At 41.0% G+C, this 56,012-nt stretch carries 47 protein-coding genes, 4 pseudogenes and 1 riboswitch; of the genes and pseudogenes, 15 read left to right on the top strand and 36 right to left on the bottom strand.

All coding sequences use genetic code 11. The annotated features are described in order from the left end of the window. Positions 1-507 precede the first annotated feature (507 nt). The 4 genes and pseudogenes from V7K36_RS32535 to V7K36_RS32520 form a co-directional block, all read right to left on the bottom strand. Positions 508-1,275, bottom strand: coding sequence for a circadian clock KaiB family protein (locus V7K36_RS32535; RefSeq protein WP_335122023.1), 768 nt, complete (start codon positions 1,273-1,275; stop codon positions 508-510). A 169-nt stretch (positions 1,276-1,444) separates the two neighbouring features. Next, the gene (locus tag V7K36_RS32530) at positions 1,445-1,597 is read right to left on the bottom strand and encodes a hypothetical protein (protein ID WP_335122021.1); all 153 of its coding nucleotides are present in this window, start codon (positions 1,595-1,597) and stop codon (positions 1,445-1,447) included. Between the two features lie 290 nt (positions 1,598-1,887). After that, complete coding sequence (gene pyrR, locus V7K36_RS32525) at positions 1,888-2,424, bottom strand: bifunctional pyr operon transcriptional regulator/uracil phosphoribosyltransferase PyrR (RefSeq protein WP_334826148.1); 537 nt, start codon at positions 2,422-2,424, stop codon at positions 1,888-1,890. Between the two features lie 368 nt (positions 2,425-2,792). Continuing rightward, positions 2,793-2,942, bottom strand: a pseudogene (locus V7K36_RS32520) (IS4 family transposase); the annotation flags it as partial. 647 nt (positions 2,943-3,589) lie between these two features. Between V7K36_RS32520 and V7K36_RS32515 the strand changes: the two are divergent. Further along, positions 3,590-4,612 carry a serine hydrolase gene (locus V7K36_RS32515; protein WP_335122019.1) on the top strand — a complete coding sequence of 341 codons (1,023 nt, stop codon included), beginning with the start codon at positions 3,590-3,592 and terminating at the stop codon, positions 4,610-4,612. 172 nt (positions 4,613-4,784) lie between these two features. On the opposite strand, the pseudogene V7K36_RS32510 reads toward V7K36_RS32515, so the two are convergent. The 5 genes and pseudogenes from V7K36_RS32510 to V7K36_RS32490 form a co-directional block, all read right to left on the bottom strand. Beyond that, positions 4,785-5,622 (bottom strand): annotated as a pseudogene (locus tag V7K36_RS32510) (energy-coupling factor ABC transporter ATP-binding protein). Beyond that, a complete protein-coding gene (gene cbiQ, locus V7K36_RS32505) occupies positions 5,597-6,409 on the bottom strand; it encodes a cobalt ECF transporter T component CbiQ (RefSeq protein ID WP_335122017.1) in 813 nt (270 codons plus the stop codon). Before cbiQ ends, V7K36_RS32510 begins: the two are co-directional and overlap by 26 nt. After that, positions 6,406-6,707: pseudogene (locus tag V7K36_RS32500) on the bottom strand (energy-coupling factor ABC transporter substrate-binding protein). The gene cbiQ and the pseudogene V7K36_RS32500 overlap by 4 nt, the downstream one beginning before the upstream one ends. Further along, a complete protein-coding gene (locus V7K36_RS32495) occupies positions 6,694-7,470 on the bottom strand; it encodes an energy-coupling factor ABC transporter permease (protein ID WP_335122015.1) in 777 nt (258 codons plus the stop codon). The pseudogene V7K36_RS32500 and the gene V7K36_RS32495 overlap by 14 nt, the downstream one beginning before the upstream one ends. A 26-nt stretch (positions 7,471-7,496) precedes the next feature. Then, a riboswitch (cobalamin riboswitch) is annotated at positions 7,497-7,636 on the bottom strand. 71 nt (positions 7,637-7,707) lie between these two features. After that, positions 7,708-9,303 carry a S8 family serine peptidase gene (locus V7K36_RS32490; protein ID WP_335122013.1) on the bottom strand — a complete coding sequence of 532 codons (1,596 nt, stop codon included), beginning with the start codon at positions 9,301-9,303 and terminating at the stop codon, positions 7,708-7,710. A 279-nt stretch (positions 9,304-9,582) separates the two neighbouring features. Here V7K36_RS32490 and rpe point away from each other — a divergent pair, with 279 nt between their 5' ends. After that, complete coding sequence (gene rpe / locus V7K36_RS32485) at positions 9,583-10,290, top strand: ribulose-phosphate 3-epimerase (RefSeq protein WP_334831741.1); 708 nt, start codon at positions 9,583-9,585, stop codon at positions 10,288-10,290. 265 nt (positions 10,291-10,555) lie between these two features. On the opposite strand, the gene V7K36_RS32480 is transcribed toward rpe, so the two are convergent. The 4 genes from V7K36_RS32480 to V7K36_RS32465 all read right to left on the bottom strand — a co-directional run bounded on the left by V7K36_RS32480 (position 10,556) and on the right by V7K36_RS32465 (position 15,414). Next, on the bottom strand, positions 10,556-10,741 hold the full coding sequence (locus V7K36_RS32480) for a hypothetical protein (protein WP_334831743.1): 186 nt from the start codon (positions 10,739-10,741) through the stop codon (positions 10,556-10,558). A gap of 328 nt (positions 10,742-11,069) precedes the next feature. Beyond that, entirely contained in the window at positions 11,070-11,540 is a 471-nt protein-coding gene (locus tag V7K36_RS32475) for a HetP family heterocyst commitment protein (protein WP_335122025.1), read from the bottom strand. Between the two features lie 1,145 nt (positions 11,541-12,685). After that, on the bottom strand, positions 12,686-12,868 hold the full coding sequence (locus V7K36_RS32470; RefSeq protein WP_335122011.1) for a hypothetical protein: 183 nt from the start codon (positions 12,866-12,868) through the stop codon (positions 12,686-12,688). 137 nt (positions 12,869-13,005) lie between these two features. Further along, on the bottom strand, positions 13,006-15,414 hold the full coding sequence (locus V7K36_RS32465; RefSeq protein WP_335122009.1) for a GH116 family glycosyl hydrolase: 2,409 nt from the start codon (positions 15,412-15,414) through the stop codon (positions 13,006-13,008). 321 nt (positions 15,415-15,735) lie between these two features. On the opposite strand from V7K36_RS32465, the gene V7K36_RS32460 reads away from it, so the two are divergent. Beyond that, on the top strand, positions 15,736-16,794 hold the full coding sequence (locus V7K36_RS32460; RefSeq protein WP_335122007.1) for a glycosyltransferase family 4 protein: 1,059 nt from the start codon (positions 15,736-15,738) through the stop codon (positions 16,792-16,794). A gap of 54 nt (positions 16,795-16,848) precedes the next feature. On the opposite strand, the gene V7K36_RS32455 is transcribed toward V7K36_RS32460, so the two are convergent. From V7K36_RS32455 to V7K36_RS32430, 6 genes are all read right to left on the bottom strand, one after another. Next, positions 16,849-17,508: a hypothetical protein gene (locus V7K36_RS32455; RefSeq protein WP_335122005.1), complete on the bottom strand. Its 660-nt coding sequence runs from the start codon at positions 17,506-17,508 to the stop codon at positions 16,849-16,851. 788 nt (positions 17,509-18,296) lie between these two features. After that, positions 18,297-18,824, bottom strand: a complete 528-nt coding sequence (locus V7K36_RS32450) for a hypothetical protein (protein ID WP_335122003.1) — start codon at positions 18,822-18,824, stop codon at positions 18,297-18,299. Positions 18,825-19,015: 191 nt separating this feature from the next. Next, complete coding sequence (locus tag V7K36_RS32445; RefSeq protein WP_335122001.1) at positions 19,016-19,153, bottom strand: hypothetical protein; 138 nt, start codon at positions 19,151-19,153, stop codon at positions 19,016-19,018. Positions 19,154-19,283: 130 nt separating this feature from the next. Beyond that, on the bottom strand, positions 19,284-19,814 hold the full coding sequence (locus V7K36_RS32440) for a hypothetical protein (RefSeq protein WP_335121999.1): 531 nt from the start codon (positions 19,812-19,814) through the stop codon (positions 19,284-19,286). 419 nt (positions 19,815-20,233) lie between these two features. Further along, positions 20,234-23,482: an efflux RND transporter permease subunit gene (locus V7K36_RS32435; protein ID WP_335121997.1), complete on the bottom strand. Its 3,249-nt coding sequence runs from the start codon at positions 23,480-23,482 to the stop codon at positions 20,234-20,236. A 74-nt stretch (positions 23,483-23,556) separates the two neighbouring features. Continuing rightward, positions 23,557-25,065, bottom strand: coding sequence for an efflux RND transporter periplasmic adaptor subunit (locus V7K36_RS32430; RefSeq protein WP_335121996.1), 1,509 nt, complete (start codon positions 25,063-25,065; stop codon positions 23,557-23,559). Between the two features lie 526 nt (positions 25,066-25,591). On the opposite strand from V7K36_RS32430, the gene V7K36_RS32425 reads away from it, so the two are divergent. Further along, positions 25,592-26,134: a phycobiliprotein lyase gene (locus V7K36_RS32425; RefSeq protein WP_335121994.1), complete on the top strand. Its 543-nt coding sequence runs from the start codon at positions 25,592-25,594 to the stop codon at positions 26,132-26,134. A gap of 264 nt (positions 26,135-26,398) precedes the next feature. Further along, positions 26,399-26,716 carry an RNA recognition motif domain-containing protein gene (locus tag V7K36_RS32420; protein WP_334759823.1) on the top strand — a complete coding sequence of 106 codons (318 nt, stop codon included), beginning with the start codon at positions 26,399-26,401 and terminating at the stop codon, positions 26,714-26,716. Between the two features lie 371 nt (positions 26,717-27,087). On the opposite strand, the pseudogene V7K36_RS32415 reads toward V7K36_RS32420, so the two are convergent. Beyond that, positions 27,088-27,291, bottom strand: a pseudogene (locus V7K36_RS32415) (RNA-guided endonuclease TnpB family protein); the annotation flags it as partial. A gap of 653 nt (positions 27,292-27,944) precedes the next feature. On the opposite strand from V7K36_RS32415, the gene V7K36_RS32410 reads away from it, so the two are divergent. Then, the gene (locus V7K36_RS32410; RefSeq protein WP_335121992.1) at positions 27,945-30,365 is read left to right on the top strand and encodes a sucrose synthase; all 2,421 of its coding nucleotides are present in this window, start codon (positions 27,945-27,947) and stop codon (positions 30,363-30,365) included. A gap of 53 nt (positions 30,366-30,418) precedes the next feature. Here the strand turns inward: V7K36_RS32410 and V7K36_RS32405 are convergent, their stop codons facing one another. Beyond that, positions 30,419-30,973, bottom strand: coding sequence for a peptidoglycan-binding domain-containing protein (locus tag V7K36_RS32405; protein WP_335121990.1), 555 nt, complete (start codon positions 30,971-30,973; stop codon positions 30,419-30,421). Between the two features lie 82 nt (positions 30,974-31,055). Next, positions 31,056-31,772 (bottom strand): ROK family protein, encoded by a 717-nt coding sequence (locus V7K36_RS32400; RefSeq protein ID WP_335121988.1) that lies wholly within the window; start codon positions 31,770-31,772, stop codon positions 31,056-31,058. A gap of 319 nt (positions 31,773-32,091) precedes the next feature. Between V7K36_RS32400 and V7K36_RS32395 the strand changes: the two genes are divergently transcribed. Beyond that, positions 32,092-32,595: a 2TM domain-containing protein gene (locus V7K36_RS32395; RefSeq protein ID WP_335121986.1), complete on the top strand. Its 504-nt coding sequence runs from the start codon at positions 32,092-32,094 to the stop codon at positions 32,593-32,595. 156 nt (positions 32,596-32,751) lie between these two features. Here the strand turns inward: V7K36_RS32395 and V7K36_RS32390 are convergent, their stop codons facing one another. The 4 genes from V7K36_RS32390 to V7K36_RS32375 all read right to left on the bottom strand — a co-directional run bounded on the left by V7K36_RS32390 (position 32,752) and on the right by V7K36_RS32375 (position 37,174). Continuing rightward, a complete protein-coding gene (locus V7K36_RS32390; RefSeq protein ID WP_335121984.1) occupies positions 32,752-33,222 on the bottom strand; it encodes a cupin domain-containing protein in 471 nt (156 codons plus the stop codon). Between the two features lie 167 nt (positions 33,223-33,389). After that, on the bottom strand, positions 33,390-34,448 hold the full coding sequence (locus V7K36_RS32385; protein ID WP_335121982.1) for a 3-deoxy-7-phosphoheptulonate synthase: 1,059 nt from the start codon (positions 34,446-34,448) through the stop codon (positions 33,390-33,392). Positions 34,449-34,645: 197 nt separating this feature from the next. Then, positions 34,646-36,304: an alpha-amylase family glycosyl hydrolase gene (locus tag V7K36_RS32380; RefSeq protein ID WP_335121981.1), complete on the bottom strand. Its 1,659-nt coding sequence runs from the start codon at positions 36,302-36,304 to the stop codon at positions 34,646-34,648. Between the two features lie 492 nt (positions 36,305-36,796). After that, the gene (locus V7K36_RS32375; RefSeq protein ID WP_335121979.1) at positions 36,797-37,174 is read right to left on the bottom strand and encodes a DUF1823 family protein; all 378 of its coding nucleotides are present in this window, start codon (positions 37,172-37,174) and stop codon (positions 36,797-36,799) included. A 248-nt stretch (positions 37,175-37,422) separates the two neighbouring features. Between V7K36_RS32375 and V7K36_RS32370 the strand changes: the two genes are divergently transcribed. Continuing rightward, complete coding sequence (locus V7K36_RS32370) at positions 37,423-37,734, top strand: acylphosphatase (protein ID WP_334826039.1); 312 nt, start codon at positions 37,423-37,425, stop codon at positions 37,732-37,734. 446 nt (positions 37,735-38,180) lie between these two features. Here V7K36_RS32370 and V7K36_RS32365 read toward each other — a convergent pair whose 3' ends face one another. From V7K36_RS32365 to uvrB, 6 genes are all read right to left on the bottom strand, one after another. Beyond that, positions 38,181-38,402, bottom strand: coding sequence for a type II toxin-antitoxin system HicA family toxin (locus tag V7K36_RS32365; RefSeq protein ID WP_335121977.1), 222 nt, complete (start codon positions 38,400-38,402; stop codon positions 38,181-38,183). Then, positions 38,399-38,605, bottom strand: a complete 207-nt coding sequence (locus V7K36_RS32360; protein WP_335093901.1) for a type II toxin-antitoxin system HicB family antitoxin — start codon at positions 38,603-38,605, stop codon at positions 38,399-38,401. The genes V7K36_RS32365 and V7K36_RS32360 overlap by 4 nt, the downstream gene beginning before the upstream one ends. Positions 38,606-38,939: 334 nt before the next feature. Then, a complete protein-coding gene (locus V7K36_RS32355) occupies positions 38,940-39,542 on the bottom strand; it encodes a Uma2 family endonuclease (protein WP_335121975.1) in 603 nt (200 codons plus the stop codon). 316 nt (positions 39,543-39,858) lie between these two features. Then, a complete protein-coding gene (locus V7K36_RS32350; RefSeq protein WP_335121973.1) occupies positions 39,859-41,205 on the bottom strand; it encodes a hypothetical protein in 1,347 nt (448 codons plus the stop codon). A gap of 144 nt (positions 41,206-41,349) precedes the next feature. Continuing rightward, positions 41,350-41,910, bottom strand: coding sequence for a Uma2 family endonuclease (locus tag V7K36_RS32345; RefSeq protein WP_335121971.1), 561 nt, complete (start codon positions 41,908-41,910; stop codon positions 41,350-41,352). 286 nt (positions 41,911-42,196) lie between these two features. Next, entirely contained in the window at positions 42,197-44,194 is a 1,998-nt protein-coding gene (gene uvrB / locus V7K36_RS32340) for an excinuclease ABC subunit UvrB (RefSeq protein WP_335121969.1), read from the bottom strand. A 253-nt stretch (positions 44,195-44,447) separates the two neighbouring features. Between uvrB and V7K36_RS32335 the strand changes: the two genes are divergently transcribed. The 3 genes from V7K36_RS32335 to V7K36_RS32325 all read left to right on the top strand — a co-directional run bounded on the left by V7K36_RS32335 (position 44,448) and on the right by V7K36_RS32325 (position 46,606). Then, entirely contained in the window at positions 44,448-44,912 is a 465-nt protein-coding gene (locus V7K36_RS32335) for a hypothetical protein (RefSeq protein ID WP_335121967.1), read from the top strand. Positions 44,913-45,260: 348 nt separating this feature from the next. Then, positions 45,261-45,443 (top strand): CsbD family protein, encoded by a 183-nt coding sequence (locus V7K36_RS32330; protein ID WP_335121965.1) that lies wholly within the window; start codon positions 45,261-45,263, stop codon positions 45,441-45,443. A 524-nt stretch (positions 45,444-45,967) separates the two neighbouring features. Beyond that, the gene (locus V7K36_RS32325; protein WP_334826027.1) at positions 45,968-46,606 is read left to right on the top strand and encodes a histidine phosphatase family protein; all 639 of its coding nucleotides are present in this window, start codon (positions 45,968-45,970) and stop codon (positions 46,604-46,606) included. A gap of 84 nt (positions 46,607-46,690) precedes the next feature. Here the strand turns inward: V7K36_RS32325 and trxA are convergent, their stop codons facing one another. Then, a complete protein-coding gene (gene trxA, locus V7K36_RS32320; protein WP_335121963.1) occupies positions 46,691-47,029 on the bottom strand; it encodes a thioredoxin in 339 nt (112 codons plus the stop codon). Positions 47,030-47,508: 479 nt separating this feature from the next. Between trxA and V7K36_RS32315 the strand changes: the two genes are divergently transcribed. Continuing rightward, positions 47,509-48,639 (top strand): hypothetical protein, encoded by a 1,131-nt coding sequence (locus V7K36_RS32315; RefSeq protein ID WP_335121961.1) that lies wholly within the window; start codon positions 47,509-47,511, stop codon positions 48,637-48,639. Positions 48,640-48,717: 78 nt separating this feature from the next. On the opposite strand, the gene V7K36_RS32310 is transcribed toward V7K36_RS32315, so the two are convergent. After that, on the bottom strand, positions 48,718-49,029 hold the full coding sequence (locus V7K36_RS32310; RefSeq protein ID WP_335121960.1) for a hypothetical protein: 312 nt from the start codon (positions 49,027-49,029) through the stop codon (positions 48,718-48,720). A 678-nt stretch (positions 49,030-49,707) separates the two neighbouring features. Here V7K36_RS32310 and V7K36_RS32305 point away from each other — a divergent pair. Beyond that, complete coding sequence (locus V7K36_RS32305; protein WP_335121958.1) at positions 49,708-49,917, top strand: hypothetical protein; 210 nt, start codon at positions 49,708-49,710, stop codon at positions 49,915-49,917. A 184-nt stretch (positions 49,918-50,101) separates the two neighbouring features. Here the strand turns inward: V7K36_RS32305 and V7K36_RS32300 are convergent, their stop codons facing one another. Continuing rightward, positions 50,102-50,410 (bottom strand): hypothetical protein, encoded by a 309-nt coding sequence (locus tag V7K36_RS32300; RefSeq protein WP_335121956.1) that lies wholly within the window; start codon positions 50,408-50,410, stop codon positions 50,102-50,104. A gap of 349 nt (positions 50,411-50,759) precedes the next feature. Then, positions 50,760-52,979, bottom strand: a complete 2,220-nt coding sequence (locus V7K36_RS32295) for a recombinase family protein (protein WP_335121955.1) — start codon at positions 52,977-52,979, stop codon at positions 50,760-50,762. 78 nt (positions 52,980-53,057) lie between these two features. On the opposite strand from V7K36_RS32295, the gene V7K36_RS32290 reads away from it, so the two are divergent. Beyond that, positions 53,058-54,413: a proton extrusion protein PcxA gene (locus V7K36_RS32290; RefSeq protein ID WP_335121953.1), complete on the top strand. Its 1,356-nt coding sequence runs from the start codon at positions 53,058-53,060 to the stop codon at positions 54,411-54,413. Positions 54,414-54,509: 96 nt separating this feature from the next. Continuing rightward, positions 54,510-55,880 carry a murein transglycosylase A gene (mltA, locus tag V7K36_RS32285; RefSeq protein WP_335121951.1) on the top strand — a complete coding sequence of 457 codons (1,371 nt, stop codon included), beginning with the start codon at positions 54,510-54,512 and terminating at the stop codon, positions 55,878-55,880. The last annotated feature ends 132 nt before the right edge of the window (positions 55,881-56,012 follow it).

Below are 56,012 nucleotides of genomic sequence, written 5' to 3'. Positions count from 1 at the left end.
CTGAAGCATTTATTTATGTTGCCATGATTCGATTAATGCTCAAGCAACTTGCGTGATGAAAATCACATATCTAAAACTTCTCAGACATCCTCTAATAACTTCCGATAATAGCGACACAATTAGAGAACTATTATATCTCTGACGGGGCGACAAAATAAGCTAAAAAGCTTACGAGATAAAGAATGCAGCAATTTATGGTAGAAAAAGATCGGTATGTCAAGATTTAGTCACGGATTTAATAAAATTAAGTCGCAATAAGCGCAAGTATTATCAACGGGGTCTTAGGGCTATGGAGCTTATTTTATCTGTATCCTAGCTTTTTTTGTCGCCCCGTCAGTTGTGCAAGCTGTAAATAGCTGAAAGTCAGTCTACATAATGTGCGCGGATGGTTTAAAGATGCTAAAGCCCTCAAGTCCTTGTATATACTGCAATTTAGCCATTTTTGTAGTCACCCCTTCACCAACACCTACCCATTCGCGCACTTGGCAAAAAAACTAGTCTGATTACTTAAAATTTTTCCTTAGCAGCTAACATCTGTAAAATCTTTTCTACATGATCCAACTCTCCAACGATTCGCCGAATTGGGTGCGGCCAAACCTTGACAAGGGTAGGAGTTGCAGAAACCTGATTGAGTTCTGCTTGTTCTGGATGAGTTAAAACATCAATCACTTTCAGAGTATAAGGATGTCCGAGCGATCGCTCTAATAATTCGTGTAAATTTTGCAGAATGCGTTCAGTAGTACTGCTATGTCCGGCTACAAATAAGCGGAGAACATAGCCTTGTGTGATGACTTCCTTTTTTTGTACTATTACTGGTTGGTGGTATTTTGGCACAGGTTCAGAAAGGTCTAGACGGACAATTAAATCGTGATCTTCCCAAAGCTGCGGGAATGACGAACGATAAGTTGTTAACACCATGCGATCGCACAATCCCTCCTGCCAGGGAGCTGCTTGCCATACTAACTCCCCTGTGCCAAAAATGGTATTAAGCAAAGTTTGATGTCTAATTACAGCCGAATAAGCTTCAGCAAAAGTTCGCACTTGTTGAGTGCGCGGATCTAACCAGTGGTCAATAGTCGCAGTATAACAAGGCACTAAAAAGTGCGGCGGCTCTGGTAAATCTAGGATTTCTTGCAAAGCCGAGCATAAATGCAAGTGCCATCGACCTTGCTTGCTAGGGTCGATGCAATAAATTACATCTCCTCCAGGTGTAAATAGCGCAATGCCTTTAAACAACTGGGGTGTAGATAGTTTGTTTGTCGTCAAGTTATTCACAGAGGCTAGGAAGCTAAAAGTAAAAAATTCTCTCTTTTACCTTTTACCTTAGCTATAACCGCAACCAGGATCAGCTAGAAAATTCGGAACCCATTAAAAATCCCATAAATCTCGTTATCAAAACTGGAAGAAAATGCTCTTGATTGCCAAGAGGAACTCTAACCCGCTCCTACGTCGCTAACGCTTCTCTACCAGACGCGCAAGGGACGCTATCGAGTGTCGGTACGAGCGCCACCCCTGGTGATGCGGCTACTGTGTACACACAAGTTGAAAAATCCTCTAGCCACATTTTTGTCAGAGTGAAACTGTCACGCTGACCCACATCCCGCCTCCCGCCCTGAACTGAGGTTCAGGGCTGATAGCTTGCATTCCACTAAGCGTAGACTGAATTGATCATTTAGTTTACGCTTAGTGGACTTCAGCTATGAGACTCGGAATTCATTCCGAGGCGGGATAGAAACGCAGTGCGAGATTTATTAATAAAGATATGGCTGCGGACTTCTGTGTACACCGTAGCCTGCTGCGAGGAAGCAAGCAAGAGCGTCTCTGATAGGAGAAGGGATTGAAGGAAAATCTAAAATCTAAAATCTAAAATCTAAAATTGAATAACTCCTAATCTCCAATCAACTCCACTGCATCTCGTCCATCGCAATTTTGTAAGTAAACTTTGACAATTTCTTCTTTAGCAGTAGGTAACTGCTTGCCAATAAAATCTGGGTGAATTGGTAATTCTCGATGGCCTCTGTCTACCAATACAGCTAAACGAACCACTTCTGGTCTACCGTACTCGTTTACGGCATTCAAAGCAGCGCGAATAGTCCGTCCTTTGAAAATTACATCATCTACAAGTACAATTGTTTTCCCTGTCAGGTCAAAAGGAATGTTGGTTTTCGCTGGAGTCCGCAACCCAATTTTGTCGAGGTCATCTCGATAAAATGTAATATCCAAAGCACCGACCGAAACGGTTACACCTTCCAGCGTCTCAATTTGACGCGCCAACAATTCGGCTAATAATACACCTCTGGTATAAATACCGAGAAGGACTAATTGAGACAAATCACGCGTCCTTTCCACAATTTGAGAAGCAAGGCGAGTCAAGGTACGACGGATTTCTTCGGATGAGAGAATTTCAACTACTTTGGCAGACATAGTGAGTGATAAGTTAGGAGTGATGAGTTAAGAGCTAGGAGTTTTTATTCTTAACTCCTAATATCATGTCCGCTTGATTACTTATTAAACCCGAAGAACCCCACCCCGCCAAAGATGCGTTTTGTCTCCCCACCTGAAGAGCGGGGAGGGGATTAAGGGGAGCCAGCGCTCAGAGGGGTCTCCCCAAGTGGAGCATCTGGCGTGTGGGGTGCAATGACTATGGGAATCACAACTAATTACCCGGACATGATATAACTCCTAACTCCTAACTTTATATTTATCATTACCTATTTTGGAGTAGTACAGCAGAATTCAAGTATTTGAACCATATCTGTCGTAGGGGCACAGCATTGCTCATTGGTGTCAACTTAAGAAGATTTTGCCCAAATTTGCTGGGTGTAAGCGTCAATCTCTCGGTGACGCTTACGCCTAGTTTTGACTAATCCAAAGAGCTTTTGATGTTCCACAAGATAAGGAACAGCGTCACTGGCATCATCACGGAGAACAGCTTGGGAAAAAGTTTAAAGCTCACTGGAGATAGCAATGAAAATATTTCTTTCTCGATTTCTTCCATGGGCGGCGCTGGCACATATTTTTGTTGACGCAGGTCTGGGTTGCCTTTTCGCGCTAGACGTTTTCTACTCATGATGTATCACTAATCACATCAATTCAGATATTCTTAGATTACATCTTCTGCCTCCTTTTTGCTTAAGTTGACACCAATGAGCATTGCTGTGCCTTTACTGCGTGGTCTATTTACCTGAAAATAGCTGTAAGTTGTAGTTTTTCACTCTTCCCCATCTGTGATAATTTACAGTATAGGTAAAATTATTGATTCTGCATTCTTGTTTAATCGGTTCAATTGCGGGTGTTTGATTTATCGCGATCGCTATGTATAAATCACTGCTAGCAAAACTTAAACCGCAATCTTAATCTCTTACTATTTGTCTAAATACATAACTACTTGATGGGATATATGTAAATTTTATCTAGCTCATCTTCTGACTTGAATTCATAGTTTTTATCCCCCAACTTGCAGTAATTTATGTTATCTATATCTATTGACATGGGATATTTTAGTGAATATTATATCAATCAATCCGGATTTCATTTACTTCTCTGGAAATCTCTGTAAGTCAATCCAACACTATCATCACAGCACTACATGAAACTACGCTGGTTATTACTTAGTCTCACAAGTATTATTCTACTCTCGTCGCCAGTCAAGGCGAATTCCAACACGAATCAAGTTGACAGCGCAGATGGCGGGAGTGGAAATCAATCAGAGTTACAACTACCAGAACTAAAATTCATTCCCCCAACTCGCTCAAGCGATTTTCTTAACCCAAGAGAGACTCCTAAATACACTGGTATAGTTACTTTAGGACGAGAAATATCGGAACTAAAAACTCCAATTAAAGCATTAATTGCTCGCTACAGATTCCTCACTCCCGGAATCTTTTTTATGGACTTAGAAACAGGCGATTATTTAAATATCAATGGCGGTCAAGCTTTCTCCGCCGCTAGCACAATTAAGTATCCTATTTTAATTGCTTTGTTTCAAGGAATAGATACAAAGAGAATCAAATTAACTGAGACATTGGTAATGCAACGTAAACACGTTACTGGTGGTTCTGGAGATATGCAGTATCGGCGGGTGGGAACTAAGATTAGTCTTTTGGAAACTATAACTAAAATGATGACTATTAGCGATAATACCGCTACAAATATGATTATCGACCGTTTAGGTGGTAAGGCAAATTTAAATCAGAGGTTTCGCACTTGGGGATTGCAAAGTACTGTGATTCACAATATGTTAGGAGACTTTAAAGGAACTAATAAAACTAGTGCAAAAGACTTAGTACGATTGTCAGCTTTGATTACAAATAATCAGTTAATTTCTAATACAAGTCGCTCTCAAGTTTTAGGTATCATGATTCGTTGCCATAATACAAGCTTACTCCCGTCTGGTTTGGGTTATGGGGCAAGTATTGCTCACAAAACAGGTACTCTAAGGTTTGTACTTGGAGATGCGGGTATCATTGAAACACCATCAGGAAAGCGTTATTTAGCAGGAATTTTCGTGCGAAGACCGAATAATGACGAGAGAGCAACAGCTTTTATTCGTCAAGTTTCTCAGATGGTGTATGGCTACTTTGAGCAACCAAAAGTTAGCCATCTACCTTAATTATTGACGTTTTTTACCGGGACACAAACACAAGTCTCAGTAGAAGTTATATCAAACTCCGCAGAAGTTTTGTGGCGAATCACAAACAACAAAACTGTATACACTAATTAAGTTTTTGGATTGTTTATAAAAGCATTGTATCCTGATTTCTTGACATTCTCTAACTGTCTAATCAAGAAAAATTACGAAATAGTTCTAATATCCGTTTTCGGACTCGTTCTATAACTACTCCTGACTCAGCAGATAGCCCATAAAATAATATCTCATATATCAATGAATGGTACGCCCAACTCTAACTCTTCTAAAAGTGTACGCTGGCTAAATACATCTTGTGGTTTGCCTTCTAGCATCAGTTGCCCTTTATCCATGACAAAAACCCAGTCAGCCCAACGATAAACGAGATCCAAATCGTGGGTTGCCATTACTAAAGTAGTTCCATCTTGATGAATTTTTTTCAGGGTTGCTATTAAGTTACGAGTATGTTTTATATCTAAATATGCAGTTGGCTCATCCAAAACCAGCAGTTCTGGTTGTAACACCATCACATCAGCTATAGAAACTCGCTTTTTTTGTCCTAAACTCAGATGATGCACTGGTCTTTCTGCTAAAGTAGTCAATTCAAATTCAACTAATGCTTGCTCTACTCGGTCTTTAATTTCTGGTTCTGGTAAACCCAAATTACATAACCCGTAAGATATATCTTCTTCAACAGTAGAAGCTACTAATTGTTGTTCTGGATGTTGAAATACTAGTCCAACCTTCTGCCGTAAGTTACCAAGATAATTTCGGTTATAAATTAACGGTTCACCACGCCAACGTACAACACCAGAATCAGGTTTATATAGACCGTTAGCTAATAAAAATAGTGTCGTTTTACCACAACCATTTTGACCAATTAACGCGCACCTTTTGCCAGATGGAATCTTCAGTGTTAGACCATTCAAAGCTGATTCCTGTGCCCCTGGATAGGTGTAATATACCTGCTCAAATTCGAGTAAATATTCCTGCATTTCGCCAAAATTCTAATCCTATTAATCCTACACAGCCGCAAATTGCTTCGATGATATACCGCCCTTGGGGACGATAGCGGCGCGGATGCCAAACTCGAAATTCACTCACAAAACCCCGTGCTTTTAGTCCGAGAGAGAACTGACTATATCGTTGTAAGGTTCGCTGTAATAGTTGTCCGATTAGTAGTGCTAAACTTTTCATTCCACTACGCCAAGTGATGTAGCCACCACGGGAATTTTGTGCTGTCCACAATTCATTGGCTGTGTTCAGCAGAATGAAAATAAACCGATACATTAGTAATAACAAATCGGTTAAAAGCACTGGACATCGCAAGTAACGCAGAGTTTCTAAGATTTCCGTGAAAGGGACAGTTAACATGAGAAAATATAAGCAAGAAACAGAGGCTAATGCTCTGGTTAAAATTTCCAATGCTTGGATACTGCCACTATGACTGATATAAATATAGAAGTGTCCGAGAGTTAGTCCATACCATGAATCTAATTGCACGCTTCGCAAATCATTAATCGCAACTCCATTCACCATCAGTGCTGGTAAACTTGTCAAACAAAAAACTATGGTAAACAATAACAACCGAAAATAAACACCAGCCGGAATTCTTGCATAGATAACTGTCCAAACACTCATCCAAAGCGCCATCAACATTTGCACTAGCGGATGGGTACAAAGGGAAATAGCAAGAGTAGTAAATGCAAAAATCAGCTTATGTTCTGGTGGCAATCTTCGCAGTCGATTAGTATAAGCTAAAGTATCTAGTTGCAGGTTCATTCTTCACGTTTTTGTTGTTGGGAACGTCCTTTATACAACCCAATTGCATAACCGACTACTCCAGCACCCAAAGCTGCTTGCGAAGCAAATAACAGGCTTTCTATTTCACTACTAGCTGGTTGAAAAAATGATTTAAACCAGGGTTTATATCCAGGTTGCATTTCAGTAATTGCTTTTTCGGCTTTGTCATCAGAACCGGCAAATTCTCCACCACGCACAAATATTAACGGTGCAACTGCTAAAGCTAAGACAGCTACTACAACAGCCAGTTACTCAACGCTTTTTTAGATTGACTCATTGCCACTTCGTTGTTTGATTAATTTCAGTAATTCCAATTCTTGAGGATTATAAGATTGCAGCCAGTTCCATACCAACACAGTTAGCAATCCTTCACTAATTGCTAAGGGAACTTGAGTAATCGCAAAAATTCCGGCGAACTTGGCAAAGGAAGCAATAAACCCACCAACAGGGGCGGGAAAAGCTAGGGCGAGTTGGATAGAAGTGATAATGTAAGTGAGTAAATCTGCGATCGCAGCTGCTAAAAATATGGCGATTTTTTGTTTACCACCCAACTTGATTGTCAGATTATATATCCAGTAAGCCGCAAATGGCCCAGCGATCGCCATCGAAAAAGCATTTGCACCCAGCGTTGTTAAGCCGCCATGCGCCAGTAACAAAGCTTGAAACAACAATACTAAGCTACCCAAAACCGACATAGTAAGGGGGCCAAACAGCACCGCACCTAACCCCGTTCCCGTAGGATGAGAACAACTACCTGTGACAGAAGGGATTTTCAACGCTGACAGCACGAAAGTAAAAGCACCAGCCAAGCCTAACAGTAGTTTCAGTTCCGGGTTAGCTTGGGTAATGCGAGTCAGACTACGCAATCCTAGTAGAAAAAATGGTAATGCCACAATCCACCAAAAAATTGCCCACTGCACTGGTAAAAAACCTTCCATAATGTGCATCGCGTAGGCGGGTTTTGGTAAACCAACTACTAGATAAAAACTGATAACTCCCATCAGGGTTAGACTGACTAACGCCTGTTTTTTTCTTTTCATAATCTGTACCTCGCAGATTTATGCAAACGAATTGATTCTAACCGGCGGGCATCCTGACTCACCCAATTTTGGTTTACAGTTGCGGGACAGCGCCGGATTTTCACCGGACTTTCCCCTTTGCGTCCGATGGCTGCTCCCCATCAGAACCGATTGCAGTAACTATATCACCATTACTAATTTTGAGCCGCGATTTTTTACCGAAACAGTGCCCAGAGATGACAATTGTGCCTCCCTATTTCAATTTATAAATACACTCCACCAAGCTAAACTATAAGGCTGAGTCGCTTCATTGAGCTTTTGACGAAACTGGACGCGGATTTTGTAATTTCCAGTAGCAGCAACGGGGCAGAAAATATGTTCTACACTATCGATGTCGCTGATTGAGGAACAAACAGCAACAGCATTTGAATTTTGAGCATCAGCTTTTACTAAGTATAGGTCGAGATTATTCAAACCGCGATCGCTAAAATTTTCGCCCACGTCATATTGCTGGTTTTTATTTTTATCATTGAGTTTCACCAATCGATCCCAACTCAGCGTGACGGCAACAAAACTTCCCTGCTTTAACGGTTTTGCTAATATATAGTCAACATATGCTCCAACATTGATTGTGTGATAATCCCAACCAATAGCTGGCACCGCAGCTGATGGCGGCCATTCACCAGCACTAAATTGCTGATAAGCGCGAAATGCATTCAAATGACCCGCTCCCATTTGGGCATCCAAGGGAATCTTTGGATCTTTATAAGCATCTGAATCTAGCCAGCTTTGATTTTGTTTATCAATTAGCGTTCGAGTCATTCCCAACCGTAAGCCATCACCGCTATCTTGGATTTTGTCTGCTGAATTCAGCAATACAGCTTTCATTACTTGATGATGGCGAGAATCGATGCTCCAGTGCGGTTGTTTTGCCCGCATTTGTCTGTCACCAAATTCCTGCAACAGAGCAACAGTAGCCGTAACTTGAGGCGCTGCAAAACTGGTACCTGTAACCTTGTTCAATTTGCCATCTGGATTCAGCAAAGGAATGTTATTCCCAGGAGCAACTAAACTGATAGCGCGACGGATACCAAGATTAAATTCCTTTCCAGCAAGCCTTCCACTCACTCCTTGGTTAGCACCGGCCAGATTAGCCACGTCTACTTTGTTAAAAACTCCCCCTCTGCGGGATGAAAAAGCCACGTTCAATCCGTTAAAATTATCTGTAGGAATGGGAATACCACCCTTACCTTGGTTGCCTGCGATCGCATACAAAACATCATGAACCCGACTAGACCAGTCAACACATAAAGTTAGCAAAGCATTGCCATCTAAAGTAGCATCCGGTCGAGGATCGCGGCTCAGAGGTTCACCAAAGCTAAAGTTAATGGCACGAACATCGCCACCATTTTGTAATGCTATATGCTGGGCTGATAAGCACTCTTCCGCCTGACCCATGTTTTTAGTAGAACCCACCGCAGACGAATACAACTGCGCTCCCGGAGCAACTCCCGGCAAAGCTTTGTCTTTACTAACCATCACACCAGCAACATTGTAGGCGTGGGAGTCAACACCGCTATTTGATTTAGCTGGCCCATTGCGTAAGAATACTGCTGCTAAAGATATGGCATGATTTTTAGACACCGCCTTATCCCACCCAAACATTCCCGGTCGGCCAATTTCCACTTGACCAATAGCAATCTTACGACCGATTAAATTATAAGGAGGTTGGTGTAGCTTCAGAGCATCAATACCGTTAGTTCCTAGTGCAGATTCTAAAGCTGAAGCAATTACCGGCGCACTCAGACAAGAAGCACTTAATCCCCAAATTATCCAGGTTAGTTTTTTAGTCATTGGTGATTTGTCATTGGTCATTCAATTTTAGATTTTGAATTTTCGATTTGGGATTGAAGGAAAAAGCGTTCGACTGACTTGTGCTGAGCTATGCGTTACCCTAACCCTGCCGAAGAGTCACGCCGAAGTCTAAAATCTAAAACCCAAAATTAGCAGAGTCAGGAGTTCTTATTTTCCACCACTCCCCATTCCCCAAAAAAGCCCGGATCAAAATTATGAGTCTTGCTCAATGTTTTGTTACAATGCGTACAGACGAGGACGCTTAAAAACCCACTAGCCATGACCCAAAACCGATCTCAAAAGCCCATTGTAATTGCTCCATCTATCCTATCAGCCGATTTTAGTCGTTTAGGTGACGAAATTCGCGCCATAGACGCGGCTGGAGCAGATTGGATTCATGTTGATGTAATGGACGGTCGTTTTGTACCCAATATTACGATAGGTCCTCTGATTGTGGAGGCGATTCGTCCGATTACGACCAAGCCACTAGATGTCCACTTGATGATTGTAGAGCCAGAAAAGTATGTAGAGGGATTTGCTAAGGCGGGTGCCGATCATATCACCGTACACTGCGAGCATAATGCTTCCCCACACCTGCACCGTACCTTGGGGCAAATTAAAGAGCTTGGTAAGAAAGCTGGAGTTGTACTTAATCCTGGTAGCCCTCTAGAGCTAATTGAATACGTTCTAGATTTGTGCGATTTAGTACTGATTATGAGCGTCAACCCTGGTTTTGGTGGTCAAAGCTTTATCCCTGGTGTATTACCCAAAATCCGCAAGCTGCGTCAAATGTGTGATGAACGTGGTCTTGACCCTTGGATTGAAGTGGATGGAGGATTGAAGGCAAATAATACCTGGCAAGTTTTGGAAGCGGGAGCCAATGCAGTTGTCGCCGGTTCAGCTGTATTTAACGCCAAGGATTATGCTGAGGCGATTACAGCAATTCGCAATAGCAAGCGTCCTACCCCAGAATTAGCCAAGGTTTAATTCATTTTTTGATTAACTGTACTCCACAAAAATCAGGTGAGCAAATTGCCCACCTGATTTTTTTAGACATAAAAATACTGGAAGCTATTCAAGTTTTGAACTTCCAGTAGTTGCTATATAAATTGAAAGTTTAGAAACCACAGATAATCCAGGTTGGGAGGACTAGGATTACAATAGTCGAAAGAGAAGCGTATGAGATACTAGTTCTACCAGCCACGACAACGATTTCACCGAAACTTTTCTATTTCCGTTCCTGGTATTGGTGTTAAGCGTTTGCTTTATTAACTAAAGCAACACCAACAACAGTATAGAAAGTTTTATAAGCATTACTCGCACCGTCTGCAGTCGGTGAAAGCTGTGTGAAGTTTGGATTGGGAGAAGCTACCGCTCCAAATTCTCTTTGCTCAGACTTCCTCGAAAATAGAACCACCAGTAGCAACGGTTGCATCATCGGTCTTGGTGTAGGAGTTATTTACTCCATGAAATGCTGACTACTCTTGTAATCATTTTGATTTATTTCATAGTCAGAACTAATCATTGATTTTATTTTTTAAAATTAACTTGTTTGCCAATCACCTCTTTTTTGGTTTAAGTTGTAGTTTTTACTAGTTTACCAATTTCATTAGTATATATTTGCCATATTGGCAGATTTTTTAAAAAAATATCATAATTAATCACTGTTATAGAAAACCTGCCATGCTATAAATTTTAAATTAGCGTAGCAGGCTCTCAGACACTTAATTAACTTTAGGGCAGAATCTATTGATTCCAAATAGTTGTTAATTAAATCCACAGCGTTTCAAGGAAATATCTTGAGCGCTTTCTGGATTTAATTGCGATTTTATTGATTGATGATCGTTAATTTGCTGTGTCAATCTCTGATCTAAACTACCACCACGAATTTCTGTTTTTTGCTTTCCAACTACTTCCAAATAAGCTCGGTCTTTGATTTTGCTTAAGCAGCTTGATGATCCATTACTATCAGATATTGAATCATTAGCCTGTTTCAGCATTTTTAGGTTTTCACTTTGCTGTTGATTTGTTCTACTGGCTTTAGAGTTGTCTTTTAGCAATCGATTGTAGGTGCGATATGGAATGTAATGGAGAGGATTATAGCCAGCAAATCGTAGCATTAAAACACATGCCCAGGAATATTTTCCAGCAAGAATTGCTTCAACTACTTTATCGAATTGTTGAGCCTTCACTGTCTTATCTAAGTTACTACTAATGCCAGCAATGTCTTGATTCATCATAGGTTTTAGTTTTCTGGGATGAAGTAAACTAGTTCAGTTTCTACGATTGTTGATGTTTTAATTGAGATTTACAAACTGCACTAGTCTTTTTGCAGCTGTTTAATCGCTTCTGGGAAAATATCGTCAATGAGAGTGAAAGGTAAAAATTTACCTTTGTCTTTTCATATAACTGGTAGGACAAAAGTTTCGCGTGGCTCTTGATAGATACAATTTTGTCCTCTTAAACTTTTTCAACTCCTAATTCAATAAAATTTTATCTGTTCGCCTGCTTGTATTTCTTACTACTGCTGAATTAAGCATTTTCCGGGAATTTCGCATATTTTTTTCGGCTAGTAGAGAAAATTTATTTATCTTTGAGCGTTAACAAGGCTATTCGTATTTATACTATTTTTTGGGGCAAATGTCATCTACTAAACTAGTAGATTGATCAGTTAAATTTACTGAATATATTTCGATACGTACTTCTGTATTGTGCAACTTTTAATTTTGTCCTCATTTACTAATTCATGAGGGGTAAGACCCCTCATCCGATATCAATTTAAACCCTTTATTATTATCGAGTCGCTAGAAAATATTACCATTAACGATAAGCTAAAGCAACTTCTAAAAAGAATAATGTATAGAGAATTTAAAAAACGTGAGTAGCCATAGGTATTGAAAATTTTTTTAAATATTTTCAATTAAATAATGTTATTGATTAACCTTGGAAGTCTTGATATACAAAGGCTACAGCTTTAGCTTATCTAAATGAAATCACTGTAAACTGATCATGAATATTTCATGAGCATCTACCAGGAATCACAGATAGCCTAGTTTTAAAAGAGAATTAGTGGTTAGTAGTAATATATATAGTTTTAATTATTATCAACTTAGTTAAGCAAAAGACCTGTGACGGGATGCTTTCAAAGCTAGTAATATTTGCATTTTTTGAAAGAGTAGTCTTGAATTCTCAATCCTTCAACTCTTACCATTACTGAAATTTTCTTTCGCTTCCGGAAACACTCAGAAAATAAAATCAGAAATCTAGACTCTGCTTTCATTTGACAATGCACATACTATAGCAATCCTAAATAATTCGTGAACAACGAGATCCCCGACTTCTCTAAGAAGTCGGGGATCTGAGTCTTGTGATTTGAACGAAATCAAATAGGATTGCTATATACCAATACGCTTGGGTTAGCGCCAAAAACCTTAAACTGTGTAGGTTGGGGAGCCACTGCGCCCTTGCGGTTTCCCGACTTGTCCCTTGCGCGTCTCCCTTTGGGAGAAGCAAGTGGCGTTTGAGGAACGAAACCCAACATTTGTCGTGCTTTGTTGGGTTTCATGACCTTCAACCCAACCTACAATTATCCTTAACCCAAGCGTATTGTGCTATGTACGTGGAATACGACCGTTCGTAGGTTAGCACATCTGTGCTAACCTACGTGTGTTGCATCAAAATGAGAACCACTTTGATAGCCAATCAATTAATAACTAAGTAAATTCCCCAAATCGCCATTGCCCGTAAGTAAGTGCTAGCACGGAAAGTACCAGCTGCGGTGATAGCTTCAGGCGTGCGAAATTGCAGACCATTGTCGTAAATTTGCTCCACCACAGCTTGCGTCAACCTCAAGGCTTCATCCTTCATTCCCATCTGCACAAGAAAAGCCGCCAGCCCAAAGTTTATCCCCGTCCAGACTTCAAGGGGATGAGTAGCTTTGGGGTTTTCCGGTGAACCGTCAGGACGAACACCATTAGCAGCACCAAACTCACCCTTGCAGAATTTCAAAAAACACGCATCATAAACTGTTTTCAGAGCAGAGAGAGCGCGATCGCTCGGTACAATATCAGGTAAGTCTAGTAGACGAGCATAAAACTGTCCGCACAGTTGATCTGCCATTACCACATCGGAACCACTTTCACTATCAAGTTTGTAATATTGCCCATTCCAAAGTTTTTGGTCATAGATGGGCCGAGATTGTTCTAACCAAGCTTCATAGATGGATTTTTGTAACGCCAACTCTTCTGCGTTACCTCGGCGGTGCGTTAATAGAACTTCGCTGATTGCGATCGCAGCCTCCAACGCCGCTAACCACAACCCGCCACAATAGGCGCTGACTCCTTGTAACCGCCAATCATCAAAGGTTTGGTCTGGCGCACCAGAATTTTCGGGAATCCCATCGCCATCAAGGTCAAAGGTTTTTAGGTAGTCGAGGGTTTGAACGATCGCATTCCAACAGTCTGACAGGAATTCTACATCGTCAGCACCCGTGAGCAAAAAATCGCGGTATACTTGCAAGACAAAATCACTACCCAAATCTTTCCACAAGTTGCAGTCTTGATAGCTGGTGTAGTTGGTTTTCTCCCAGACGTGTTCATTTGGTGCGCCTAAATCGTGGGGTGTTGCACCTGCAACTTTGCGAACTGCGATCGGGCTTTCTGCTTTAATTGTCATATAATAGCCAATGATTCGGGGAGTATCATCACCTTGAGGAATTGCCCGTGCAAATGCCTGAATCACTGACTTTTCCAGCTCTGGAAACAGCATCAGCAGCGCAAAAGAGCCATATAACCGCACATCTAAACTTTCATACCAACGGTAATCTAAGCACTCCAGCACTGCAAACTGACCGATGGGGTCAAGTTCCGATGCTGCACTCCAGAGAGTACCGCCACTAGTGAGGTCGTAAAGCTCATTAAATAGAGCCATCTTAAACCAGTCGGGTAAATCTTCCCGGTCGAGAATGGGTTGTTGCCAACTTTGAATCTGCGATCGCCAGGTTTGGTATTCTTGTAGCGCAGTGGATGCGATCGCCCAAGCATTGTTACCACTTTTACTAAAAAAGTCTGTATATCTGCGGTAATAGTTAACTCCAGCCGCAAATTCTGTGATCGGCAAATCCCAAGCGACGACAAAGGGGATTTCGAGAGTTTCGCCTGGTTGGAGAGTGAAACGGATTGCGATCGCCGCCCCTAATTGTGTATTCTCTGTTGCTGGAGTCGGATCTAGATAATTAGGCAAAGAACCATCTTTAGCAAAGCTTTGCCATATTTCCTCACCCGTTCCTTCAGGATTCCATCGGCTGTGGTGAAATATTTCCACTTGGGGATGCTTCACCGTGGCAATACACCAAGTTCCGTCACCTTCTTGTAAAAGTTCATTACTACCAACCCGACCTAAAACACAGCCAAACTGTTGTGTATTTTCAACAATTTGGTTATAGTTTCCTTGACTTTCACTCCAGCGTGGTTGATATTCGGAAACCGGACTACCATCATCGCGCACCTGCACTTGGGGAGATTTGAGGGCGTTTGTAAACCAGCCCACCATATTTTGCCAAGTTAGCATAATACTGAGAGTAATAGGTGCATCTGTGGAGTTATGAGCATTCCAGAGGAATATCGCCACAGGGTAGCTAGTTTCTTGGTAATTACCTGCCCAGATTGGTGAAAATTGCTCACAGGTCAACTGTGATTGAAATACATTTTCATACACAAACCAGCTACGCGGATATAGCGCGTGATAATTGCCCGTCCCCTCTGTGTCGGGGAATGTCGGATACCATTGCCAAGCCTTGAGAGTGCGATCATCGGGCGCTTGCGTAGATAAAGCGTAGGCTTGGGAAGATGTACCATTGGATTCAAACACACTGAATTGACAAGCGGGGACATTTTTGAAGGTATGCTCACCGCCGTCGATGTGCCACAGGTTAAAATCTCCCCGTGAAGAACGACCGATGCAACCTGCACCAAAGCCGCCTAAAGGCATACCATGCCAAGGACCATCATCGATATTGCTAGCGTAGCGAACGGTATAAGGTTTGTCCCAGCCTAAGCCGATGGGACGGCTCCAAGTGCAAGAGGGAATTTCTGGAGAGAGTTGATTTGTCATCGCCTAATGTTACAGCGTGCAGTTACGTCAATGAAGACTAGCGCGACGTGTGATTTTTCTCAAGTCATTTGGGTGCGGCTCTTGTGATAATACTGAAATAGCAGATTCAGTTTTGAGAATTTTGGAGTTTTACCCCGATTTATTGAGCCGTTACTGAATAAGTCTTTAAGCTAAGTAACTGGTTAGAAGCGCTCTTAGTCAGTAGTTAGTGTCTATTTTACGCACTAGTGACTACTTTTGAGTTATCGCTGAAGACCTCAATAATTATATTGATTTATACCCAGTTACTTATCTTGATTTTTTATACATATCTCAAAGATTATGAGAATCATACATATTTTGAATCACGTTCAAGAAATAGGTAACGGTATTGTGAATGTGGCTGTGGACTTGGCTTGTTTACAGGCAAAATCTGGTCATAAAGTAGCAGTTATTTCTGCTGGTGGTGAATATGAGAAATTACTAAATAATTGTGGCGTCAAACACTACCAACTAGACCAAACGAGGAAACCGATAAGTATGATCAAAGCGGCTATGGGTTATCGAGCGATCGCAGCTGAATTTCAGCCTAATATTGTTCATGCTCACATGATGACCGGAGTCATACTAGCACGTATTTTTAAAGGACATAAGTATGCTTTAGTTTCCACAGTCCACAACGAATTTCAGCGTTCCAGTCTGCTGATGGGTTTAGCTGACAGGGTAATTGCCGTCAGTAAGGCTGTGCGAAATTCTATGGCAAAGCGTGGTATCCCAGAAAACAAGTTGCGGGTGGTATGCAATGGAACTTTGGGGAGTCCCCGCACGCGACAAATACAGGATTATCAACCTTTACCATTACACCGTCCAGCGATCGCCACTGTAGCCGGGATGTATCAACGTAAGGGAATTACTGAATTAATTGCTGCCTTTGAAAAAATTGCCTCAGATTTTCCCCAAGCGCACCTTTATTTGGTAGGAAATGGCCCTGATAAACAGCTATTTGAAGTACAGGCACTGGCAACTTCTGTAAAAGAACGCATTCATTTTGAAGGCTTCCAACCGCAACCTCAACGCTATCTGATATCTTGTGACATATTTGTGTTGGCTTCTCATCGTGACCCTTGCCCTCTGGTACTTTCGGAAGCTAGGGAAGCTGGAACTGCGATCGTTGGAACTCAAGTAGATGGGATTCCTGAAGCTTTGGACAATGGGCAAGCAGGTCTTTTAGTGCCAGCAAAAGATAGTAATGCTTTGGCTGGGGTTTTAGTACAATTACTGAGTAATGCCGATATGCTGCACGAATGGAAACAACGGGCAAATCAAAACCTAGAGTGGCTGAGTGTTGCCCGCGTCCATCAAGAAACACTGGTAGTGTATCGTGAATTAATTACAGATTGACGCACTCCCCCGCATGAATGACAGGGGCTTTACACATCACGATTCGTAAAAGTGTTAAGAGTGTAGCGATCGCTTTAATCTTAAAGCTACACCTAAAGCACCAAAGACCAGTACACTCAAAACGCTAGTTGATTCCGGAACAGCAGTGTAATAAGCAGCTACTCTGATCGGCCCATCTTTATCCGCTTGCTCTGGTGGCACTGATGGAATGATTCCAGCACCTGGCGCTAGATTTGGCAGGGTAGCGAATGGATTATAAAACAGGGTTCCATTTGGGATTACGCCACCACTAAAAGTGATAGTACTACCATTGATGCTAATGTCTGTAAAAATATCCTTTAGATCAGAGTTAGTAGAGTAACCAATCTTGCCATCTCCATTTACATCTCCCCACTGCACTGGTTCATTATCAAGTGGTGGAGTAGAATTCGGATTACTATAGTAGAGCATTTTTAAATCAAAGACCAAGCTATTTATATCGTACCCGGTGGCATTTAGAAAGTTATTAGCTACATCTGGAACACCATATTCTATTACTTGCCCTGGTTGATAGTCTGTAAGGGTTCTTGGTTTTTTTGTGTCGAGTATGTCTTGATTTTTAGTCGTCACAATCGGTTCTACCAAGATGACGGCTCTCGCTGGTGTCAAAGACAAAAAACTAATTCCTGCTGCTCCTAGAACAGACAAGGCTATTTTGGTTGCTATTGTAGTCATATTTCTGTCCTCTTCATATTGATTGAAAGAATGCTATACCGCGTGGGTTAAATCAAACAGCAAAAATTCACTTTTAAACTGCTATCTACCTGCTAGATAAATAGTGGTTAATGTGTGTCTGTTGACTGAGTTTAGATTTACTCATAGGTTGATTTATAAAGCAATTATTGTAATGCTTGATCACGATAACTAGTAATTTCACGCAATCTTTATAAAAAATCTAAGTTAGAACTTATGCGTTGACAGATTGGGCAATATGTGAATTTAAAAAATTTGATTTAGATTCTCAGTGTGCAAGTATACTGACAAAATTTAATTTATCGTTAGGATGCCAATCATGAAATGGTTAGGTATACTTTGTTCTCTTGATAAGTTCCTGCTGGGGCATTTATTACTAAAGTAAAGTTGACGTTTGTTGTTAAAGTCACACTACCTTTTCCCTAAAATTGTAAGTACTATTGCTTATTGACAAATAGTATATAATCTTAATCTCTCACAAATGGGTTACGTTACTGAAGCGATCTCTGAAACTGAATTTAAAGTACAACGTGTGCTCAGAGGTGCGTCATATTCTGAGACGTAATAGTTCCAAATCAAATAGTTAAATATAGTCAGACATATTGCAATTTGGATTTAAGCAACTCGACTTTCAGCATAGTCACGCTTAAATAGTGGAATTATCCGCCTTGGATGTACTACCAGACACCCCTTATCCCTTTCGACTACGGTTCCACCGAGCGAAGCCGAGATGCTCAAAGGTGAAGGTGTCCTATTTTGCTTGTAGTGTGTTATTGTCTAGGTTTTACACGCTGCCCCGTGAAAGTGAATCTCCCTGCTACCGGGGCATTATCTTTGAGCGGATTTGCGTTTAGATTGAAGAACCGAACTGTTGCTGTTGCTTGCACTACCTCAGTTTTCGCATCAAATGTCGCACGAATATCGCTTATACCAATTTTGCCGGGTGATGTCGCTGTTGGGTAACTGAAGTCGAGTGTCGTGGCGGTAATCTGTCTGTCTGAAGTACACTTCCAACTGCCCTGTATATTACCATAGGGTTGGACAGAGGGAACACCACTTTGGTTTGAGGCAGTGGCAAAAAAGTTGCCATCTTCAGTGAACGTTATAATACTACGAAACGAACCGAAGTCACCAGAGTTTGTCGTCAGGTACGTGCCTGTCACCAATTTACGACAATCCGTTATGGATTCAGCTTCGGCTTTATGCAGATTCACAAAGTCCGGAATAGTGAGTGCCGAAAATACACAAATCGTTAACGTGGCAGCATTAAAAGGGTTGCGGATAAATGACTGTAGCATAATAAGTTTTTCCAGATAGCCCAGTAATTTCAGCAGTGGATGATCTTAACTGGAAGTAATTGTCAGTTTTGGGTAGGTATGGGCTACTGCGGTAGTATCCACTCTCGGCAATTCTATGTATAAGCAAATAAACTTATTCAACTTCAGGAAAAGTTTACAATAGAATACTTTTCGGTAACAAGTACCGACAGCTAGTTGACAAGGGTTAAATATGCTGTGAGTAGCGATCGCTTTAGTTTTAAAGTTACGCCTAAAGCACCAAAGACCAGTACACTCAAAACGCTAATTGATTCCGGAATAGCGGTATTCAGCCACTCTGATCGGCCCATCTTTATCCTCTTGCTCTGGTGGCACTGATAGAATGATTCCAGCACCTGGCGCTAGATTGTGCAGGGTAGCGAATGGATTGTAAAACAGGGTTCCGTTTGGGATTACGCCACCACTTTTCCCTGTAGTGGTTTACTGTGGAGGGTTTATCCGTTGCCCTGTGAAAGTGAACGTCCCCTCTAGCGGGACATTATCTTTGAGCGGATTTGCGTTTAGTGAGAACAACCTCAGTGTTACTGTTCCTTGCACTATCCCAGTTTTCGGATTAAATGTCGCACGATAATCGGTTCTGGTAATTTTGCCGGGTAATGTCGCTGTTGGATAATTAAAGTCGAGTCCCGTGGCAGTAATCTCTCTGTCGGAGGTACACTTCCAACTGCCCTGTATATTACCAAAAGGTTGAAAAGGGGGAACATTACTTTGGACTGAGGCAGTGGAAACAAAGTTGCTATCTTGAGTGAACGTTGTAATCCCACGAAACGAACCGAAGTTTCCAGAGTTTGTCGTCAGGTACGTGCCTGTCACCAATTTGCGACAATCCGTTATAGATTCAGCTTCAGCTTTGTGCAGATTCACAAAGTTTGGAATAGTGAGTGCCGACAATACACAAATCGTTAACGTGGCAAAACCATTAAAAGGGCTGCGGATAAATGACTCTAGCATAATAAATTTCTCCAAATAGCCTGGTAATTTCAGCAGTAGATGATCTTAATTGGAAATAATTGTCAATTTTGAGTGAGTGTGGGCTACTGCGGTAGTATCCACTCCTGACAATTCTATGTATAAGCAAATAAACTTACTCAACTTCAGAAAAAGTTTATAACTGGATACTTTTCGGTAACAACTACCAACAGCTAGTTGATAAGCGTTAAATATGCTGTGGTCAGATGCTTCTTCCAACCAGCCCTTTGCCAGTCCTGCCCTGACGAAAGGCTATTTAATACCCTTGAAATCCTGTGGATAATCATGTGCAAGGGGGTAGGGCAGGTTGGGTTATAGGTAATGGAGGAGTTAGGGAGAAACAAACTTGATAAAATGAGTATTAGGGGAGGGATAGTTTTATATTAATCCCTCTGAGGAACTCAAATAAATTTTTTCGTAAATCTACGTAACCGGATAAACACTGGCTTTGCCCAATTTCCACCTAGCAAATCGTGCAGCAGAATATAAAAACAGGGGATGATAAATAATGTCAGCATTGTTGCGATCGCCATCCCAAAGAAAACTACAATTCCTAAAGGCTGCAAAAACTCCGAACCTTCGCCAATACCCAATGCCAAAGGAAACAGTCCCAAGATAGTAGTGACTGTGGTCATGATAATTGGGCGCAAGCGTTGAGGAGCAGCTTTCATGATCGCAATTTGGCGAGTGCAACCTTCTTCTTCTCGAATTTGGTTTGCCAGTTCTACCATTAGAATCCCTGCGTTCACTACAATTCCCACCAGCAGCACGACGCCAACAATTACAGTTGCGCCAATTGCAGTATGGGTAATGTAAAGTCCAAAAATTCCCCCAGCTAACGCCAGTGGTACGGTGAAGATAATTACCAATGGGTCAATCAGCGAATTGTATTGCACTGCCATGACTACAAAGATTAAGAACACTGCCAATGCCCCCAAAGTTTTTAAAGCATCCTGAAGTTGCTGATTAGTTTCTTGGGCAGAACTAGGCACAATTGAAACCCCATCAGGTAAGTCTACATCCTGGAGTACTTTGTTGACTTCGGCGATCGCTTCACCAAGACTAGCTCCCTCGCTGAGATTGCCTGCCACAATAAAAGCTTGGCGCTGATTAATCCGTTGCACCTCACCAGGCGCTTGACCTTCTTGAATGTTCGCAACATCTGAAAGGCGGATTAGGTGATTGTTTTCTGTAAATAGTGGTAATTGCTCTAGCTGGGAAGGACGCTGAATCGCTTGTTTATTTAGCTGCACCCGCACATCAACTAAACGATTACCGCGTTGAATTTGCGTGGGAACTGAACCTTCAATTGCTGTTTGAACTGTTGCACCAATTTGCCCGGCGCTCAAGCCTAAAGCCGAAACCCGTTCCCAGTCGGGGCGAATTTGGATTTCCGGTTGTCGGGGGTCGGCATCTGGTCGGAATGTCGCTAATTTTGCCCTTTCCTGCAATGCTTGTAACACTTGCGCCCCTGCTTGCGTTAAGTTTTCTTCATTCTCACCTTGCAGAATCACGTCAACTTCTGACCCTTGCACTGGAGAATTACTCAAGATTAAACCCCGCACCTGACCAGGATTGAGGCGCGGCAGAATTCCGGCTAAGTTGAGTTTGTTAAATTCCTGAGTTACTTTTTTGACGAAAGCTTCGACATCTGTGCCTGGTTTAAGATTGATGGTGCTACTGGCACGTAAAGGATTTTCTGTAGTATTGCTGCCAAATAAAGAACCACCCACAGTTGTGAAAGCAGACTCTGTTTCTGGTTGTTTGAGCAAAATGTCATCAACAATTTGCATAACTTTCTCAGAAGTTGCTAAAGGTGTACCGGGAGGAAACTGCGCTCTCAAGTTAGCTTGACCAGTACTGATGCGGGGTAAAATTTCTTGGGGAATTTGACCAAACATAAAGAAGCTGCTGCCGCCTAAAATTATCAAAGCAGCCGTAACTACGAGGAGCCGATAGCGTAAAATCTTAGTTAAAAAGTTACCGTATCCCCGCGTAGCATCTTCAAATCGGTGATTAAACTGTCTAAGCAGCCAAAATTCACTGATTCGACTAGACCAGCGAATTCCCAAAAGTCGAGAAGACAGCATCGGTACTATTGTGATGGCGACGACAAGGGACGCTGCGACTGCGAAGCTAATTGTCAGAATCAGTTCATTAAATAGCAGTGCGATAAAGCCGCCAATTAAGAGAAATGGCACTACAGAAACTAAGTTGGCACCTGTAGCAGCAACTAAAGCAGATTCTACTTCCTGGGAAGCTGCGATCGCACTGTCAATAAAAAATTTGGAATTTCTCCCGGAATCCCCTGTTTCCCTCTCTCTTTGATTGGGAGTCATCCCTGCTTTTTCGGAAATGTTCTCCAAGATCACCACCGATGTATCAATTGCTTGACCGACTCCTAATGTCAACCCTGCCAAACTGAACACATTCAAAGTCAAGCCAAATATTTTCATCATAGCGATCGCTGCCAAAGTACACAACGGAATCGTCAAACTGATAATAAATGTTTGCCTGAATGATCCCAAAAATAATAACACTGCTGCTGCTGCTAACAATGCCCCAGAAATTCCCGAAAAGATGACATCATTTAAAGAATTACGGATGAAAACAGATTCATCTGTGGTGGGACTCAAAGTCATGTCTGCTGGAATTAAACCCGATTGCCGTAATTGTTCAATTCGCCGCTTCACAGCATCTACAACTGTGATTGTGTTCGCCTCCGGCTGCTTTTGGATTGAAAATTTCACCGCAGGCTGACGATTGAGGTAAACAAATACTCGCTGGTCTTCTGTATCATCAATTACCTCCGCAAAGTCTCGCAAATAAACGCGGCGGGGAAGAGATGAAGGAGATGAAGGAGATGAAGGAGATGAGACTTCTAAGGAAATATTTTCAATTTCCTTGGCATTTTGGAAGCGTCCTACAGTTCGAGTCAATGGCTCGGAATTTTGCCCCAGAATCCGACCGCCAGAAGTGTCTTGGTTACGGGCTGTTAATTCATCTAATACATCATTTAAGCCCACACCAAGAGCTTGCAATCGGTTTAAGTCAACAAGCACTCGTACTTCTTCTTCAGCACCACCAGATACATCAACTGAAGCGACACCAGGTACTACACTGAGTTCACGCGTTAACTCTTCATCAGCAAATACGCGTAAATCTTTGCCTGGCAATGAAGCAGATGTCAGTGCCAATTCATAAACTGGCAATTGGGAGGGATCGACTTTAAATAAGCGCGGCTCCTCTATCGTATCTGGCAGTTGTCCTCGACCTCGGTTAAAAGCAGCAGTCGCATCGTTTAGGGCTTGGTCAATATCGCCCCCTGGTTGGAAGTATAAATCCAGGTTCACCTGTCCCTCACGGGTACGGGAAAAAATTTGGACTACATTCTCGGTTGCCGCTAAAGTTTCTTCTAAGGGTCTGGTGATTTCATCTACGGCTACTTCCGGTGAAATACCAGGGGCTTCTAGCCGGACACTAACTCGTGGATAGGTAATTGACGGTAGGAGATCGACTTGGATCGTTGTGAGAAAAAATACCCCAATGACAATTACTGCCACGGTGAGCATGAGTGTGCCAATATGTTGGCGGATAGCGATCGCGCTGAGGCTAAATCCGCCATTGCCATTATTATTTGCTTGTTGCATGTTACTAAGTGATAAGTGCTAAGTGCTGATTACTAAGTACTTTTTTCATTGGTATGGTGGTTATTGCTCACCTACTATTGCTTTTCTGAAAGAATTGAAAGACTTACAGTGTCACCTTCTTTTAACGGCTTACCACTACGAACAACATAGCGCTCTCCTACTTGCAAACCAGATAAAATTTCCACTCTCCCATCAGCCCTTTTTCCCAACATAACGGCTCGTGCTGTTACCTTCGTTTTACCTTCTGTGTCTTTGACGAGAAATATTGTCCCACTTTGGTCTTGTGACTTTGCCTCTGCTGTACTAGATGTGTTCACTGGGGAAGAGTCCTGCCGTACATTTGTTTGCATCTCCCCTGTACCCTTGGAGTTCTTACTGCCTGCTTTCTGAATAGCTGTTTGTGGTACTACAACCCGCTGTTGTGTCTGGTTTTCAAAATTGACTCGCGCCAGCAGTCCACTACCAATCTTGGCTTGAGTGTTGGGAATCACTACCTCTACAGGTATCAAGCGAGATGTGGCATCGGCGGCTGGCGAAATGCGCGTAACTCTGCCAATTAATGTTTCCTTGGGGAAGGCATCTAAGCGCACTTGTACAGACTGCCCAACCTGAATTTGTGACAGTTCTAATTCGGAAACTTGGACAACGACTTTCACACGGTTAAAGTCGCCAATTTTTAAGACTTCGTTACCTGGTTGCAGAAGATTGCCGGGTTCTGTTACCTTTTCTGTGACTACGCCAGTTATGGGGGATGTCAGCCGAGCGTAAGAGCTGCGCTCTTTGGTTTGAGCAACCAATGCTTGTTGAGCAAGTACTCTACCTTGGGCGGCGGCGACGGCTTGCTGTTCTGTACGGACTTGTTCTTGTCCTGCCCGCAATGCCTGGGCAGCTGTTTGTGCCTGTGTGCGTGATTGCTGGGCGGTTTGTTCAGCGATCGCTCCAGCTTTGAATAGTCTCTGTTGCCGTTCTGAGTCTGCCTGAGCTTGCACCACTTCTAGCCGCGCCCGTTCAACCTCTGCACGGGCATTACTTACTTGATTGGTTGCCCTCGCTACTTCTGATTTCAGGGCTGCTAGTTCTGCTTCTGCTTGCTTTAATTGGGTCGAAAGTATGGCATCATCTAACTGCCCAACGTTTTGCCCTTGCTTAACTGGATCGCCGACATCAAGGTTCAAAGCCAACAACCTCGCTTCCACTTGCGATCGCACTGATATAATCCGAAAGGGTGTTGTATTACCTGTATATTCTGGTTGTTTTTGCAGCAAGTCAGTTCGAGCGATCGCTACATCTACAGCCGTTGCATTAACACGTTGTCCACTACCAGGACTCTGAGATTCTGCATCAGCCGATTCCTTGGGCAACGCTCCACAATTCGCTGTCAGCAGTCCTATGCCTAGCAAACAGGGAATCAATAGTATAGGTGCAAAGGGGGAAGACACCTTTATGTCAAAACTACTCTTTACATCTGCGACAGCCACATCAGTCTTCACAACTGAATCTAACAGGGTATTAATTACCTGGTTAGCGGCTGCGAAAGGTGAGATTTTCGCCTGCTTCTGCGGCTTATTTCTGTCCAAAATCATTTATTTTTCTCCTATTTCGGGAGCTTTTGGGGTTAAACAGCCGTGCATGACCAAGTAATTTTGAGACATTATGACTAATGAAAAGCGGCGAGAGTCAATTAGCTATCTTCTTGCAGAATTTTGTATCAAAAACTACTTTTTATCACGAAAAATTCTCACCACTTTAACTCATAACATTGAGTAGGCAGCTTTTTAGCTGACGATGCAATTCTTAACTTAGTATAAATATTTTTAAATTTCTTGCAATCTGCCGCTAGTAGAAGACTTGCGTTTCCTGAAGATATAAGACTTTTACTTCCCTACTTTTAAAATGGGCAGTATCAAATAACTCTACTTAGGCTTATATAGCCAAATTTACGATAGCAAAATGCCTAGTAATTTTTACGCCTGATCTAATATATTAAGAATAGTAAACATATATTGCTTTTTTTGAGGCTGTAATTTTTCGCTCAAGCGATCGCATATACAGCAAAAAAAAGACCGATATCTACTACAGCCGCCAAATATTAGGTGAGGAAAGTTACGAGTGACATCATTGCTAAAAATTGCACAAACTGCTGACGAATCCCAGATTTGGGAATTTTTCCAGGAATCAATGGGAAAGTGGCAATCGCAACGACGCTACTACACCCTCCCAGAGGGAGAAACCAAGGAGATGGAGAGTATAGTTACGATCAATTTTCTAGAGCAGGGCTGTGATGAATTGCAAAAGCTAGCTCAAATACACGATTTGCCTGATACAGGTAGTTTGATCTGTGGTGCAGCAGTTACATGGGAAAGTACGGACGTGCTGAAGGCCAGGAAAGAGTCGCAAGGTTCAACATTATTTGGGGCTGTGGGAAACATTTTATATCGCGATCGCGGTTTTGCCATATCCAAACCAGTCACTGCCCAGTATTATTTCTCCAACCCGAAAACACTGTTTTTGCGAACTGAATACAATGGTTCAATGTTTGAAGAAGAGTTAAAGCTAATTGGCAGCAAATACCGCACCAGACAAACCATCATCTCCCGTGCTAGTGAGCAGTTGATGATTGGTCAATATTTAGAAAAGAGAGTGGAGAGTTAGTTAATCTCGTGGGTGCGGTTTCCTATAGCCTCACCCGTTTTGGAACTAGCCAGCACTTAGCTATCAACTGGTAATATAACTTTTTATAACATTTTTTCAAACTTTTCCCCAGAAAGCTACTTGCCATGCCATCATGGGAAGTGAAATGAGAATTAATTCGGCGACAGTGTTTGTTATTAGTATTGACAGGCTTTTCCCTTTTGGTATTACAGACTTCTCTCCGAAATCTAAATCTCTACAAACTTATGATTTTGGAGACATTTAATGTCAATTTACGTAGGTAACCTCTCCTATGAAGTTACACAAGACGCGCTGAGTGCTGTTTTTGCAGAATATGGTGCTGTAAAGCGTGTTCAGCTACCTACTGACCGTGAAACAGGTCGTTTACGCGGCTTTGCTTTCGTGGAAATGAGTTCAGAAGATGAAGAAACAAAAGCCATTGAAGCCCTTGATGGTGCTGAATGGCTTGGTCGTGACTTGAAAGTAAATAAAGCCAAGCCCAGAGAAGACAGAGGTGGTTCTTCCTTCGGTGGTGGTAATCGCGGTGGCGGTGGCGGTGGCTACAACCGTAATCGCTACTAAGCTAAATAGACCAAAGTAACATTAATTGAATTTAGGAAAGGCTCATGTAGAAATACTTGAGCCTTTTCTATGCAAAACTTTGACTCTAAGAGTAATCCAAGGAAAAAATGATCCAAAAACCAGGGATACTGAGAAAATAATTAGTGTACAGTATGGTGTATGTCTCCAGAATCGTTAATCCAACTAAGTGATAGTCTGAGGTCGTTGTACATCACGCCATTGCACTATTACCCCTTTATTAAGTAGTTGACACTCCCCTTTTCTATTGAGACGGGGATTCTTGAATCTAAGACATAACTTGCTCAATCAGGGTTGCCCCAGAAGGAGTAGAGGTTTCATCTCCCCAAGCGTTGCTTGCGTCTAGCGCAAAATGCCATTGAATTAAGTTCATTTGCAAATGGGAAATTAGTAGCAAGCACCGCGCAGTATTTCTGCAAGTCGTTTTTACCTATATCTTTAACATCCATCCATAGCCGAATACAGCTATTACGAATGAACTTTGCAGTGCGAATTGCATCATCTATTGCTGATAATTGCGCTGACTTTCCGTAGGCTTTGAACTCAAATACAAGCATCTTTTTACCTCCAGCCTTATACTATTATATTTGGTATAAGATAGCTAGATATATTTGCGCCAAAGCATTATCTTGAGGGTGGTTAAAACCACCTGAGTCGTTTTTCATCCCCTACCTAAAGGACAGAATACGGTACTGTGTACCTGTTCTTTAGGGGCTTTCAAACTTCCCAATATTCTTTGTAAAGATTACATTAAGCAGTTTTAGGCATGACAGATTGTGCCTTAACTATCATTATGTCAATTTTTTACTAACATCTATCAGAAGAAATAAAAATTGTATTCCTTTGGTTAGACAAACAATACTGAGTCATAGATACTTTAAGTAAAGTAGAACATGATTTAAGTGCCATCTGAAAAGTTGATACTTATAGGTACACAGATAAATATGGTTTATCTGTGTTATTTCGTGTTTATATGTGGCTCAATAAAAGGTGAAGGCTTATTTCTGACAATTCAGGTCTGTGGAAAAGCTAACGCGAAACCTAACCCCCCAGCCCCCTTCCCTACTAGGGAAGGGGGAGAATTCAAAGCCTCTCCCGTAGAAGGGGAGAGGAATGGAAGTGAGGTTTTCCAGAACCCATGAAAAGTCAGGGCTTATTTGTCTCGCCTTGACAGTCAACAATGCAAACATCGTCATCTAATGGAGTTGCTATGTCTGAATTGCTTCAAGCAGTCTTAGATAGTGAAGAAAAAAGTGATTTGCGTTCCTTTATTAGTGAATTACGCCAACAAGAAAAGAAGTACTTGCTGCGGAACGACATACTTAATGTATATGCTGAGTATTGCTCAAAGTCCCAGAAAGCAGAGGATTTTTACACTTCTTCTGAGTTAGGTAAACTCATTTACTATACTCAGGAAATTATTCAGGAGGACTCCAACTTATGTTTCATCATCCGTTCTAAGATTGCCAGCCAAGAAGTTTATTGGTTGACATCAGACTTGAGCATTGAGCCGATGACGGTGCAGAATTTGCTGGATCTGCGCGATCGCTTGGTGAACAAATTTCATCCTAACGAGGGCGGCCTGCTAGAATTGGACTTCGGCCCGTTTTATGACTACTCTCCAACAATCCGCGACCCCAAAAATATTGGTAAGGGGGTGCAATTTCTCAACCGCTATCTATCCAGCAAAATATTTCAAGACTCCAAACAATTGCTGGACAGCTTATTTAATTTCTTGCGCCTGCACCACTACAACGGTATTCAACTGCTGGTCAACGATCGCATTCAATCACAGCAGCAACTTTCTGAGCAGGTTAAGAAAGCTATCGATTTTGTTAATAATCGCTCCGATGATCAACCCTACGAGCAATTTCGGTTTCAATTGCAAACAATGGGTTTTGAACCGGGTTGGGGTAACACCGCAAGGCGCGTGCGGGAAAGCTTAAATATTCTTGATGAATTGATTGATTCTCCCGACCCTCAAACCCTAGAAGCCTTGATTTCTCGTGTTCCGATGATTTTTAAAATCGTCTTAGTGTCAGCTCACGGTTGGTTTGGGCAAGAGGGCGTTTTGGGGCGTCCCGATACCGGCGGTCAGGTAGTTTACGTCCTCGACCAGGCAAAGAGCCTAGAGAAGCAACTACAAGAAGATGTCTTGCTAGCCGGTTTAGAAGGATTGAATGTCCAGCCAAAGGTGATTATTCTCACCCGTTTGATTCCCAATAGTGATGGCACCCTTTGTAATCAACGGCTAGAAAAAGTCCTCGGTAGCGAAAATGCCTGGATTTTGCGAGTCCCTTTACGGGAATTTAATCCTAACATGACTCAAAACTGGATTTCCCGGTTTGAGTTTTGGCCTTATCTAGAAACTTTCGCCATTGATTCAGAAAGAGAGCTACGGGCAGAATTTCACGGCACACCTGACTTAATAGTTGGGAACTATTCTGATGGGAACTTAGTGGCATTCTTGCTGGCGCGACGACTGAAAGTTACCCAATGCAATGTTGCCCATGCTTTGGAAAAATCTAAATACTTGTTCAGTAACCTCTACTGGCAAGAATTGGAAGATAAATATCATTTTTCTTTGCAATTCACAGCTGACTTGATTGCAATGAATGCTACCAATTTTGTGATCAGCAGCACCTACCAAGAAATTGTCGGGACACCGGATAGTGTGGGACAGTACGAGTCTTATAAGTGCTTCACCATGCCAGAGTTGTACCATGTGACCAATGGGATTGAATTATTTAGTCCTAAATTTAATGTCGTACCGCCGGGAGTAAACGAGAATAACTATTTCCCCTACTCCCAGACTCAAGATCGAGTGGAAAGCGATCGCCAACGCCTTGCAGAAACACTCTTTACGCTGGAAGACCCCGCGCAAATCTTTGGCAAACTCGACGAGCCTAACAAACGTCCTCTCTTCTCAATGGCGCGTCTCGACCACATTAAAAACCTCACAGGTTTAACTGAATGCTTTGGTAAAAGTAAAGAATTGCAGGAGCATTGCAACCTAATTTTGGTGGCGGGTAAGTTACGTGTAGAAGAATCAGGCGACAACGAAGAACGTGACGAAATTATCAAACTCTACCAAATAATCGACAAGTACAATCTCCACGGGAAGATTCGTTGGCTAGGTGTGCGCTTGTCTAAAACTGATTCTGGTGAAATTTACCGAGTGATTGCCGATCATCAGGGAATTTTTGTGCAACCAGCTTTATTTGAAGCTTTTGGTTTGACAATTTTAGAGGCCATGGTTTCAGGATTACCGACTTTTGCCACACAGTTTGGTGGTCCACTGGAGATTATTCAAGATAAGGTTAATGGCTTTTACATTAACCCAACAAATTTAGACGAGACAGCCGCAAAAATTGTGGACTTTATCACTAAATGCGAACATAACGCTAACTCTTGGAATGAAATCTCGCAGCGAGGAATTGAGCGAGTTTACAGCACCTATACTTGGAAAATTCACACTACTAAGCTGTTATCATTAGCACGGATTTATGGCTTCTGGAACTTTACCTCCAAGGAAAATCGGGAAGATTTGTTGCGCTATATTGAAGCTTTGTTCTATTTAATTTACAAGCCAAGAGCGCAACAGCTATTAGAGCAGCACAAGTACCGATAATTTGTCATTTGTCATTTGTCATTTGCTAAGGACAAATGACCAAGGACAAATGACTAAATTGTCAACGCCTGCCAGGTTCGTTGACCAACTATTCCATCCACACCTAAATTCTGCTGATTTTGAAAGGCTTTGACAGCAGTCTCTGTCAGTGCGCCAAAAATCCCATCCACTCTAACGGCATAACCGTTAGACACTAGCAGCCGTTGTAAGACTCTGACAGCAACACCAGAGCTACCGAAATAAACAGTCGGCAAAGGTTGGCTACTAAACTTCTGGAACCGCCCTGTAACCTTTACAAGGACTTTACCTCCCGACTGAGAGGACTTCTTAGATTCACCTAAGTTAGACAAAGCTAGCAACTGGTTCTTTTTGCTGATTTTACTAAGTATATGTTCTTTCTCGACTACGATCGCACAGGGAGAAGTCTGGGAAATCCCATCTGTCTGCATGAATTCAGGTGGTGTGACTTGACCAGTTATCTCTAACTGACTCTGTTTTGACTGGTTTACGTCATTTTCCAGCTGAAATAATTGCTGCTGTGGCAAATTGTCCCCGGATGCTTGTCTTATTGTTAACACGCCCGTGATCATCAGGCCAATTTCAGTCATTGTGGTTCATTTTACTTCAACCAATATTTCTTTTAACGAACAACATTGCTGCTGTTCAGGATAGTGCATGCTGAAAAAATTTTTACTTTTTCTCATCTCGCCACAAAGCAATACCGCCTAATAACCCAGTGATATTGGGGATGAGTTTGACATTTAACGGTAGCTGGAAATTCACTCTCACCGCTTCACCACCGCCAATGTAAAGGTAATCATAATTGAATAGATGTTCCAAGGATGCGATCACTTTTTCTAAACGCCTATTCCATCTTTTCTCACCAATTTTTTCTAACTCTGCACGCCCCAACTGCTGCTCGAAAGTCTGTCCTTTGCGAAACGGATGATGCCCCATTTCCATATTCGGTACCAGATGACCATCTACAAACAAAGCCGAACCGAACCCCGTACCCAGAGTAATCACCAATTCTACACCTTTAAGAGCGATCGCACCAAATCCCTGCATATCTGCATCATTAATTACCCGTACAGGCTTGTTTAAGTGTTTTAATAATGCTGTTTCCAAATCAAATCCGATCCAATCTGGATGTAAGTTTATTGCTGTTTCCGTGACTCCAGACCGCACCACACCAGGAAAACCGACCGAAACGCGATGAAATTCACCAAGAGATGCTGCTAACACAACAATTGCATTAATTACAACCTCTGGTGTAGCAGGTTGGGGTGTATCTAAACGCGCCCTTTCGGTTACAGGATTCCCCGTAATATCCAAAACCATAGCTTTAACGCCACTACCGCCAATATCAACCGATAGGGTACGAATCGATCCATTTTCTTCAATCATTGAGTTACATCCTTAGATTAGAAGATTAGAGTTCTCGTTTGACAACTAAGATTATGAATGAGTCCATAGTATTAATTTATAAATTATTTTTTAGTTATTTTAAGTTTACGAGTAACTAAGACCTATAATCCTTGTCTAGCAAGCATTCTGAGCATTTTAGTATCTTTCAATAGAGGTTTGAGTCTAGAAATCTCTACCTCCTGCGCTGTCTAGATTTGCTAGTGTAGATTTAGTGCGAATTGTGTTGATGGTGGCGTAGCTGTGTTACAGCTATCGGTCGAGGAATCATTATTAAAAATAATACTAAGAGATATTAGTTATGATCGAATTTGAACCCAAGAGCCTCCGCTCTTATAGCCAAGAAGATGTCCAACAAATACTACACTTAGCGATCGCTCGTCAAGCTGATGACAAAGATACAGAATTTTCTTATGAGCAGATATTAGAAATTGCTGCTGAGTTAGAAATTTCACCTGAGTCTTTAAAATTAGCAGAACGTGATTGGTTAGTACAACAAGGTCAAGTACAACAGCGAAAAGCTTTTGACGCCTACCGCATCAGAAAATTTCAGAAGCGTCTAGGCAATTATGCAATTTTCAATGGTTTTTTAATACTGGTCGATTTAATCACTGGTGGCGGAATTTCTTGGTCGCTGTACATTTTGCTATTCTGCGGATTGCCAGTAGGGCTTGATGTTTGGAATACCTTTCAAATCAAAGGCGAGGAGTATGAAATGGCATTCCAGAAGTGGAGCCGTAAACATCAGATTAAGAAAACCATCAGCACGGTTTTGAATAAGTGGTTTAAAGCATTACAGGCTTAGTCGATTTCCTTGTTTGCGTAAGTGTACCCCTACAATACTGAAGCAATCGCAAGAGTTTGGAGATTGCCACGCTTTGCTCGCAATGACAACTAAATCAGCCGGATATGATATGACCTCTACTTAGGCATTCTCCTAGTACTCAGGATTAGTAACATATTATTGTAAATTTTCTACTGGCTCCTGGTCAAATCGACGCATCAATTCTAGCAAGGCTTTCCGGTCTGGTTTCTGTCCATCCTGAAGTAGGGAAGCCAAGCCCTCAAAATACTTTTCGCGTTCCCCACCTGGAGAGAACATAATCAGTAACTTTGCAGGTTTTGTTCCACGGTTAGCAAATGTGTGTGGCGTATTGCGAGGAACAAGTACAAATGCTCCTGGTTGACCTTGGACAATCCGGTCTCCAGCTTGGATTTCGACTTCTCCCTCCACAACATAAAACATTTCCTCCATCTGACGGTGAAGGTGTAGTTCTGGTACGGTTCCTCCTGGTTGTATTAAGTATTCAAATAAACCTAAATGACCATGAGTATCAGCACCAACAGCTTTAAATATTACCTGTGTATTACTTATGGTTAAGTGATTACCTTCTCCTGGTGCTAATATAATCTCTTTAACAGGTAAAGTCATGATAATTAACGTTTCTCCTTAGATGCCGCAGGTAAGCGAAGAGATGATGGTATTTTTTATTCATAACACTATCAGTCTCAAAAATCATAGTACAAGATATTGACCAACTAAGGCATAGTGGCTGAGATATGCGATCGTAGCTTAATTTTGGCACTACTTCTTGGTATTTATTTAAGTTTTTCGTGAGCAGCCAAAATAATTTTTTCGGTTTCTTCCCAGCTAATACATTTATCAGTTACAGAAATACCATATTTTAATTCTTCTTCTTTACCAGTAATTGGTTGACTACCTTCATACAAATGCGATTCCAGCATCATGCCAACTATTGATGTATTACCATCTACTATTTGCTGAACAATATTTTCTAAGACAGCACCTTGTAATTTGTAGTCTTTATTGGTATTACCGTGGCTACAGTCAATCACAATTCTCGGTGGTAAATTTGCCTGTTTTAATTTCCCTTCTACCAGTTTGACATTTGCGGCATCAAAGTTTGGCTGAGTACCACCCCTTAAAATTACGTGACCGTAGCTATTACCTTTAGTTTTAAATACGCTAACCTGTCCGTTTTGATTAATTCCGAGAAAATTATGCGGGTTTCCAGCTGATTGTAGGGCATTCAAAGCTACTTGAATATTGCCATCAGTACCGTTTTTAAAACCTACAGGCATCGAAAGCCCACTTGCCATTTCGCGGTGAGTTTGTGATTCGGTCGTGCGTGCTCCAATGGCAGACCATGTAATCAGTTCACTAATGTATTGAGGTATGATTGGATCTAGTGCTTCTGTACCAGCAGGTAATCCCAACTCTGTAATTTTTAATAATAGATCCCGTGCAATTAATAACCCATTCTCTACATGGAAAGAATCATCCATATTTGGATCGTTAATTAACCCTTTCCAACCCACGGTTGTTCTTGGCTTTTCAAAGTACACTCGCATAATTAGTAGCAGGTTATCCTGGACTCGCTCGGCCAATATTTTCAACCTTTCAGAATATTCGAGCGCTGCTTTTGGGTCGTGGATTGAGCATGGGCCAACTACTATAAATTTTCGGCGATCCTGAAAATCTAAGATATCTTCTATTTCCTGCCTATATGCTAAAACTCTTTGTTCGGCTAATTGTGTTAAAGGTAATTTTGATTTGACTTCATTGGGAGTTAACAAAACGCGATCGTTCTCAATGTTAGCGTTGTCGATATTACTATTAAATAATTTCTTGTGCATGGGGATGCTCTGGCAATTTTATATCCGCACTTCAACTCAAAAGTGTAACACAAACCCATGACATTTTAATATAGCCTGTTTTCTGCTTGACAAATTTTTAATTAGACTGTATATAAGTAAGATAATAACTGAAAAAGGGGAAATATTTTCCCCTTTTCTTTGCTATTGGACTACTGACTCGGCTGTAGTGTATATGATTACTGCCATACAAACACTTTGGCTTCATATGGCCCCAAGTCAATTATGATGCCATCATCACCAGCTTCGACATCATAATTGCCTGTCCACTCGTGCCATGTACCACCGCTTGCTAAGTTAGGAACATGATAGCCACCTAGAAAGTTTTCTGAAAAATTAGCTACCACGACTACACGAGAACCTTCATCATTCCAACGGCTATAAGCTAGTACTTTTGCTTCTGGATTTTCGTGGATAAAATCAATATTTTCGGTGTATAGAGCATGATTATTTTTACGCAGGTTGGTTAAACCTTTGTATGAATCAAATAAACTACGATTTAGATCATTACCTAACAGCGTCCAATCAATTTTGGCTGATTCAGGTTGTTGAGGTTTGTACTCGCCAAATTCCTCTCCCATCCAAATCAAAGGTACGCCAACAGCAGTCATTAGGATGGCTACTCCTAATTTAGCGCGTCTAAAGGCTTCTTCATCAAAAATCTCACGGTTTCCCAATTCAACCATGACATGATTATGGTCGTGATTGGTGAGGTAATTTACTACGTTGGTGGCACCCAAGAAGCCTTGGCGCTTGCAGTCAATGACATCTTTGAGACGCTCTAAATCAAATGTATCACCGCAGATATGTTCTAAAATGCAGTGATAGAAACTGTCATGCCAGCAACCATCCATTGGGCCATCTACATTGGTAATGCTGGTAGTTTCAGGAATGTGTTCGGCAATGTTGTAAAAAGGCTTCATGCTAGCAGTTTTTTTAGCTTCCTGAACAATCCAGTGCATGAAGTCGTAGTTAGCAATTTGCCGTGCTGCATCATAGCGAATACCATCAAGATGATATTCCCCAATCCAAAAACGGATTGTCTCACCAATAAATTTCCACGCGGGATGAATATCTAATTTTTCGTCATAATGTTCATAATTAAACTCAGGTCCCCAGTTATTATCAGGGTCACGGGGAGAGTGATGATACCAATAATCGTGGTCAATTTGTGTTAAAGGAGCAGATGCTTCTGAGTGATTATAAATACCGTCAAGAATTACACGAATACCTTTGGCATGACACTCATCAATCAATTTTTTCAATTCAGCAGTTGAACCATAACTAGATTCTGTTGCAAAGAAGTGGCGGGGATTATAACCCCAACTATAATCACCAGGATATTCTTTAAGTGGCATCAACTCAATAGCGTTGATTCCTAGTTCACACAAATAATCTAACTTTTCAACAACGTGTTTGTACTTGCCTCGTGCATAAGGATCATCCTCGCCACCAGAAAAGTCACCAACGTGCAATTCATAAATTACTAATTCGCGGTCAGCAGGTAAAGGTTTATCATCATGTTGCCAAACATAAGTATCGGTAATCTTTTTACCATCTTTGACCCGGATAACACCATCATCTTTTCCACTCTGTTCATCTATATCAGTTGCATAGGGGTCTGTAACATCAACCCATTGTTCTGGTTCAAAAAACCATGAATTTGACTGGACGCGAAATTTATATTTATAAACGCCGTCTTCTAGTTCAACACTTGTGCGGAAATAACCATCATCACCTTTTTCCATTGGAATTTCTTGCCAATCAGAAAAAGAACCAATTAATGCGGCTCCTTTATTGTAAGGCGCAAATAAATTAAATTCAATTGGCTCTGACATAGAAGTATTTGTAATATCAAGGGTTGATAGAAATATTCTCTGATGTTCAATTGAATTTGCAAATCGCTCTAGAGAAAGAATTAGATAAGGAGTGCTTCTATCTTCAGGAATAATTCATGAATATTTTATAAGATTTAACTGTGGTTTTTTGATTTTTGGCTGTTTATAGCATTTGTTGATTGACTAAAATGCATATTTGTTGTATCGCAGATTTTAGCTATAAAACTACTAATTTTAAAATCCTATTACATCCAACTACAAAAATTCAGTAAATAAATCAAGAGTTTTTTATTAAATTCTAATACAGCAGATATTCGGTAAAAATAGGATATTATTTGCCAAATATAGCAATCCTAAATGAAATACAAAACAATAGTACATTTATACCAAGCTGAAGTTGTTTACCAATCATCAAAAATTTGATTTTCCGAAACTGCATCAGTATAAACCCTGTTCGGATCTCAAATAGGATTGCTATATCTGCTGATAAAATTACTCAATTTTGTCGTTAGTTTGTTGCAGATAACTTAACAACCAATTCGCTGCCGTCGCCCTGCGAGTTTGCCGAGGGCCGAATTCACCAATTTTGTAACCTTTGAAGCCCAGTTTTTCTTTTAGCATTTGTTTATTTTCAGCCGGAATGGAACGAGTCAATTTGACTGTTGCGGGGCGAGATTCAATGAAATCTGGTGGTTGTGGGTACTCATTCTGCCATTCTGGTACAACTTGGCTTGTGTCCCATTGTGCAGTTGAGGAATCATAGCGATAGCCTAAATAATGCCATAGCAACTGGTTAACTGTGGCATCATCAAGTTTCTCGTCAAGAATTGCCCAAATTGTTTCTGTATTGAGTGGTGGCAGGTTAGACATAAACAATTCAAAATTCCAAGTGGAAAAACTGACTACTGATTAAATTACAGCAGTTTTCAGGTATTTAGACTACGACTGATATAGAGAATGGGGAGTAATGACGCGATCAAGAGTGGGATAATAGCGATCGCTAATACAAAAATCACAGTGATGACGAAGACCGTGATTAATTTTGCGAGTTGGAGTTAAAAACAGGTTGTGTATACACAAACTAGGTAGACTGGAAATCGTAAAGATTAGACCAGTCTATGCAGAATTCCACAGCACTGCCAAAGATCATCCGCGCCCATGTATTCATTTCTGGCCGAGTCCAAGGAGTAGGCTATCGCTACGCCACTGTGGATACAGCTAGCCAGTTAGGATTAACCGGTTGGGTGCAGAATCTCCCCGATAGTCGAGTAGAGGCAGTCTTTGAAGGGGCGCGAGAGGTTGTAGATGAAATGCTTCGCTGGTGTCACTCCGGGCCACCTGCTGCTGTGGTTAAAGATATTGTGGTTGAGTTTGAAGTACCGGAAGGGTTGCAAAGATTTGAAGTTAAGCGAAGCGGGTTGAGTAAATAGTTAGGAGTTAGGAATTAGAATATCTTCCATTGTGTCTCCTGGTTGTTAGCTTATCAAGCCAAAGCGTTAATATCATATAAAGAAAACTAAACCTCAAAAAGTATTAAAACTTATTATTTACAATCTTAACGAATTTTCTAGAGTTGCGGGACTTGCGATGTCTACGACGGGCTACGCCTACGCTGACTGGTATTGACTATCTATCATGAGTGGGCGATGTCTAACGACAAGCAGCTGAGCGTCTACCCATTTTCATCGAGCATCTATTCAATTTTTGGTTGCTGTGGTTTCAAACTGCACTTGTCGGTATAAATGAGCGACGCCGAATAGCCCGTCGTAGACATCGCTATTTCTACATCCACCGAATTGCTACCCTGACCAAGCACTAATGCTCTAGCATTTTATCTTGCAGGTGCTTTCTGGCGATCGCCGAAGCAATTCCAACCCTATAGCAATGTAATAAATTCCTCTAAGCTTAAATCAGCATCCCGAATTATTGCCCGCAACGTACCCTTGGCTAATTCCTGATGATCTGGGACAACAACTTGAGCAAACGGTTCATCTCGTCGTAGAATAATATGGCTACTTTCCCTACGCTTTTCGTAAAAACCCACCTTTTCTTGGGCTTTGACGCAATCTCTTCCTGAAATACTCGGTAGTTTGCTCACACGAGTACCAGAAACGTTTCAAAGTTATCTTCTGGAACCGGCAAGCCATCCTCCTCCAACGCTGCGACGTAACCTGAAATCGCCTCTTTGATATTAGAAAGGGCTTCCTGTTTAGTCTTACCCTGGCTAAGACAACCTTTTAGGCTGGGGCACTCTACAATCCAGTAGCCATCTTCATCTCGATACACGATTACCTGTCTCATATTCCACTTGATAACAAAAAATGTGTATAACTGTTCTTGATCTTAGCAAGTAAGCCTCCTAAATCTGCCTTCCACTGTGCATTTCAAGCTCAAATTGTATATTATATCATGTCCGGGTAATTCGTTGTGATTCCCATAGTCATTGCACCCCACACGCCAGATGCTCCACTTGGGGAGACCCCAAGACCGCACTGGCTCCCCTTAATCCCCTAAGAGCCGGCTCTTAGGGGAGACAAAGCATAGCTTTGGCGGGGTGGGGTTCTTCGGGTTTAATAAGCAATCAAGCGGACATGATATTACTCGGCGCGTCTATGAATCCTCATCGAGCATCTATTCAATTTTCGGTTGCTTCAGCTTCAAACTGCACTTGGCGGTACAAATGAGCGTAGGCGTAGCCCGTCGTAGACATCGCTATTTCCACATCCACCGATTCCAGTCGCAATATCTCGCCCGAATTATACTCCGACAGCACCCATTTTCCTTGTTTGTTGCGCCGAAACACTTCCACACCGGGTTGAGCTACTTGCACTAAGACATATTCTTGCAAGGTTGGAGATTGGCGATATTTGGGAAACTTTTTCCCCCTATCGGCTGCTTCCGTTGATGGTGATAGCACTTCGATAATTAAGCAGGGATATTGTATCAATTGTGGATCGCGATCGCGATCGTCGCAAGTCACCACCACATCTGGATAAAAATACTTTAGCCCAGGTTCTACCTGCACCTTCACATCTACAATGTATACTTCACAGGAGCGATCGGCTAAAGCATCATCTAGAAGCTTAAAGAAATTTGCAGAAATCCGATTATGGTTGCGCGTAGCACCACTCATCATCACAACTTCGCCATCCCAATACTCGTAGCGTTCCTCTTGGGTGGGTTCCCAAACCAGATATTCCTCTGCACTCATCAAAATGTTGTCGGGTAAAGCAACCATTGGGGCGATTTATTACAGCACTTTCTGCTGCTATGAGGTACAGATATTTGGAATGCTATTAGCACAGACAAACGGTAATTCGATCAATTAGTGTACCCCATAACTTCCGGAAGTGCTGTAATGATTTACTTTTCTAGGATAGCCAAAAAAGGGTGTTCTCTTGATTGCTACCTTGATTAAGCACTAATGTCCTAGCATTTTATCTCTGAGATGTTTAATGCGATCGCTTCAGCAAGTCGATATTAACGTTGCCAATCATCGCCGCAGATAGCCTTCCGACGGTCGGGTGTATTGGGATTGTTATACTCCTCCCTACCTACCAACTTGAATCACGTTGCGAAAGATCATAACGGGGTTGAATACCCTGAATTGATTGTAGGTTTCTCTCTCGGTATTGTCCTCCGTAACCAAGCCTCCACAAAACTACCTCGTCTACCCATTGAACTCCTTTCTGCACTACTTCCCACTGTTGAATCTCAGTTAATGAGATTGGGGTGGACTTGGCATGAGTTGAATTGTTTCGGATCTTTACAAAGTCATTTACTACTGAATTATCACCTGATACGCCTAAACGATTGAGAAGTTCGTTAATACGATCCATTGCGGAGAGCTTCCCGAATTTATTTTTACTTAAAGTTCCTTCTTCTACTAAAATTATTCGCGCAAGATTTTCTAATAAAGTTCCAAGTGCGTTAGCTACAACAGGAAGCAAAACATTTCTTCTGCGTCCAAATGCTCTTGGAATTGCTTGAAAATACCACTCAAGAAGCACAATCCATTTCTCACGCCAATTAGAATTTTGAAGCATTCGCTGAAAAGTCGGAAAGCATTGAACAAAATTTAACAAGTCTTTCATGCCAAAATATCTAATGCAACCTTGCCCTAATTCTTCCTGTGGAACTATCAAAGGAGCCTCAGCCAATGAAGCTACATCTTCTATACCTATTCGGTCTGTTTCTATATCCACAAATTTCTTTGCAATTACATAAATTGGTTTAATATATCCACCATTTATATATGACAGCATCAAACATAAATCTGAGATAATTTTACTAGAATTAGACAAAGAAATATTTAATAAATCTTGAATCTTTGTAGAAGCTTGTTTGGTCTGGAAGAGCCGAATTTTCAATGTAATCATTGAACCCCTATTCTGAACTTCTGGCTTCAACCAATCTAAAGCTTCCTGGGTTGTAGAAAATTCAACACTCCAATCACTCCCAATCTCTACTTTAAAAGATTCACATTTCAAAGCCTTAGTGATGGCTCCAAGGTTACTACCTGTAGCCTCTCTCAAAAAGTCTGTATTTGGCAAGTAGAAATCAAAATAGTGAGCATTTGATTTAATATCCCCATATACAACCTGCTCTGCATAACCACGACTTTGCCGCCGTCGTCCACCTCGAAATGTGAATGTTGGTTTTTCCACAACAAGTCGAGGATCTGAACCATCCCAAGAATTCAATTTCTTTGGAGGTGGTTCAAAAGAGAGAGAATCAAAGTTATATTCTCCTCTAGCTGCTTCAAATTCCCAATGAAGTCGTGGAGTTTGATTAATAGCAAGCCAAACAGTCAAACGACCTTCAGTATCATCTAAATGACCAATGTTGTTAAATAGTTCTACATCTTGTTGTTGACCAACTAAATCCTTATCCAAAAACATAATTGCACCTTATATTATGATCTCTACACTTTAATTGATTTGACAGTTCTAGAATAGTGAAAAAAAGCGTTCTCTTGATTGCTACCCTTTATAAGCACTAATGCCGCAGCATTCTATCCCGCAGGTGCTTAATGCGATCGCCTCCTAGATTTTTCGCAATAATTCCCGAATTGCAATCGCACAATCAGGAAAAGCTAAAGGTGAAATTGTCACATCCTCTGCAAGTATGCTCTCACTATGATAGCCGTCTGGACTGGGGAGACGATACATATACAACTTGCGTCCATTGACATCTAAAATCCAGTACTCAATAATCCCTGATTTAGCATAAGCGATCGCTTTTACTTCTCGATCATATTTGAGACTGGAATCAGCTATTTCAATCAGTAAAAACACTTCGGAAGCATTAGGATGGTGATCGTCATAATCTAATGGATTGAGCTTCACCACCGAAATATCTGGTTCTGGTTCCGAGTAATCATCAAGTTGCACTGGTGACTGGATTCTTAATAAAACTTTGTCACCCAAACGTTGACGTAATAACCTTTCTGTGCGGGTAATTGCTGATTCGTGAGCAGTTCCTTTTGCTGACATTCTGATGATTTGTCCCGCTATTAATTCTAAGCGTTCTTCAGGATGAAAAATCCCCGTTTCCGCCATTTGGTGATATTCTTGAACACTAATTAGGCGAATATTGGTAAGCATATAGCGTTTCCTAATCACATGAGTTACATCATAGCCCCCTCTCGAAGAGCGGGGAGGCAGGGTGGTTTCATACAAGCAGAGAAAAAACAAAACTGAGTTTCAAAGCCTCTCTCCGCTTCGGGGAGAGGTTTGGAAGCGGGGTAAAAAGCCATGTCACAAAACGAGAATCAAGACTTATGTATTTTTCTTTCTTCGTATGAAACCACCCTGCTCTCGAAGAGCGGGGAGGGGGTTGGGGGTGGGGTTCTTGTACCTCGCTCAACTGAGAACTGCTATAAGATTCACGTTAATGTCCTAGCATTTTATCTCGCAAATGTTTAATGCGATCGCGCAATTTTGCCGCCTCTTCAAATTCTAATTTCTTCGCCGCCTCTTTCATCTGCGCTTCTAACAGAGTAATCAATTGGGGAATCTGTTCTAACGGCAGTTCATCTATATGTTCATCTACAACTTTCAAGTCTGTTGCATTTAACCGCCGAGATACATCTAAAAAAGACAAAATCGCATTACTTGATTTTTTCACAATCGGTTGTGGTGTAATCCCATGCAGTCGATTATGTGCCGTTTGAATACCACGCCGCCTGTCTGTTTCATCAATAGCTTTAATCATGCTACCTGTCAGATTATCGGCATACAAAATTGCTTGTCCCTGGACGTGACGCGCGGCTCTACCAATAGTTTGAATTAAGGAACGCTCGGTTCGTAGGAAACCTTCTTTATCTGCATCCATAATTGCTACTAAGGAAACTTCTGGTAAATCCAAGCCTTCCCGCAGCAAATTCACACCAACCAAAACATCAAATTTACCCTCGCGCAAGTTCTGCAAAATCTCAATGCGCTCAATAGAATTAATCTCGGAATGTAAATACCGTACCCGAATACTGTGGTCTTGCAAATATTCTGTTAAATCTTCCGCCATCCGCTTGGTTAATGTGGTAATTAACACTCGTTCATGGCGATCGGCTCTATCTTTAATTTCTCCCAACAAATCATCAATTTGTCCTTCTGTGGGACGCACAGAAATTTCTGGATCAACCACCCCAGTTGGTCGAATCACTTGCTCAATTACATGGTCTTCAGAAACTTCTATTTCCCAATTTCCGGGAGTTGCGGAAACAAAAATACACTGATTCACCTTTTGCCAAAATTCTTCGGCTTTTAAAGGACGGTTATCAGCAGCGCTAGGAAGCCGAAATCCATGTTCGATTAAAACTTTTTTTCTAGCTTGATCACCGTTATACATCCCGCGAATTTGGGGTACGCTAACGTGAGATTCATCGATAACTAATAGCCAATCTTTGGGAAAATAATCAATTAAACATTCTGGTGATTCCCCAGCTTGTCTTCCTGCTAAGTGACGGGAGTAGTTCTCAACGCCGTTGCAGTAACCTACCTCGCGCAGCATTTCTAGGTCATAGCGTGTACGTTGATCTATGCGTTGCGCTTCTAATAGTTTCCCAGCTTGTTCTAAGTCTAGTTTTTGCTGTTTTAACTCGGCTGCAATGTCATGACAAGCTACTTCTAACCGTTCTTCTGGGGTGACAAAGTGACGTGCGGGGTAGATATTCACCGCTGACAAACTCTTGAGAATTTCACCTGTCACTGGGTCAATGTAGCGAATCGCGTCAATTTCATCGCCAAAAAACTCGACACGAATAATCCGGTCTTCATAAGCTGGGCCAATTTCTAAGACATCACCCCGGACGCGAAATTTTCCCCGACCCATTTCTATGTCGTTGCGGCTATATTGAACATTTGCCAAATCCCGTAAAATTTGGCGTTGATTTACTTCCATACCTATCTGAAGGGGGATGGCAGCTTTCAAATATTCTGCTGGCATTCCCAAACCGTAGATGCAGCTGATGGATGCAACGACAATCACATCACGGCGTTCAAAAAGCGATCGCGTCGCTGAATGTCGCAACATATCAATTTCATCATTAATCGCTGCCGTTTTTTCAATATAAGTATCGGTAACGGGAATATACGCTTCTGGCTGATAGTAATCGTAGTAGCTGACAAAATACTCAACTGCGTTGTTGGGAAAGAAATCCCGCAACTCGTTACAAAGTTGTGCCGCGAGTGTTTTGTTATGCGCCAGAACTAAAGTAGGCTTGCCAATTTTCTCAATAACTGCTGCTACCGAAAATGTCTTGCCAGTTCCAGTGGCTCCTAGTAAAGTTTGGTAACGGTTGCCTGATTGGATACTAGCAGTCAGTTGGGCGATCGCTTGTGGTTGATCGCCTGTGGGACTAAAGGGAGCTTGAAGACAAAATTCTGTCATACAGTTTAGCTGGAAATACCCGATCTTATGGTGACAATTTCACCCTATATTTATTGTAGCTGGCTGATTAGACGAAATAAATAGCAATATTTTTTTATAAAAGTTAATAATTTAATTTTACTTATGTATCAGTTTGAAAGATACTTATATCTATATGAGGTTTTTTAAGGTTAAACTCTAAGGTATATGGGAAAAAATGTCATCTTTCCTTAATTATTGTAAAATTCAATTAACAAACCAGAGGTGTTCGTTTATGACTATTAGCAGCGCTGGCAAAGCAACCAGTTCTCGGCAAAACAATGCCAAGTCTCCAAGAGAAACTACAGAGGAAGTTGAAAATCAACTAGACCAGAGCTTGAATGCAGATAAAGTCGAGGAAGTTACTGAACTGCCAGTGGGAGCTTCTGGCACACTCGCCATTTCTGGAGTTCGTCCCATAGGCGCTAGCGACTTAGAAGTTGCTGAAACACTTTCAATTGCTGGGGTGCGTCCCATTAGCACCAGTACGTTAGAAGTTGTTGAAACTTTTAACTCAATGGGTATTCGTCCAATTGGCGCAAATACATTTGAAGTCGTTGAAAGTATCAATCTCTCTGGGATTCGTCCAATTGCCTCAAGTTCATTGGTAATTTCTGAAAGCTATTCTACATTTGGCAACCGTCCGATAGCATCAAATGAGGTTGAAAATTCTGAAAGCCTGATGGGTTTTCTAGATTAGACAAAAAAATATCCTCATAACTTTATTAACCCAGTTTCTGTACGGAACTGGTTTTTTTTACTACAAAATTAAAAGAAAAGATTACGATATTTGCACTTTCTCTATGTCTTTTAGCATAGGTAAGTAAACTCTAGTTGTTTTATTTTGTATTCAACCAACAGCCAGGATGCTTACTATAACTACTTTTCTAAATTTTGAATTTTGAATTTTGAATTTTGAATTATTTAATATGCCTTGTGGTGGAAGGCTTTAGCAAAAACCTTAAGCTACTGTGTAAAGGTAATAACAAAAGATTTCAAAGTTAGTTTACAGCTTTGAAATAAACTTACAATAAAAAAGGAGTACCAAATGAGCTTAGAAGACCGGGCTAAAGCAACTGCCAAAAATATTGAAGGTAAAGCCCAAGAAGCCGCAGCAGAAATTACTGGAGATCCAAAAGATAAAGCTGAAGGTAAAGCAAAGCAAGCTGAAAGCGAAGTACGTCACGGTATTGAAGACGTAAAAGATAATGTGAAGAAAAATATTGACTAATAATTCATACTTTTTTTTGCAGAAACTCTAGTGAGATAAATTGGGTTTATCCCGTTTTTGCCAAAAATATATGAGTTGTTCGAGAGCCAAGCTCAAGTCTTTTCAGATTATCTGAGCAAGGATTAGAGAATAGAAGCTCGCTTGATTGTAAAATTTTTGTAGAGACGTAATTAATCACGTCTCTACAGTTTCCAAAACTTAAAAAAATGGAGCCAGAATTGCAAAAGGCGATCGCACAAATTAAACCCTGGCGATCGCCTTTAAAATTGTAAAATTGAATTAATATCTGGCGCTGCGCCAATGGCTACTCAAAGAGTAGCGATATCTATCACCGGCTGTGACGCTCGAACGCAAACAGCTTGTAAGCAGGACTCGCTGTTCGCGTTCGTCGGTGAAGTAATTTTGCCCAATCTGAAAATTATTTAAAATATCATAAAATTGTAGTATTATAGCACGGGCATTAACTATCTTCAACTACATCTGATTGTTAGCGCTCTGAAATTTAAAATCCATGAGAATATACCGTGAACCTAACTATTTATTTCCTCCGTCATGGACAGACAGAATGCAGTCGCAATAATTCCTTTTGCGGTTCCATAGACTCAGAACTTACCCCAGAAGGATTGGAGATGGCAAAGGCTTTTGCAGACGCATATAGTTCTACACCTTGGACAGCAATATTTTCTAGTCCAATGCGGCGAACTATATTGACAGCAAAACCCTTATGTGAAGCAATAGAGATGGAACCACAATTCAGAGATGGTTTAAAGGAAATCAACTATGGCAAGTGGGAAGGAAAAACGCCAGAAGTAATTAGCCGTGAATATCACGATGATTATATTTGCTGGTTAGCCGATCCAGCTTGGAATGGTCCAACTGATGGAGAAATAGCAATTACAATTGCTTCTCGCGCTATGCAGGTAATTGAAGAAATCAAGCGTTTATACAGCAGTGGCAATGTGTTAGTGGTTTCCCACAAGGCAACTATCAGAATTATTCTGTGTACTTTGTTGGGGATTGATGTGGGACGCTTCCGTTTTCGCTTGGGATGCCCTGTTGCTTCCATCGGTATTGTAGAATTTAGCTCACATGGACCGCTCTTAAAGGTTTTGGCAGACCGTACTCATTTGGATGAGCGTTTGCGAAATTTACCAGGAACGTGACTTTTTGCCCTGCCACGCGCACCTCATAGCGCCAATATCACCTATAATACTGCTCAACTTGACGTAATAAAACTGGTTTTTTAGCTAAAGAAGCTTCTCAACAGCGACGCTAAACTGCTCGTAAGGAGAAACTCCCACGATGGTTTCTGCTAAAACACCATCTTTGAAAATTAAAACCGCCGGAATACTGCGAAGACTGAATTTTTTGAAAATCGGCTTGTTGCTGTCAACGTCTACCTTAATGACTTTGACGCGACTTTTGTATTCCTGGGCGAGTTGATCCATTAACGGACTGATCAGGCGACAGGGACCACACCAAGTAGCAGTAAAGTCAACAACAACGACTTTCTCTTCACTTCCAGTTAAAACACTATCAAATTCACTTTCTTGAACGTAAGCAACTATGTCAGTATCAGTGGACATTTTTTAATTCCTTAGTCTCAAACTAAAATTTCAGTAAAAAGCTAACTATACAAACTATACTCCCTTCTGCCTGTCAGATTTACCTGTAACCTACATCGGCAAGCCACCGCAGATAACTTCTGCTTAGTAGCGTAGATTTCAATAACCTACAACTTTTGTACGTAGGGTGCGATCGCGCTGATCACCTTTTGTTAATAAGACTATTTTTAGTTTTCTCATTTTCTGCATCTATTTATCTTTATATAGTTTGGTGTTTTCGTACCTATCTACTTATATTTTTTTCCTATTCTACCAGTAATAATACTTGGTTATAAAAACTTTATTTATTTAATACGCCAGATATATACATTAATACTAAAACACTTTATAACCGTCATACATAGAATTTTAAACCTGATCTTTGTATAAAAAACATCAAAATCAACTGAATTAGTGTTAATATTTGTAACATAAGTATCTTTATGAGGATATATTAAGTAATGGCTATTGTGAAAGAGTTTCCAGTAAATCATTTAAAATCAGTTTCTAGTCAAGGAAATAAGACGGTTGTTGAATCTTTAGCACAACAATGGGCTAAAAAATATATCGGGAATCTCAAGGTTGATACTGATAGTACAGAAAAAATAGAAATACCTAATTTATCAGAGATAGTATCACCAGAGGGACGAAAGAGAACTGCTCAAAAAGTATTAGATTCTTTGCGAAGTGTTAGTGCTAGAGCCTGGAATAAAACTGAGGGATTATTATCAAGAGAAATTAAACAACATGGCATCGACTTAAACCTAATTAATCCGTGGGAAATCGCCGGAGATTCTTTTAACATTTACCAAAAAGCTTTGGATGTATATACTCAACAAACAATATCACAACCTCTTTCTTTGGTAAGGAACCTGCTTGATTCAGAGAATCCACTTTATGAACAGGCATTAGATGTTTATACAGAACAAGTGGCTCCTAGCAAGCTGGCTAGAGTTATTGGTGCGGATATAGGAAAGCTGAGAAAGAAATACACAAGTCATGATCCTAGAGTTATTGGCTTTGTAAGTATGCAGTTTCATTATACAAGTCAAATGCTCATAGAATCACTTGAGCCAATAGAACAATCACTTATTAGTACATACTTTAAAGTGATTGACGACCATTTGTATATGCCACTGCAACGTGCTTATGAAGCAGCAGCTAACCATGATTCTAATTCTGTAGCATTATCCGCAGTGCAAAAGTTGCTACCAATTAGTACACAAATTGCTAAGAGGATTTCCCAAAGAGTAATTGAACTTTATCCAAATTACAACTCAATGTCTGGTGCATTAAGTGATCTAATAGTTAAGACTTCTAGTATTCGGGATGTAGAAATGTTTCAAATATACCTGTGGGTATGTGCTTTAGAAACAAGCTGTGGAGCTATCCAACAAGAGTTATTTCCCTTATGTGTAATGCTCTATCCCAGATTAAAAGTGCAGTGGGAAGTAGTTCGTCAAATGCTACATTTGCTGAGAGAAGAAATAGACATTAGCTTGACTTCTCAAGAAGCAGAAACTTTAATTCCATATTTCCAGGTATTGTGGGATATGTTCTCTCCAGAGGTGTTTGCTGAACTTGGATTGTAATCGGGACTTTCAAGGAATAAATTACTCAGAAAAGAATTCTTCTCTGCGAGATTCTGTGCGTACTCTTGCAAAGAAGCCTTAATAGTCATTCTCTTGAGAGAACAGTTCTAACAACCCAATTGTGCCTACAAAAAAAGTATAAGTAGCATATTTTATTGGCATCTTTTTTCTTGAAGTTGCATAAAAAGCTGCTATAATACTTTCGATAAAATGGCTCGTCATGGCAAAACGCTCAATCCAAAAAATTGGATTAAGGCTGCTTGGGAGATTACTACTAGTTATTACTGCATAAATATTCCACGATTCTAATCCAATTGCGCTTGTTATAAGCATCGTAGATATAAGTTTCACAAATGTAAAAATGTTTCTCTTTATAAACTTTAAGTTCATACTGTTCACAAAAAATATTTAACATATCTTAAAGACTCGGTGATATAACAAAGAAGTTAATGTGTGTTATCTAAAAATTCACACTAAGTCAACCAATTTTATATCATGATTTCCATTTTTTTAAAAGCCGATAAAAATATGGACATGGTGTATTAAGCCAATATTCCCAAACTATTGAGAATGGAACTGTGGAAAAACCTATGCCGTTTTGTTATTTGAGGATTTATCCTTAAAAGTTTCCTCGTAAGGATTTAGGTGTTTGAAGCCCAATCACAGAGTCAGCTTCAAAATTGAATTTTGTTTATTAACATACCTTTGATCGCAATAATAAACGGAAACATAGACGTTACGCAAATATTATTGAGAATCAAAGTTTATGCCTAATCCACGGAAACTCTTATCCCGGAAAGGTTATAGCGATTTAGGTATGACCTGAATCCTTACGTTTCCTCCTTGTGAAAATAGAGCAAAATGGCATTTAGCGTCCGATTTCATCCCTCAAAAACCCTGAAAAACAGAAACTAAACTACTCAGGCAAGAAAAACAAACGCCATACCCGTAAACACTAGGAGTAATGAAGATTAAATCACCAGATATTTAAAAAATGAGAAAAGTGTGGAATAATACATAGGTGGTAAATTTAATTGCACTCGATAGATTGATAAGAAATGTAAAGCTATGATTGCTCAACATTACAATTCAATTCATGTTGAAAACAACTTGCTTAAACAAATCAAAATTAAAGAAAATCAGCTAAAAATTGCGCAAGAAGCTAATATGCTCTATGTAGCAGAAGCATTACAGAATCAATTATTAAAGTTACAGTGTCAATTGTCAGAGCCGCAAGACGTTGAAATTCAGGCGTTGATGAGTTTGCTAGACGATTAAGATTGTAAAATTGTGTTGCAAGCTTTATTGAAAACACAAAAACTCTGTTAATCGGTAGCAAAGCATAGTGATTGCGATCGCTGGGGATGTGGTTTAGGTGCTACAGCTGAAGAATTAACAGTACAAGAAGTAGCCATCTAAGGTGTCATAGAAGGATAATGATTTTTACTTAGATAATAAGATATTAGAATTTTGGCTGGGTATGTGGTCGTTTGATCTGCGGTACTGAATCAATCTTAAGAACAGGTTTCATTGAGCGCAGTTGGCTTTGCCTAAGAATTTGAATTTCTCTCTCAATCGAATCTTTTCCTTGCCTAAAAAACTCTTGAGAATTATATGGAACTAAGTCACGGGATAAATGTTGAGCTTGTATTGGAGTCATATTAGGGAAGGCTTGTTCAGCATTGGCAGAAATCTGTACAGCCAGGAAAAAAGCTGTTGAAACCACCAAGGGTTTTATTTTTATACATCCGGTGAATATCAGGTTTAACATGGTTGATACATCTGTTGCGTGAATGCTGCTTCAAATCATCTTGTGTTGGTCTGATTATAAGGGACTGACAATTAACAATTCAAAATTCAAAATTCAAAATTAAAGACATTTTCAGACGAGGTTTTAAAGGGGTTTGCGCTTAAGTTGACACCTATGAACATTGTTGTGTCTCTACCTGTGTACTTCATTTACCTGAAAAACGCTGTGAATATAAAATCGATGACATGAACGGATATATAGCAATTCTAAATCATTTGTGAAAAATCACAGTTGTTAATATGGTGAATATTGCTGCTACTACAACTAATCTTTTATAGAAAAGTTTAGTTTAGAGAACTTTGGATAAGTTTTATATAACCGAATGCGTTACACAGGCATTCACTAACGGTAAGAGTGGACCTAGTTGTTCTTGTCCATTCACGGCTAAATCGCTGTGACACAAGTAAACTCTCTCGGATACACGAGAGAGTAAATCTGCCAAAATCCTTCGTAGTCGTTGTTCTTCTGCTAATTTCTCATCTTCTGCTGTCCAAGGTTCCCCTAACCTGTCTCGTAGGAAAAACGGCGCACCAAATAAAGTCGCCGCGCCACCTTTGGCCCATAGGGGTGAACCAGCATCTAGCCAAAAATGCCAACGGTGCGATCGCCTACTAGATCGATATTGAAATATAGTTGCTAAGGTGACGGCCTTTCTGGCTCCACCGATGGGACGCACAGGGTAAGGGTTGGCGGTGATTGTACCACGTCGCAGTAATTGAATGAATTCGATAATAGTTGTGTAAGGCGTTGTCTCAACTGGGGAAATTTGTCGTAATCTGGTGTCAATTTCCCAGTAGTGTTGGGCGGTTTCTAATAATTCTCGCAGTGCTGCTAGTTGTTCGTAGGGGAGATTGCTACCATTCCACAAAAAGCGCTGAATTGCTCTATCTAAAAGGGAAATGGGACTGGGAATTAAACGCAATTCTTGTTGCGATCGCTGCTCTTCTAACCACTGTAATATCTCATTATAAGCTGTGGTCGCTGCATAGCCGATTCTATCCCAGCGCTCGAAGGCTGAGACTGGTAGCAAGTTGGGGCGTGAGGGATGGGGTAAAAAGCAGTAATCTGCAATCAAACCAGCACGTACCGGGTCAATATTGGTAGAGACGCGATTAATCGCGTCATTGGTAGAGACGCGATTAATCGCGTCTGTAGAGTTTTCTGGTAGTTGTTGTTTCCTACTTAGAACAACTAGCATTTCTGCCACGGCATCCCGATCTACTAAGCGTCCCAAGCCGGGATAAACTAGTGCCAGCATGGTTAGCAATGCGCGAATGATCGGTGAACTAATTAGGGGACGTTGGTCATTCAGCGATTGTACTTGGATGTTTTGCTTGACGAGGATTTCTACTAGAGTATAACGAGCGATCGCATCTAAACCCGGTGCAATAATCGCCACTTGTTCTGGTTGCACTTGCTGTGATTGGATGGCATTAGCAATTACTTCTGCTGTTTGTCGCAATAGTTGAGCGCGGGAGGTGGTTTCAATTGAATGCACAATCTCAGGTAAGCTCAACAGTACCATCGGTTCTGTGACTAATTCCACCATCTGTTTAGTGAGTTGCTCACCAAGGGACTCAGGAGGCGGCCCGGTCAAGATTTCTACCCGACAACGCTCTGCTAGCCCTTCTAGATAATTGGGATCTGCTCCCAATCCCAATCGCACTGCACCATCAAGATTGTAGCTAAATGCCCCGACTGCGCCTTGATCTAATAGCAACTCAAACAAAAGACGCGCTACGCTAGGATAATCATCAACATCATCCGCCAGAACCGCCTGATAGCGTTTAGTCAGGTGCTGTTGATAATTGCGATCGCTTAACAAATACTGACTATAAAGTTCAGTAATAATCCCATAAGTCAGTAATCCCCTCTCTAAACACCAGTTACGCCAATCTAGGAGCAAAGATCCCAAAAATTCTGGCTCTAAAGTTGTAGTATTTTCTCCCAGACCCCTGGCCAAAATCTGGGCAATATCTTCGCAAGGCATACCACTGTAAGCTGCTAATTGCAATAAGTCTAGGATGCGACGCACCAAGCGAGATTCATTCACTCCCGCGATACGTAAAATTTCTTCGTCTAATTGGGGACGCCAGAGTTTGGTTGCTAACTCTTGTTCCGTTTCTGGCCGCAATCGTACCGGAAACTGTGCCTTCAGGTTCAACGAGTTAATTAGCAACGGCCAAAATAAAATAACTTCATCCTGGAAAAAACCTAGCGGTGTCTTGGCACGAACCGGATATTTTCCTAATGTAGATGTAACAATTATATCTCCCAATTCTCGACGATTATCATCGTTGGCAGCTAAGACTAAAACTCCTGGCTCTGTTTGTTTAAGATATAAAAATTCGGGTATGCGATCGCCCTTGGCGTTGGCGAAGCCATCGCCTTTTTTACGTCCCTGTCTTTTAGTATAAAATGATTCTGTGTATTGATTTTCAGATTTTACCCAATTACAAAATTGCTCTACCAAGCGAGCCGTCTTACCACTGCGGCTAGTGCCAACAATCCAAACCGAATGAGAAACCACAAACTTTCTCCTTGTAGATTTGCTAGTATACCTCGTGCGTTAACTTAAGGTTAAGAATCACCAAATAATGCTGGATGATTGTCTGCAATGAAAAACTCTGTTTTTAGTCAAAAAATCTATTCTTTCTTACTTGCTGCTTATCGATGGTACTTACAGACTCCTGAACGTTCTTTAGATGAAGCTTACAATGCAGCATTAAAGATTCAGGAAATAGAAAATAAACATTTTAATGGTAATAAAATAGACATTGACTTAGCCATGTACAGTAATAGCGTAATGGATTATTTTGAGTCAGACCTAAAAAAGCTATTAAAAACTGTGAGGATGCGGCTGACGGAGTTTAGAGCAAGCCGTTGGTTTCTAAATGAAGAAAATCAAAAAGCTGCTCAGAAAGTAGGTATAGAGTATTTAAGTCCTTCTTTGGTTTTGGAAAAGCTAAACTCTATCGATCAAATTATATCCAAATACACAACAATTTCTGATCAAATAACTTCTAAAGCTTTAGTAGTCCAACCTCCAAATCTACCAGTTAACTCTGTGATCTCTGAGGACAAGTCGCTACTCGTCAATACTCCAACGTTACCACCCAAAATAGCAACTCAAAACTTAGATAGGAAACCAGAAATAAAGCGTAAAACCGATACAATGGGCGTTTTACCCCGCTCTCTTTTAAGTACTATCACTCGTCTGCAAGTTGAATTAGACCCTAATTCTGAACAAGAGGTAATTCAGAGTTTTCGTCAGACTCAAAGAAGAACAATAATATCTATCAGGTTTATTTTACTATTAATTATAGTCCCACTTTTAACGCATCAGATAGCAAAAGCTTTCGTAGTCGGCCCCATTATTGAGCGGGTTAGAAGCTCTGAGCAAATGCAGATATTCCTCAATTCAGAAATGGAAGAGGAAGCCCTGGTAGAATTACAAAGATTTGAAGAAAAGCTCAAGTTTGAAAATCTCATTATAAAAGCCCCTCCACTATCATCTGAGCAGATTGAAAATGAAATGGGTAATAAGGCTATAGAGCTTGCTAAAGAATTTCGTCACGAAAGCTCTAATGCGATCAAAAATATTTTTGCAGACATGTTCTCGGTGGGTGCTTTTATTTGCCTTTTGTTAGTTAGCAAGTCTTCTATTGCTGTCCTAAAGGATTTCATTGATAATATTGTCTATGGACTTAGTGATAGTGCCAAGGCATTTATCATCATTTTGTTTACTGATATATTTGTAGGATTCCACTCTCCTCATGGCTGGGAAGTACTACTAGAAGGTGTATCGCGCCATTGGGGATTACCAGCAAATCGAGATTTTATCTTCTTATTTATTGCTACATTTCCAGTGATTTTAGATACAATTTTCAAATACTGGATATTCCGATTTTTGAACCGGATCTCACCATCAGCAGTTGCCACTTACCGTAATATGAATGAATAAGGTATTGGGCATGGGACATTGGACATTGGGGAAATTTTTGATGTTTGATTTTTGAATTTGAGCGAAGTGGGATAATCTCAAAAATTTTGAATTTTGATGAAAAAGACACTTGCTGGTTTAGGAAAGTTTAATAAAGTTATCGCTATCAGCTTCCCTGTAGTTTTGTCGATTTTGCTGGTGCGGATGCAATCTTTGGCGCATCGGGAACTTAGCTCGCCAGAATGTCGCGTGCAAAAGTGGAATATACCAGTTTCCTTGACTGCTGAAAATCAGGATGCACTTACACAAAAGCAAAAAGCACCATTAATCCAGAGACTACCAGTTACTTGTTGTCAAGGTGATACCTCTTGTTTGGATGAAGTTCTCTATGGAGAAATACCAGTTAAACAATTCAAAATTCAAAATTCAAAATTCAAAATTGAAGATCCAGACAAAAAGGCATTGTTAAGAGCAATCGCTCACAGCCTCCAATATTTGCAAACAGCTAATGCTCTGGCTGCTTATCAAAACTATCAGGTGGCTGGGATTACGCGCGATGCCGCTTTCGGCGGCTTGCCCCTTCGGGATCGCGTGTTCAAAAGCTTGAAAAGATTCCGTGAACTTCTATTAAAAACTAATTCTGCAACAGAATTACATCAAGCGATCGAGCGGGAATTTGTTCTTTACCAGTCAGTCGGTCAAGATAACAAAGGTTCCGTTTTATTCACCGCCTATTATGAACCACTTTACGCAGCCCGTCGCGTCCCTACAGCAGAATATCGTTATCCTGTTTATGGATTACCTCCTGATTTAAACTCCTGGTCTAAGCCTCATCCTACACGCTTGGAATTAGAAGGAGTAGATGGTTTGCAAGGTGCAAAGGGTAAATTACGAGGATTAGAGTTGTTTTGGTTTCGCCTTCGCCTCGAACCATATCTAGCTCAAATTGAAGGTTCAGCGAGACTTCAGCTTCCCGATGGTACTCAGACAGCAATCGGCTATGCTGGTAATAACGCTTATAACTACAAAAGTCTTGGCCGAGAATTAGCGAATGATGGCAAATTACCGCTACAAGGTATGACTATGCCAATTATTCTCGACTATTTCCAAAAGCATCCCCAAGAGTTAAATATTTATATTCCGCGCGATCGCAGCTTTGTTTTTTTTCAAGAAAATCACGGTCAGCCAGCCCAAGGTTCTATCAATGTACCATTAACAGCAGAGCGTTCTATTGCCACAGATAAATCCCTCATGCCTCCTGGTGCTTTAGCGTTGATTCACACTTCTATTCCCTTTGTTAATCCTACCGGAAAAATCGAGGAGCGCATCGTTAGTCGCTATGTTCTTGACCAAGATACCGGAGGTGCAATTAAAGGTGCAGGTAGGGTAGATTATTTTTTAGGTACTGGGAAATTAGCAGGCGATCGCGCTGGTGTCACAGTCAGCAATGGACAATTATTTTATCTATTACTCAAGTCCCAGAATTAAACACACTTGCATTTTAATACTAAGATTCCCGACTTATTTATAGCAACCGCCAAGGTGGTTTGGGCATAAACTAGAAGTAGTCCCTTTCGTTATCCTGCAAAACGCGATCGCTGTAAATATGCCCAAACCCTA

Origin of the sequence: Nostoc sp. (assembly GCF_036919555.1) — a bacterium.
In the GTDB taxonomy this organism is placed as follows: Bacteria; Cyanobacteriota; Cyanobacteriia; order Cyanobacteriales; family Nostocaceae; genus Nostoc.
This window is presented reverse-complemented; position numbering and strand designations above follow the sequence as displayed.

Excerpts from the sequence above, each read along its gene's own strand:
- pyrR (WP_334826148.1), bottom strand. The coding sequence starts at position 2,424 with ATGTCTGCCAAAGTAGTTGAAATTCTCTCATCCGAAGAAATCCGTCGT.
- V7K36_RS32515 (WP_335122019.1), top strand. The coding sequence starts at position 3,590 with ATGAAACTACGCTGGTTATTACTTAGTCTCACAAGTATTATTCTACTC.
- cbiQ (WP_335122017.1), bottom strand. The coding sequence starts at position 6,409 with ATGAACCTGCAACTAGATACTTTAGCTTATACTAATCGACTGCGAAGA.
- V7K36_RS32495 (WP_335122015.1), bottom strand. The coding sequence starts at position 7,470 with ATGAAAAGAAAAAAACAGGCGTTAGTCAGTCTAACCCTGATGGGAGTT.
- V7K36_RS32490 (WP_335122013.1), bottom strand. The coding sequence starts at position 9,303 with ATGACTAAAAAACTAACCTGGATAATTTGGGGATTAAGTGCTTCTTGT.
- rpe (WP_334831741.1), top strand. The coding sequence starts at position 9,583 with ATGACCCAAAACCGATCTCAAAAGCCCATTGTAATTGCTCCATCTATC.
- V7K36_RS32480 (WP_334831743.1), bottom strand. The coding sequence starts at position 10,741 with ATGATGCAACCGTTGCTACTGGTGGTTCTATTTTCGAGGAAGTCTGAG.
- V7K36_RS32475 (WP_335122025.1), bottom strand. The coding sequence starts at position 11,540 with ATGAATCAAGACATTGCTGGCATTAGTAGTAACTTAGATAAGACAGTG.
- V7K36_RS32470 (WP_335122011.1), bottom strand. The coding sequence starts at position 12,868 with ATGAAACCCAACAAAGCACGACAAATGTTGGGTTTCGTTCCTCAAACG.
- V7K36_RS32465 (WP_335122009.1), bottom strand. The coding sequence starts at position 15,414 with ATGACAAATCAACTCTCTCCAGAAATTCCCTCTTGCACTTGGAGCCGT.
- V7K36_RS32460 (WP_335122007.1), top strand. The coding sequence starts at position 15,736 with ATGAGAATCATACATATTTTGAATCACGTTCAAGAAATAGGTAACGGT.
- V7K36_RS32455 (WP_335122005.1), bottom strand. The coding sequence starts at position 17,508 with ATGACTACAATAGCAACCAAAATAGCCTTGTCTGTTCTAGGAGCAGCA.
- V7K36_RS32450 (WP_335122003.1), bottom strand. The coding sequence starts at position 18,824 with ATGCTACAGTCATTTATCCGCAACCCTTTTAATGCTGCCACGTTAACG.
- V7K36_RS32445 (WP_335122001.1), bottom strand. The coding sequence starts at position 19,153 with ATGGGCCGATCAGAGTGGCTGAATACCGCTATTCCGGAATCAATTAGC.
- V7K36_RS32440 (WP_335121999.1), bottom strand. The coding sequence starts at position 19,814 with ATGCTAGAGTCATTTATCCGCAGCCCTTTTAATGGTTTTGCCACGTTA.
- V7K36_RS32435 (WP_335121997.1), bottom strand. The coding sequence starts at position 23,482 with ATGCAACAAGCAAATAATAATGGCAATGGCGGATTTAGCCTCAGCGCG.
- V7K36_RS32430 (WP_335121996.1), bottom strand. The coding sequence starts at position 25,065 with ATGATTTTGGACAGAAATAAGCCGCAGAAGCAGGCGAAAATCTCACCT.
- V7K36_RS32420 (WP_334759823.1), top strand. The coding sequence starts at position 26,399 with ATGTCAATTTACGTAGGTAACCTCTCCTATGAAGTTACACAAGACGCG.
- V7K36_RS32410 (WP_335121992.1), top strand. The coding sequence starts at position 27,945 with ATGTCTGAATTGCTTCAAGCAGTCTTAGATAGTGAAGAAAAAAGTGAT.
- V7K36_RS32405 (WP_335121990.1), bottom strand. The coding sequence starts at position 30,973 with ATGACTGAAATTGGCCTGATGATCACGGGCGTGTTAACAATAAGACAA.
- V7K36_RS32400 (WP_335121988.1), bottom strand. The coding sequence starts at position 31,772 with ATGATTGAAGAAAATGGATCGATTCGTACCCTATCGGTTGATATTGGC.
- V7K36_RS32395 (WP_335121986.1), top strand. The coding sequence starts at position 32,092 with ATGATCGAATTTGAACCCAAGAGCCTCCGCTCTTATAGCCAAGAAGAT.
- V7K36_RS32390 (WP_335121984.1), bottom strand. The coding sequence starts at position 33,222 with ATGACTTTACCTGTTAAAGAGATTATATTAGCACCAGGAGAAGGTAAT.
- V7K36_RS32385 (WP_335121982.1), bottom strand. The coding sequence starts at position 34,448 with ATGCACAAGAAATTATTTAATAGTAATATCGACAACGCTAACATTGAG.
- V7K36_RS32380 (WP_335121981.1), bottom strand. The coding sequence starts at position 36,304 with ATGTCAGAGCCAATTGAATTTAATTTATTTGCGCCTTACAATAAAGGA.
- V7K36_RS32375 (WP_335121979.1), bottom strand. The coding sequence starts at position 37,174 with ATGTCTAACCTGCCACCACTCAATACAGAAACAATTTGGGCAATTCTT.
- V7K36_RS32370 (WP_334826039.1), top strand. The coding sequence starts at position 37,423 with ATGCAGAATTCCACAGCACTGCCAAAGATCATCCGCGCCCATGTATTC.
- V7K36_RS32360 (WP_335093901.1), bottom strand. The coding sequence starts at position 38,605 with ATGAGACAGGTAATCGTGTATCGAGATGAAGATGGCTACTGGATTGTA.
- V7K36_RS32355 (WP_335121975.1), bottom strand. The coding sequence starts at position 39,542 with ATGGTTGCTTTACCCGACAACATTTTGATGAGTGCAGAGGAATATCTG.
- V7K36_RS32350 (WP_335121973.1), bottom strand. The coding sequence starts at position 41,205 with ATGTTTTTGGATAAGGATTTAGTTGGTCAACAACAAGATGTAGAACTA.
- V7K36_RS32345 (WP_335121971.1), bottom strand. The coding sequence starts at position 41,910 with ATGCTTACCAATATTCGCCTAATTAGTGTTCAAGAATATCACCAAATG.
- uvrB (WP_335121969.1), bottom strand. The coding sequence starts at position 44,194 with ATGACAGAATTTTGTCTTCAAGCTCCCTTTAGTCCCACAGGCGATCAA.
- V7K36_RS32335 (WP_335121967.1), top strand. The coding sequence starts at position 44,448 with ATGACTATTAGCAGCGCTGGCAAAGCAACCAGTTCTCGGCAAAACAAT.
- V7K36_RS32330 (WP_335121965.1), top strand. The coding sequence starts at position 45,261 with ATGAGCTTAGAAGACCGGGCTAAAGCAACTGCCAAAAATATTGAAGGT.
- trxA (WP_335121963.1), bottom strand. The coding sequence starts at position 47,029 with ATGTCCACTGATACTGACATAGTTGCTTACGTTCAAGAAAGTGAATTT.
- V7K36_RS32315 (WP_335121961.1), top strand. The coding sequence starts at position 47,509 with ATGGCTATTGTGAAAGAGTTTCCAGTAAATCATTTAAAATCAGTTTCT.
- V7K36_RS32310 (WP_335121960.1), bottom strand. The coding sequence starts at position 49,029 with ATGAACTTAAAGTTTATAAAGAGAAACATTTTTACATTTGTGAAACTT.
- V7K36_RS32305 (WP_335121958.1), top strand. The coding sequence starts at position 49,708 with ATGATTGCTCAACATTACAATTCAATTCATGTTGAAAACAACTTGCTT.
- V7K36_RS32300 (WP_335121956.1), bottom strand. The coding sequence starts at position 50,410 with ATGTTAAACCTGATATTCACCGGATGTATAAAAATAAAACCCTTGGTG.
- mltA (WP_335121951.1), top strand. The coding sequence starts at position 54,510 with ATGAAAAAGACACTTGCTGGTTTAGGAAAGTTTAATAAAGTTATCGCT.